The organism is Komagataeibacter xylinus (assembly GCF_004302915.1).
Taxonomy (GTDB): Bacteria; Pseudomonadota; Alphaproteobacteria; order Acetobacterales; family Acetobacteraceae; genus Komagataeibacter; species Komagataeibacter xylinus_C.
Window position 1 is genome coordinate 112,538 of record NZ_QQBI01000006.1, and the last position, 41,922, is coordinate 154,459.

45 protein-coding genes and 1 tRNA gene (1 of these 46 running past the window's edge) are annotated in these 41,922 nt (G+C 65.8%); 20 read left to right on the top strand and 26 right to left on the bottom strand.

Translation table 11 applies throughout. The annotated features are described in order from the left end of the window. A protein-coding gene (gene ubiG / locus DV027_RS06000; protein ID WP_130730986.1) for a bifunctional 2-polyprenyl-6-hydroxyphenol methylase/3-demethylubiquinol 3-O-methyltransferase UbiG crosses the window boundary here: on the top strand, positions 1-412 show its 3' portion. The gene continues 338 nt to the left of window position 1, outside the view; the window shows 412 of its 750 coding nt (coding positions 339-750); the start codon falls outside the window, past its left edge; the stop codon is at positions 410-412. 32 nt (positions 413-444) lie between these two features. On the opposite strand, the gene DV027_RS06005 is transcribed toward ubiG, so the two are convergent. The 5 genes from DV027_RS06005 to DV027_RS06025 all read right to left on the bottom strand — a co-directional run bounded on the left by DV027_RS06005 (position 445) and on the right by DV027_RS06025 (position 3,873). Beyond that, on the bottom strand, positions 445-1,677 hold the full coding sequence (locus DV027_RS06005) for a lactonase family protein (RefSeq protein WP_130730987.1): 1,233 nt from the start codon (positions 1,675-1,677) through the stop codon (positions 445-447). Between the two features lie 46 nt (positions 1,678-1,723). Further along, the gene (locus DV027_RS06010) at positions 1,724-2,251 is read right to left on the bottom strand and encodes a DUF2147 domain-containing protein (protein ID WP_242621749.1); all 528 of its coding nucleotides are present in this window, start codon (positions 2,249-2,251) and stop codon (positions 1,724-1,726) included. A gap of 46 nt (positions 2,252-2,297) precedes the next feature. After that, on the bottom strand, positions 2,298-2,768 hold the full coding sequence (locus DV027_RS06015; RefSeq protein ID WP_130730989.1) for a DUF1178 family protein: 471 nt from the start codon (positions 2,766-2,768) through the stop codon (positions 2,298-2,300). Positions 2,769-2,777: 9 nt separating this feature from the next. Beyond that, positions 2,778-3,038 (bottom strand): glutaredoxin 3, encoded by a 261-nt coding sequence (grxC, locus tag DV027_RS06020; RefSeq protein WP_130730990.1) that lies wholly within the window; start codon positions 3,036-3,038, stop codon positions 2,778-2,780. Positions 3,039-3,114: 76 nt separating this feature from the next. Next, positions 3,115-3,873 (bottom strand): ComF family protein, encoded by a 759-nt coding sequence (locus DV027_RS06025; RefSeq protein WP_130730991.1) that lies wholly within the window; start codon positions 3,871-3,873, stop codon positions 3,115-3,117. Between the two features lie 56 nt (positions 3,874-3,929). Between DV027_RS06025 and DV027_RS06030 the strand changes: the two genes are divergently transcribed. Next, positions 3,930-4,793: a methyltransferase domain-containing protein gene (locus tag DV027_RS06030; protein ID WP_130730992.1), complete on the top strand. Its 864-nt coding sequence runs from the start codon at positions 3,930-3,932 to the stop codon at positions 4,791-4,793. A 3-nt stretch (positions 4,794-4,796) separates the two neighbouring features. Here DV027_RS06030 and moaA read toward each other — a convergent pair whose 3' ends face one another. Both moaA and DV027_RS06040 read right to left on the bottom strand, forming a co-directional pair. After that, on the bottom strand, positions 4,797-5,816 hold the full coding sequence (gene moaA / locus DV027_RS06035; RefSeq protein ID WP_130730993.1) for a GTP 3',8-cyclase MoaA: 1,020 nt from the start codon (positions 5,814-5,816) through the stop codon (positions 4,797-4,799). Between the two features lie 13 nt (positions 5,817-5,829). Then, positions 5,830-6,051, bottom strand: coding sequence for a DUF3553 domain-containing protein (locus DV027_RS06040; RefSeq protein ID WP_130730994.1), 222 nt, complete (start codon positions 6,049-6,051; stop codon positions 5,830-5,832). Positions 6,052-6,218: 167 nt separating this feature from the next. Between DV027_RS06040 and DV027_RS06045 the strand changes: the two genes are divergently transcribed. The 4 genes from DV027_RS06045 to DV027_RS06060 all read left to right on the top strand — a co-directional run bounded on the left by DV027_RS06045 (position 6,219) and on the right by DV027_RS06060 (position 9,919). After that, positions 6,219-7,505 carry a 3-deoxy-D-manno-octulosonic acid transferase gene (locus DV027_RS06045; RefSeq protein ID WP_242621750.1) on the top strand — a complete coding sequence of 429 codons (1,287 nt, stop codon included), beginning with the start codon at positions 6,219-6,221 and terminating at the stop codon, positions 7,503-7,505. Further along, the gene (gene lpxK, locus DV027_RS06050; RefSeq protein ID WP_130730996.1) at positions 7,505-8,491 is read left to right on the top strand and encodes a tetraacyldisaccharide 4'-kinase; all 987 of its coding nucleotides are present in this window, start codon (positions 7,505-7,507) and stop codon (positions 8,489-8,491) included. The genes DV027_RS06045 and lpxK overlap by 1 nt, the downstream gene beginning before the upstream one ends. Continuing rightward, a complete protein-coding gene (locus DV027_RS06055; protein ID WP_130730997.1) occupies positions 8,467-9,414 on the top strand; it encodes an LpxL/LpxP family acyltransferase in 948 nt (315 codons plus the stop codon). The genes lpxK and DV027_RS06055 overlap by 25 nt, the downstream gene beginning before the upstream one ends. A 160-nt stretch (positions 9,415-9,574) precedes the next feature. After that, positions 9,575-9,919, top strand: a complete 345-nt coding sequence (locus tag DV027_RS06060; RefSeq protein WP_130730998.1) for a hypothetical protein — start codon at positions 9,575-9,577, stop codon at positions 9,917-9,919. 39 nt (positions 9,920-9,958) lie between these two features. Here the strand turns inward: DV027_RS06060 and DV027_RS06065 are convergent, their stop codons facing one another. Then, positions 9,959-11,293 (bottom strand): penicillin-binding protein activator, encoded by a 1,335-nt coding sequence (locus DV027_RS06065; RefSeq protein WP_408884451.1) that lies wholly within the window; start codon positions 11,291-11,293, stop codon positions 9,959-9,961. A gap of 11 nt (positions 11,294-11,304) precedes the next feature. Between DV027_RS06065 and rsmI the strand changes: the two genes are divergently transcribed. Beyond that, positions 11,305-12,297 (top strand): 16S rRNA (cytidine(1402)-2'-O)-methyltransferase, encoded by a 993-nt coding sequence (rsmI, locus tag DV027_RS06070; protein WP_165399121.1) that lies wholly within the window; start codon positions 11,305-11,307, stop codon positions 12,295-12,297. A 12-nt stretch (positions 12,298-12,309) separates the two neighbouring features. Here rsmI and DV027_RS06075 read toward each other — a convergent pair whose 3' ends face one another. The 4 genes from DV027_RS06075 to DV027_RS06090 all read right to left on the bottom strand — a co-directional run bounded on the left by DV027_RS06075 (position 12,310) and on the right by DV027_RS06090 (position 16,369). Then, the gene (locus tag DV027_RS06075) at positions 12,310-12,948 is read right to left on the bottom strand and encodes a LolA family protein (RefSeq protein WP_130731001.1); all 639 of its coding nucleotides are present in this window, start codon (positions 12,946-12,948) and stop codon (positions 12,310-12,312) included. An 86-nt stretch (positions 12,949-13,034) separates the two neighbouring features. Then, a complete protein-coding gene (gene mbfA, locus DV027_RS06080; RefSeq protein WP_130731002.1) occupies positions 13,035-13,991 on the bottom strand; it encodes an iron exporter MbfA in 957 nt (318 codons plus the stop codon). 147 nt (positions 13,992-14,138) lie between these two features. Continuing rightward, complete coding sequence (locus tag DV027_RS06085) at positions 14,139-15,554, bottom strand: glutamate--cysteine ligase (protein WP_130731003.1); 1,416 nt, start codon at positions 15,552-15,554, stop codon at positions 14,139-14,141. A gap of 74 nt (positions 15,555-15,628) precedes the next feature. Then, positions 15,629-16,369: a 16S rRNA (uracil(1498)-N(3))-methyltransferase gene (locus DV027_RS06090; protein WP_130731004.1), complete on the bottom strand. Its 741-nt coding sequence runs from the start codon at positions 16,367-16,369 to the stop codon at positions 15,629-15,631. 168 nt (positions 16,370-16,537) lie between these two features. Between DV027_RS06090 and ubiA the strand changes: the two genes are divergently transcribed. Next, a complete protein-coding gene (gene ubiA / locus DV027_RS06095) occupies positions 16,538-17,455 on the top strand; it encodes a 4-hydroxybenzoate octaprenyltransferase (protein WP_130731005.1) in 918 nt (305 codons plus the stop codon). Here the strand turns inward: ubiA and DV027_RS06100 are convergent. Beyond that, on the bottom strand, positions 17,445-18,194 hold the full coding sequence (locus tag DV027_RS06100; protein WP_130731006.1) for a dienelactone hydrolase family protein: 750 nt from the start codon (positions 18,192-18,194) through the stop codon (positions 17,445-17,447). The genes ubiA and DV027_RS06100 overlap by 11 nt on opposite strands. A gap of 204 nt (positions 18,195-18,398) precedes the next feature. Between DV027_RS06100 and DV027_RS06105 the strand changes: the two genes are divergently transcribed. Next, positions 18,399-19,742 carry a GntT/GntP/DsdX family permease gene (locus DV027_RS06105; protein WP_130731040.1) on the top strand — a complete coding sequence of 448 codons (1,344 nt, stop codon included), beginning with the start codon at positions 18,399-18,401 and terminating at the stop codon, positions 19,740-19,742. Between the two features lie 6 nt (positions 19,743-19,748). Here the strand turns inward: DV027_RS06105 and DV027_RS06110 are convergent, their stop codons facing one another. The 5 genes from DV027_RS06110 to DV027_RS06130 form a co-directional block, all read right to left on the bottom strand. After that, the gene (locus DV027_RS06110) at positions 19,749-20,594 is read right to left on the bottom strand and encodes an isochorismatase family protein (protein ID WP_130731007.1); all 846 of its coding nucleotides are present in this window, start codon (positions 20,592-20,594) and stop codon (positions 19,749-19,751) included. Between the two features lie 182 nt (positions 20,595-20,776). Next, complete coding sequence (gene der, locus DV027_RS06115; RefSeq protein WP_130731008.1) at positions 20,777-22,204, bottom strand: ribosome biogenesis GTPase Der; 1,428 nt, start codon at positions 22,202-22,204, stop codon at positions 20,777-20,779. Between the two features lie 16 nt (positions 22,205-22,220). Continuing rightward, the gene (locus tag DV027_RS06120) at positions 22,221-23,585 is read right to left on the bottom strand and encodes an outer membrane protein assembly factor BamB family protein (RefSeq protein WP_130731009.1); all 1,365 of its coding nucleotides are present in this window, start codon (positions 23,583-23,585) and stop codon (positions 22,221-22,223) included. A gap of 40 nt (positions 23,586-23,625) precedes the next feature. Then, the gene (locus tag DV027_RS06125; protein ID WP_130731010.1) at positions 23,626-24,321 is read right to left on the bottom strand and encodes a hypothetical protein; all 696 of its coding nucleotides are present in this window, start codon (positions 24,319-24,321) and stop codon (positions 23,626-23,628) included. 201 nt (positions 24,322-24,522) lie between these two features. Further along, positions 24,523-25,440: a glycosyltransferase family 9 protein gene (locus DV027_RS06130; protein WP_130731041.1), complete on the bottom strand. Its 918-nt coding sequence runs from the start codon at positions 25,438-25,440 to the stop codon at positions 24,523-24,525. Between the two features lie 84 nt (positions 25,441-25,524). On the opposite strand from DV027_RS06130, the gene ygfZ reads away from it, so the two are divergent. From ygfZ to DV027_RS06145, 3 genes are read left to right on the top strand one after another with little or no spacing between them, the layout of a single operon-like run. Continuing rightward, on the top strand, positions 25,525-26,355 hold the full coding sequence (gene ygfZ / locus DV027_RS06135) for a CAF17-like 4Fe-4S cluster assembly/insertion protein YgfZ (protein WP_130731011.1): 831 nt from the start codon (positions 25,525-25,527) through the stop codon (positions 26,353-26,355). Positions 26,356-26,401: 46 nt separating this feature from the next. Then, positions 26,402-26,818 (top strand): phosphoribosyl-AMP cyclohydrolase, encoded by a 417-nt coding sequence (gene hisI / locus DV027_RS06140; protein ID WP_130731012.1) that lies wholly within the window; start codon positions 26,402-26,404, stop codon positions 26,816-26,818. A gap of 7 nt (positions 26,819-26,825) precedes the next feature. After that, the gene (locus DV027_RS06145; RefSeq protein ID WP_242621752.1) at positions 26,826-27,041 is read left to right on the top strand and encodes a hypothetical protein; all 216 of its coding nucleotides are present in this window, start codon (positions 26,826-26,828) and stop codon (positions 27,039-27,041) included. Here DV027_RS06145 and lpxB read toward each other — a convergent pair. The 6 genes from lpxB to rpmI all read right to left on the bottom strand — a co-directional run bounded on the left by lpxB (position 26,980) and on the right by rpmI (position 33,657). Further along, positions 26,980-28,209: a lipid-A-disaccharide synthase gene (gene lpxB / locus DV027_RS06150; RefSeq protein WP_130731014.1), complete on the bottom strand. Its 1,230-nt coding sequence runs from the start codon at positions 28,207-28,209 to the stop codon at positions 26,980-26,982. The genes DV027_RS06145 and lpxB overlap by 62 nt on opposite strands. Positions 28,210-28,357: 148 nt before the next feature. Beyond that, the gene (gene pstS, locus DV027_RS06155; protein ID WP_130731015.1) at positions 28,358-29,380 is read right to left on the bottom strand and encodes a phosphate ABC transporter substrate-binding protein PstS; all 1,023 of its coding nucleotides are present in this window, start codon (positions 29,378-29,380) and stop codon (positions 28,358-28,360) included. After that, positions 29,361-31,823, bottom strand: coding sequence for a phenylalanine--tRNA ligase subunit beta (gene pheT, locus DV027_RS06160; RefSeq protein ID WP_130731016.1), 2,463 nt, complete (start codon positions 31,821-31,823; stop codon positions 29,361-29,363). The genes pstS and pheT overlap by 20 nt, the downstream gene beginning before the upstream one ends. 3 nt (positions 31,824-31,826) lie before the next feature. Beyond that, positions 31,827-32,897: a phenylalanine--tRNA ligase subunit alpha gene (gene pheS / locus DV027_RS06165; RefSeq protein ID WP_130731017.1), complete on the bottom strand. Its 1,071-nt coding sequence runs from the start codon at positions 32,895-32,897 to the stop codon at positions 31,827-31,829. 185 nt (positions 32,898-33,082) lie between these two features. Continuing rightward, a complete protein-coding gene (gene rplT / locus DV027_RS06170) occupies positions 33,083-33,439 on the bottom strand; it encodes a 50S ribosomal protein L20 (protein WP_014104634.1) in 357 nt (118 codons plus the stop codon). A gap of 14 nt (positions 33,440-33,453) precedes the next feature. Then, entirely contained in the window at positions 33,454-33,657 is a 204-nt protein-coding gene (rpmI, locus tag DV027_RS06175; protein WP_007400447.1) for a 50S ribosomal protein L35, read from the bottom strand. Between the two features lie 218 nt (positions 33,658-33,875). Between rpmI and DV027_RS06180 the strand changes: the two genes are divergently transcribed. Together DV027_RS06180 and DV027_RS06185 are read left to right on the top strand one after the other, a co-directional pair. Beyond that, on the top strand, positions 33,876-34,604 hold the full coding sequence (locus DV027_RS06180; protein ID WP_130731018.1) for an SDR family NAD(P)-dependent oxidoreductase: 729 nt from the start codon (positions 33,876-33,878) through the stop codon (positions 34,602-34,604). A 203-nt stretch (positions 34,605-34,807) separates the two neighbouring features. After that, positions 34,808-35,914, top strand: coding sequence for an AbrB family transcriptional regulator (locus tag DV027_RS06185; protein WP_130731019.1), 1,107 nt, complete (start codon positions 34,808-34,810; stop codon positions 35,912-35,914). Between the two features lie 69 nt (positions 35,915-35,983). Here the strand turns inward: DV027_RS06185 and DV027_RS06190 are convergent. Further along, a tRNA-Gln gene (locus DV027_RS06190) sits at positions 35,984-36,057 on the bottom strand. A gap of 168 nt (positions 36,058-36,225) precedes the next feature. Here DV027_RS06190 and DV027_RS06195 point away from each other — a divergent pair. Next, positions 36,226-37,356, top strand: a complete 1,131-nt coding sequence (locus DV027_RS06195) for a Ppx/GppA phosphatase family protein (RefSeq protein ID WP_130731020.1) — start codon at positions 36,226-36,228, stop codon at positions 37,354-37,356. A 12-nt stretch (positions 37,357-37,368) separates the two neighbouring features. Beyond that, positions 37,369-38,139, top strand: a complete 771-nt coding sequence (locus DV027_RS06200) for an RlmE family RNA methyltransferase (protein ID WP_130731021.1) — start codon at positions 37,369-37,371, stop codon at positions 38,137-38,139. A 23-nt stretch (positions 38,140-38,162) separates the two neighbouring features. On the opposite strand, the gene DV027_RS06205 is transcribed toward DV027_RS06200, so the two are convergent. Continuing rightward, positions 38,163-39,071 carry an ROK family protein gene (locus tag DV027_RS06205; RefSeq protein ID WP_130731022.1) on the bottom strand — a complete coding sequence of 303 codons (909 nt, stop codon included), beginning with the start codon at positions 39,069-39,071 and terminating at the stop codon, positions 38,163-38,165. Between the two features lie 123 nt (positions 39,072-39,194). On the opposite strand from DV027_RS06205, the gene DV027_RS06210 reads away from it, so the two are divergent. From DV027_RS06210 to dxs, 4 genes are all read left to right on the top strand, one after another. After that, positions 39,195-39,461, top strand: coding sequence for a sulfurtransferase TusA family protein (locus DV027_RS06210; protein WP_130731023.1), 267 nt, complete (start codon positions 39,195-39,197; stop codon positions 39,459-39,461). 100 nt (positions 39,462-39,561) lie between these two features. Beyond that, positions 39,562-39,792, top strand: a complete 231-nt coding sequence (locus DV027_RS06215; RefSeq protein WP_061271667.1) for an exodeoxyribonuclease VII small subunit — start codon at positions 39,562-39,564, stop codon at positions 39,790-39,792. Between the two features lie 56 nt (positions 39,793-39,848). Further along, positions 39,849-40,736 (top strand): polyprenyl synthetase family protein, encoded by an 888-nt coding sequence (locus DV027_RS06220; protein WP_130731024.1) that lies wholly within the window; start codon positions 39,849-39,851, stop codon positions 40,734-40,736. A gap of 5 nt (positions 40,737-40,741) precedes the next feature. Next, on the top strand, positions 40,742-41,922 hold a 1,181-nt coding region (dxs, locus tag DV027_RS06225), incomplete at its 3' end, for a 1-deoxy-D-xylulose-5-phosphate synthase (RefSeq protein WP_130731025.1).

Here is a 41,922-nt window from a genome sequence, read left to right on the forward strand (position 1 = left end):
CGCAGGCCCGCTGGCCTATCGCTGTGGCAGCGCGGAAGAACTGGTGGCCCATCATGCGCGCTTCGATGCAATTTCCGCCCTTGAGGTGATCGAGCACGTCACCGACCCTGCCGCCTTCCTGGGCATGCTGGGCCGCCTGCTCAAACCGGGCGGGGCGATGGTGGTCTCGACCATGAACCGCACGTGGCGCTCGATGGCCATGGCCAAGATCGGGGCGGAATACGTGCTGCGCCTGCTGCCCGTGGGCACGCATGACTGGAAAAAGTTCATCACGCCCGCCGAGCTGGGCCATTACGCCGCCCGCTCAGGCCTGCGCGTGACCGATGTGGCGGGCATGGTGCCCGGGCTGGGTGGCTGGCGCGAGAGCCGCGACATGGCGGTGAACTACATCGCGGCCCTCGTGCGCGACTGATAAGGGCCACGCACCCGTTGCGGTCAGGCCACTCAGATCGTGTTCATGAACGCGAACGTGGTCGGGCTGCCCACGGGGGTGAAGTTCCATGTAAAGTCGAGCACGCCGGTCTGGGCATTGGCCTTGAAGGACGTGACCGAATCACTGCGCTGGTTGGCGCAGAACAGGAAGGTGCCGCTGGGGTCGAACATCATGGCGCGACCGTAATCGGCATGCATCCAGATTTCTTCCACCAGGTTGAGCGTGCCGTCATCGTTCACGTGAAAGCTGGCCAGCGAATCGCCCAGCCGGTTTGATACATACAGGTATTTGCCATTGGGCGAGAGCAGGATGCCAGCAGCCAGCGTACTGCCGCGGAAATGCGGGGTGACGGTGCTGACGGTCTGCTGCGGCACGATCTCGCCGGTCTGCGGGTTGAAGGTGGCGGCGACCACTTTCGAATCCTGCTCGCCCAGAATGTAGATCATCGTCCCCTTTTCATTGAAGGAGAAGTGGCGCGGGGCGGAACCCGGCGTCATGGCGATGAAGGGTGTCTTGGCGGGCACGAGGCGGCCGGTATGCAGGTCGAGCGTCCAGACATAAACCCGGTCCAGCCCGGCATCACACGCCAGGACGTAGCGGCCCGAGGGGTCGGAGGCCACCATGTGCACATGCGCCATGGAATGGTCGCTGATGGCAAAGTTGCCCGGCGGGTTGTCTGCCGCGCGGTCGGGCATGCGCGGGCCGGTATTGTGCACGACATCGGTCGGGTCACCGAGGCTGCCATCGGGGTGGATGGGCAGCACGCCCACCGTGCCGCCCATGTAGTTGGCCACCAGCACGTATTTGCCCGAGGCATGGATGCTCAGATGCGCGGGCACGGCGCCGCCTGAACGCATGACGTTGAGCTTGGTCAGTTCCCCGCTCGAGCGGTTGACCGAGAACGCGGTGACGCAGCCTTCCTTGTTGGCATTGAAATCATCGATCTCGCTCAGGGCGTAGAGATGCTTGAAATCACTGGACATGGCCATGAAGGACGGGCTGGCGATATCCACATAGGTCATGAGCGGGGAAAGGCTGCTGGTATCGGGGTTCATCTCGAACACCGATATGCCCTGCCCGTTGCCAGCCCCGCCCGGTGGGGCATGCTGGGTGTAGCCGCCAATGTAGCAGATGGTGCGGGGCTTGTTGCCCGGCGCGGTCTGCGCCACGGCGCGGCGGGAGAGTACGGGCACGGTGGCGGCCAGGGCTGTGGCGAAGGTGCGGCGTGAGAGGGGGGTGCTCATGACAGAAAGGACGATCCTGGTCAGTTGGAACTGTTTTTATTGCTTGCTACGGCAGTTTGCAGGCGGGGCCGATATCCCCGGTATAGCGGGTCCAGGTTTCGGTTTCACCAAATAAAGGCACTGCCACGAAACCGCGCAGCTTCAGGTCACCCGATTGCGAGACCCACAGCTTGGCATGGTACACATGCCCGGTATCCGGATCGGTGACATGGCCATTCCAGTGCCCCTTCGTTTCGGGGTCGGGGGTAAACCCGTTGAGCATGGGAAGGTTGCATTCGGGCTCGCCCCGCTTGTCGCGCGGCATGTCGGTGGTGTAGCGCAGCCCGGCCAGCCTGCCGCACACTTCCTGCCCGCACTGGCTGATCTCGAACACGCCGTCATGGTCCTTGGTCATCCACCGGCCAATAATGTCCGGCTCCCCGGCATGGGCGGTAACGGGGGAAGCCAGCCCGACCGCCATGGCACATAACGCGGCCATGGCCGGCAGGGTGAACGCCCGGAGGATGCGGCCGCCCGCCTCGCCCGGCGTCATGTTCCGTTTTGTGTCGTGCATCTTGAATCGTTCCCCCGACATGGCGCGCGTCCCGGTCTGTGCCCCGGGGCACGCTTGCGTCTACCCTCTAGCTGTCAGCGCGCCGGACCCATGGAATGGCGTGAACTTCCACGCCCGCCTCATCGAGTTCGGCATGCTCCTCTTGCGTCATGCTACCATAAATGCCCCGGGCTTCACGCTCGCCATGGTGCATGCCCAGGGCTTCCTCGGCAAAGCGGTCGCCCACGTCTTCACATTCCGCCTCAACCGTGTCGCGTATTTTCTGTAACAGGGCGAGCATGGTATCAGGCATGGCCTGTGGCGCATGGCCGGGTGGCGTGGGCGCAGACATGGCAGGCGTTACGGCTGCCGCCTCCGCCTGGCGTGCAGGCATGCCCGTATGGACGGCGGGCGCCATGAGGGCGCGCGTCACGTCGGGCGAGCCGCAATGCGGGCAGGACAGCAGCCCGGCCGCGGCCTGCTGCTCGAACGCGGCGCTGCCGGGAAACCACCCTTCAAATTCATGCCCCGCACCACAGCGCAACTGATACCGGATCATGCCGTTATATCAGCCCTTGCCCAGCAGGCCATCGAGCCGGCCCGCGCGCTCGAGCGCCATCAGGTCATCGCAGCCGCCAATGGGCGTATTGTCAATGAAGATCTGCGGCACCGTGGTGCGCCCGCCCGAGCGGCTGATGGATTGCGCGCGCTCGGGCGTGCCGTAGGGGGCATCGATTTCGTTGAAGGAGACACCCTTGTGCTGGAGCAGCCGCACGGCGCGGATGCAGTAGGGGCAGCCGGGTTGGGTGTAGATATCGATTGCGGGCATTGAACCTTCACTTGGCTTGCGGGTTGGATCCGCCCCATGGTCCGGGGCGAATGCATCTGTTCTGGACCATCCTATCCTATTGCGGCGCATGCTGGCCACTGGCACGCGCGGCGGCAAGCACATCAACCCGCGCGGCGCCTGCCGCAAGCAGGGGCACCGTGCAGGCGGCCAGCGTGGCGCCGGTGGTCATCACATCATCCACCACGATCACATGCCGCCCCGCCAGCGCGGGAACAACCCCGGGGCGCACCGTAATTGCCCCATGCATGAGGTGCTGGCGCTGGCTGCGACCCAGACCTTCAAGCGGGCGGGTGGCACGGGTGCGCTCAAGCCCGTCACACAGGGCCGCAGCGCCCGCGAGACCTGCCAGCGCGCGGGCCAGAAGGGCAGCCTGGTTGTAGCGGCGGCCAAACAGCCGCAGGCGATGCAGCGGGACCGGCATGAAAAGGCTCTCCCCCGTCATGATGTCGCTGGCCGCCATGGCCATGTAACGTGCCAGCAGCGCTACGTTTTCCGTGCGGTCGGCATATTTCAGCGGCAGGATCAGGCTGCGTGCGGTCTCATCATACATCATGGCGGCCCGCGCTTCACGCCACGGCGGCGGGTTGTGCTCGCAGGTGGTGCAGGTCATGTCCGGCCCCGCTGCCGCGCGTGAAGCGAATGGCAGGGCGCAGCGGCGGCAGAACGGCGGCGTAATCAGGTGCAGCCGGCCCACGCACGCGCCACACAGATGCCCCGCCCGGGCCACCTCCGCCCCGCAGGCAAGGCAGCGGGGCGGAAACAGCAGGTCAAGCACCGGCGTTGCGGCCCTGCGCCACCACGGGGCGCGGTTCATGGGCTCACACGATCGTGGGCTTGGCAGGACGCGGGCATGCGTTCACACCAAGGGGCATGAGCCCGGATGTGCCGCAGATCTTCGACCGCCATGCCGTCAGGCTGCACCGTGACCGCGCCGCGCGTGACGTGGCGGCCGTGCGCCCCATTGTGGAGGAAGCCGCCACCCGCCTGCTCGACCGGCTGGATGACGTCACGCGCCCCTTCGCCACGGCGCTGGACATTGGTGGGCGTGGCGTCGTGGCCCCACGCCTGCGCGCGCGCGGCATCCAGACCGTTGCCGCCGATCTCTCGCCCCGCATGGCCGCCCTTGATGCCGGCCCCGCCGTGGCCATGGATGGGGAATGGCTGCCCTTCTCGCCGCACAGTTTCGACCTGGTGGTGGCGTGCCTTTCGCTGCACTGGGTCAATGACCTGCCGGGGCTGCTGGCGCAGGTGCGTCATGTGCTGGCGCCTGACGGGCTGTTCCTGGCCTGCATGCCCGTGCTGCCCACGCTGGGCGGGCTGCGTACCGCCCTGATGGAAGCCGAGATGGCGCAGCGCGGTGGCGTCTCGCCGCGCGTCTCGCCCTTTCCCGGCCTGCGCGACTGCGCCGCCCTGCTGCAACGCGCAGGGTTTGCCCTGCCGGTGGCCGATGCGGATGTGATCGAACTGAGTTACGCAACCCCCATGGGCCTGCTGGCCGATCTGCGCCACGCAGGCGAGACCAATGCCCTGCACCAGCGCGCGCGGGGCCTGACATCCCCCGCCCTGCTGGCCGATGCCCTTGGCCGCCTGCCGCGTGATGCCGATGGCTGTGTGGCGCAGTCGCTGCACATCGCGGTCATGACCGGCTGGGCCCCTGCCCCCACGCAACCCCGACCCCTCCGGCCAGGCCAGTTCAGCGTGAGCCTTGAGGAAGCGCTGCGCGACCCACCCTGACATTCACCCCCCCGTGACACTCATGTGGCGGCGCACGCGGGCGGGGTCATCGGCATCGCGCCCGATCAGGAAATCATGCCCCTTCGGCTTGCGCAGGATGGCGGCGCGGACATGATCCATCATCGCCACGTCATCCTCGCCCGCGCGCAGGGGCGCGCGCAGGTCGGTCGAACCTTCATGGCCCAGGCAGGTGTAAAGCCTGCCGGTGCATGACAGCCGCACGCGATTGCAGCTTTCACAGAAATTATGGGTCATGGGCGTGATGAAGCCGATGCGCTGGCCGGTCTGGCCAATGCGGGCGTAACGCGCCGGGCCGCCGGTGCGGTAGGCCAGTGGTTCCAGCGCCCAGCGCCGCTCAAGCCCGCGGCGCACGGTTGAGAGCGGCAGGTAATGATCGGTGCGGTCCTCGCCCGTCTCGCCCATGGGCATGGTCTCGATCAGGCACAGATCGGCACCGATCTCGCCGCACCAGGCGATCAGGGTATCGAATTCATCCTCATTCACGCCCGCCATGGCCACGGTGTTGATGCGCACCGCAAGCCCCGCCTCCCTTGCTGCACGGATGCCATCAAGCGTGCGGGCGAGGTTGCCGCGCCGGGTGATGCGGGCAAAGCGGGAGGGATCAAGCGAATCAAGGCTGACATTGACGCGGCGCACGCCCGCTGCCCGCAGGCCATCGGCAAATTCGGCCAGCCTGCTGGCATTGGTGGTGAGCGTGAGTTCATCCAGCCCCGGCTGGCCGGTATCGCGGTGCAGCCATTTGCCCATCTCGTGAAAGAAGGACATGACATCGCGCCGCACCAGCGGCTCACCCCCGGTCACCCGCAGCCTGCGCACGCCGTGGCGGATGAAGGCCGTGCACAGGCGCTCGAGTTCGGGCAGCGACAGGATTTCCGCCTTGGGCAGGAAGGTCATGTCCTCGGCCATGCAATAGATGCAGCGCATGTCGCACCGGTCGGTGACTGACACGCGCAGGTAGGTCAGCAGGCGGCCGTAGGAATCGGGTAGCGGGGCATGGTTCATGCAGTCACAAACCCTAGGACAGCACGGTCAGCTGCACGACCATGGCATTGACCATTACCTTGCCAGCATGGGGAAACATGACCGTAACGCGTTCGCCAATGGCCGACTGCACGGCGCCATCGCCCCATTCCGGGTGGTCGGGGTGGCGGACCAGTTGCCCCGGAACAAGAAAGGACCGGAAAGGTGGAGGGGCCATGATGCTGCGCGGTTCCTGCATGGGGGTCATGACCGGCATATCGGACCGGTGCGGGTCTTATTAAACCCCATTGGCGGGTATTCAACAAAAAAACAGCCCGCCCATGGCCGCGGCACCGCCTTTTCCGCCATCACAAGGCATGTTACCGCAAGGGCATGCACACCCCTTTTTCCCGACCGGTACAGGCATTGAGCCACCGCCCTGCCATGAGCAGCCTCCTGTGCGGCGCCATGCTGGGGGCGGGGTGGCATGGCCTGTCCACCCTGCTGGCCCCTGCCCTGCGCCTCAACCTGCGCCGCAGGCTGGCGCGTGGCAGGGAAAGCCTGGCCAGCCTGCCCCAGCGGCGCGGCCTGGCCAGCCGATCGCGCCCTCCGGGGTTGCTTGTATGGCTGCATGCGGCCAGCGTGGGCGAGACGGTTGCCCTCCTCCCGGTGGTGGAGCAGCTTCTCGACGCCAGTCCGGCGCTGCACGTTCTGGTCACGACCGGCACGGTCACGGGAAATGCCATTTTGCATGACCGCCTGCCTGCCATGGCCGGGCAGGAGCGGGTCATTGCGCAATTTGCGCCGCTGGACGTGCCACGGTGGGGGGCGCGGTTTCTTGATCACTGGCGCCCGGACGTGGGCGCGCTGGTGGAAAGCGAGCTCTGGCCCAACCTGATTGCCGCCTGCCACGCGCGGCATATGCCACTGGCCCTGCTCAACGGCCGCATGTCCGACCGCTCCCTGGCCAGCTGGCGCAGGGCCGCCTGCCTTCTGGCCCGCATGCTCTCGACCTTTGCGTGGGTCATGGCCCGCAGCGCGGAGGATGCAGCCCGCCTGCAACACGGCGGCGCAACCCGGATCGACCTGATTGCCGACCTCAAGGACGCAGCGCCCCCCCTGCCACATGACCCGGCGGCACTGGCGGAACTGCGATCCCTGCTGGCCGGGCGGCCGGTCTGGGTCGCCGCCTCCACCCATGAGGGAGAAGACGCCACCATCATCGCCGCCAGCACCCTTGTGCGCCAGGTGGTGCCCGATGCCCTGACCATCCTCATCCCCCGCCACCCTGAACGCGGCGCGGATATCGCCGCCCGCGCCAGCGCCCCGCGCCGCGCATTGGGGCAGACCCCTGCCGCGCAGGACGGACTATGGATCTGTGACACGCTGGGCGAGATGGGCCTGCTCCTTGCCCTTGGCGCACCGGTGCTGATGGGCAACAGCCTGCCGGGCTGCGCGGGCGGCGGCCATAACCCGCTGGAACCCGCGCGTGCCGCCTGCCCCGTGGCCAGTGGGCCACGGATCGGCAATTTCCGGCAGGCTTACGCCCGGATGGAGGACGGCGTGCGGTTTGTCGAAACCCCGCCCGATATCGCCCAGTGGCTCATTCCCCTGCTCCAGAGCCCCGAAGCCTGCCACAGGGCAGGCGCGCGCGCCCGGCGGCATGCCCTGCCGGATTCCACGCTGGCCCGGAACATAGCCCAAGCCCTGCTTGCACTAGGTCCGCGCTGATGCGGCCGCCCGCCTTCTGGTGGCGACCGCCCGCCGATGCCGGACTGATGGCGGGCCTGCTCGCCCCCCTCGCCCATATTTATGCGGCCGCCACGGCACGCCGCCTGCGCCGTGCATCATGGCATGCGCCGGTGTCGGTGCTGTGCTGTGGCAATATTGGCGTGGGTGGCGCGGGCAAGACGCCGCTGGTGATGGATCTGGCACAGCGCGCCATAAGCCGGGGGCGCAGGCCCGCTTTCCTCTCACGCGGATATGGCGGCCGGGCGCGTGCGGGAACACGGGTTGACCCCAGCCATCACACCGCGCGCGACGTGGGCGACGAACCCCTGCTGCTGGCCCATATCGCACCATGTTATGCGGGCGCTGACCGGGCTGTATCGGCGCGCCGCGCCGTGGCGGACGGAGCGGATTGCCTGCTGATGGATGACGGATTCCAGAGCCCCACCCTGCATCAGGACCTGGCGCTGGTGGTGGTTGATGGCGCGGTCGGGTTTGGCAATGGCCGCGTGCTGCCTGCTGGCCCACTGCGTGAGCCGGTGGCCCCGGCACTCGCCCGCGCCAGTGGCGTGGTCATCATGGGCCGTGACCGGCAGGGCGTTGCGGCCAGCCTGCCCGAGGGGCTGCCCTGTTTTGCAGCAACCCTGCAACCCGACACGCAGACCATCCCCCGTGACCGGCCCGTCATCGCCTTTGCGGGAATCGGACGGCCCGCCAAATTTTTTGATGGGCTGGCCCAGTGCGGCATTCACCCAGTGCGCTGTCTCGCCTTTCCCGATCATCACGCCTATACCGCAGCCGAGCAGGCCCGACTGCACAGACTTGCGACACAAGCCGGAGCCTGCCTTGTTACAACACAAAAGGATGCCGTGCGCCTCAATGCCCCCCTCCAAACAGAGGTGCGCACGGTCGGCCTGGAACTGGCATGGGCCACCCCCGCCATGCCCGAACGGATACTGGACCTATGGCTGGGCACGACACAGCAGTAAAAGCACGGCACGCCACGCGGCAGATGCGCCTTGAAGCAGCACTGGTGCGCGGGCTTGTGGCCCTCTTCCGCCGCCTTGGTCCGGTGCGGGCCTCCAACCTTGGCGGATGGCTGTGCCGCACGATCGGACCGGTTCTGCCTGTATCGAAAATAGCCGATTCCAACCTGCGCATGGCCATGCCCGAACTCGATTCCAGCATGCGCCGCACCATCATCCGCACCATGTGGGACAATATCGGCCGCAACGCAGGTGAGTTCCCGCATCTTGCCACCCTGCCCCGCAACCCGGCTGACGGTGCCCCCGGCTGGGACGTGGTGGGCGAGGAACACCTCATCGCGCAGGCGGCGAAGGGCGGGCCGACCATTTTCGTATCCGGCCATATCGGCAACTGGGAGATGCTGCCCCCCGCCGTGGCGCGGTACGGACTGCCATTCTCCTCATTCTATCGTGCGCCCAACAATCCGCTGGTCGACCGCATCCTGTGCGACCTGCGTGAGGAGGCGATGGGGGAGCCCGTGCCGCTGTTTGCCAAGGGAGCACGCGGCGCGCGCAATGCGCTGGCGCACATACTCAAGGGCGGCCACCTGGGCATGCTGGTGGACCAGAAGATGAATGATGGAGTCGCCGCCCGCTTTTTCGGCCTGCCCGCCATGACGGCGGGCGCCATGGCAGCCATGGCGCTCAAGCTGCGCTGCACCGTCATACCCGGCTATATCGAGCGCCTGGGCCCGGCGCGGCTGCGCATGCATGTCCACCCCCCCATCGACCTGCCCGATAGCGGCAACCGAACGGCAGACCAGATGGCGCTGACGCAGCAGGTGAATGACTGGATTGAAGGCACAATACGGCAGCAGCCAGGCAGCTGGCTCTGGATTCACCGCCGATGGAATAAGCATTTGCCTATTATTGAGCCTAAAAAATAAGCACGTATGCTACAAAATATTGCTTTTTTGCCACAGGGTGTTGTTTCTGCCTGTTTGTGCGGCTTTCTGCCTGAAATTCAGTTTGGCAAAGCTGCCATGCAGGAATAGCGTTGTTCCTATCTTGTCACGCCAAGACAGTCAGAGGGCCAACGGAATGCACATGATGAGCAAGCAGGCTTCCGCCACCAATGTTATTTCCCTGCGGCAGGGCTTCCTGCCCCGCCACCGCGAATACCTGATGCGCTGGCTTGAAGCCGGTGCGTGCATGGGCCTGTGTGATGCGGATATCTCCGATCACAACGATGATAACGAGCCTGATATCGAACATGTTCTGGTCTGGGTGCGTGAAAATGCACGCCCGGCCTACATGGTCCGCCCCGAAGGCATGGGCTGGGTGCTTGTTGACCAGATCCGCGACTGCCAGCTTGCTACCTACAGCAGCTTTGAAGCCGCCCTTCACGCCATCCGCCCGGTGCTGGCGCATGGGGCCACCGCCGCCGCCTGAAAGGCCAGCGGCGGGTAAGGCACCCGCCTGAATTGCTCCCTAGTTGGCGCTGCGCCGCAGCCTGCCCGCTGGGGGAATGACGATCCTGCCGCCACCGGTGGGCAGGATCTGGAACACGGCCAGGTCGCGCCGCGTCTTGCCATTATCCAGAAAACCGAATGCGCCATCCACCCCGCCAAACCCGTCGGGGCGGGTCAGCGCCTGCACGGAATAGCCATTGGCACTTCCGGCGGGGCGGTTCTGGTCCAGCGCCTTCACCAGGGCCGCCGCATCATAGGTCAGGTCGGCCAGCGGGGTTGGCATGTGGTGGTAAGCCGCCATGAACTGCTGCACGAACGCCTGCCGCGTGGCCGGATCGGGCGCTGCGTACCACGCACCCTGCAACGCACCCAGCTTGGTGGCGAATGCCGACCACAGCCCCGGCCCCATGATCTGCACATGCGTATTGTCCACATGCGCCTGGGCCAGCGCGTTGATGATCATGCCCAGTTGCAGCCCGGTATCGCCCAGAAGCAGCGCGTCAAACGGCGGGGCGGGAAAATCTGGCGGGGCGGCGGACGCCGTGGCGGCTTCAGGTACCGGGGCCTGCGGCGCGCCATCGGGGTTGGCGGGGTCGATGGTGGCTGAATCGGGCGCGGCCTCGGGCGTGGGGGCCGCAGGCGCCTGGGCCACGGGGTCGGGTTGTGGCACGGCAGCGGCGCGACTGTCATAGGCCGACAGGGTTTTCAGGTTGGCGGTAATCGCCTCCTGCGTGCTGTCATGGAACATGATCTGTGGCGATTGCAGGCCATTTTCCTCGCACACCTGCTGCAGCGCCTGCCCAAGCGCATGGCCCAGCCGGTTATCGGGCAGGAACGCCGCGAAATGCTGCCGCCCCTGCTGGCGGGCGGCGAGTACCATGCGGCGCACCTGCTGCTCGGGCGCAATGCCAAGGGTCCAGACACCAGGCTGGGCGACGGACATGTCGCTGGTAAAGGCCAGCACAGGCACCCCGGCAGCGGTGGCGACTGGTGCCGTCTGCGCTGTCTCGTCGGCGGTGAGCGGGCCGAGGATCAGCCCGTCGCCTGCCTTGATTGCCGCCTGTGCAGCAGTAGCGGCGTTACCACCCGGGGTGGCGGTATCATGCACATCCAGCGGCGGAGCGGTGGGCGTATTCATGGCCATGCGCGTGGCGGTCAGCATTTCCTGGCCGAGGCGGGCATTGGCCCCGCTGAGCGGCAGCAGCACGCCCACGTTGCGCCCGGCATGGGGCGCATGGTGGCCACCGCCCTCCCCGCCCGCACACGCGGTCAGCACCGACAGCGCCAGCCCTGCCAGCAATAAGCGCTTGCATGCAGGGCGCGCAGAGGCAGTATCAGCATCCTGTCCTTGCATCTGGGTTCCGAATGTCTGACGCCTCATCTTCCTCGCCTTCAAAATCTCAACATGCCCCGGAACATCCGGCGGATATAAACCGTGGCCATATTCATAGCGGAGAATCCGCCACCCGTCATGCCGGGAACGCCGATGAAACCGTTCCGGTTGTGCATCAGGGTGGAGAAGTTGTGCTGGTTTCCACGCCAATAGGCAACCTTGGCGACATGAGCCGCCGCGCGGTCGAGACGCTGGAGGCCTGCGACCTGATCCTGTGCGAGGACACGCGCACCAGCGCGCGGCTGCTGCGTGAATACGGCATCCGCACCCGCACCCGCCCCCTGCATGACCACAACGAGGACAGGCAGATACCCGCACTCCTTGAGGCCCTGGATGCGGGGCAGCGCATTGCCGTGATTTCGGATGCGGGCACGCCGCTGATGTCGGACCCTGGCTACAGGCTGGTGCGCGCGGTGGTTGCGGCGGGTGGGCACGTGACGGCCGTGCCGGGGCCGAATGCCGCGGTAATGGCGCTGACACTGTCGGGCCTGCCGCCGCACCCGTTCATGTTCTCGGGCTTCCTGCCGCCGCGTGAGGCGGCGCGGCGCGAGGTGCTGGCGCAACTCCACGCCGCCGAATGCGCGGGCCTGTCCGCCACCCTGATCTGGCATGAAGCCCCGCACCGGCTGGCGGAAATGCTGGCAACGCTGGCCGATGTCATGGGCGGCAACCGCCCTGCCGCAGTCGCCCGGGAACTGACCAAGCGCTTTGAGGAAGTGCGCCGTGGCACGGTCGCCGAACTCGCCGCCCATTACGGCGAAAACCCCGCACGGGGCGAGATTACCGTGGTGCTTGGGCCGCCGCTGCAGGAAGACAGCACGGCAACCGACCTCGACACCCAGCTGCACGAGGCGCTGCGCACGCTCTCGGTCAAGGATGCGGCAGCACTTGTGGCCGGCATTACCAGCCTGCCCCGCCGCACGGTCTATGCCCGCGCGCTGGAACTGGCGCGGGAGAAAAAATAAGCCCGCAGGCCGTTACTGCCCCCCGATATCGGTATTGAACAGCGAATCCGCTGGCATGGGGCCGCCGGTGCTGGCATCGAGCAGGTCGACGCGGGTGGTTTCCTGCTGGGCATCCTGAATGATCCAGCCGCGCAGCCGCAGCGGGTTGTCATGGAACAACAGGGTCATGCTGCCATCGCCCGGCGTGTCGGTGCGCACCACGGTTATGTCGAGTTCATTGCCATCATGCGACAGGCCGGTCACCGTCACATCACCCGACAGTTGCAGATGCGGGCGCAGCAGCAGGCCAAGCGGGGTCTTTTCCATTGGCATGGTGGTGGTCTGGTCAAGCTGGCTGTCGTTAAACACCACCTGGTCATGGTTGGCCACGAGCAGCAGCGGGCTGGGCGGGTCGTACTGAAAGCGCATGCGGCGATTCGTGCGGTCGATCCACGCCGTGCCGGTGCTGACCTTGCCATCAGGCGCGGTCTGGCGGAACCGCGCCTTGAGCAGGCTGATCGCATCAAGATGATGCTCGACCCGTTCCAGCAGCGCATGGTCCTGGTCCGATGCCCCCACGGCCATCTGCTCCTGCGCATGGGCAACAGGCGCAACGGGACCGCCCAGCAGGCAGGCAACGCCACAGGCGGCAATGACAGGAAGAAATTTCATGATGCGGCGCAATCCGTGCAGACACTCTGTGCACAGTCGTGCCCCATCAGCCCCGCAATATCAAGCCAGCCCTCCGGCACGTGAGCCTACGAACTGCCAATCAGCACGCCCGCCACGAACACCAGCAGCCCGCCGATGACAATCTGCACGATGGCCGAGCCAAACGGCGTGTCCTGATAGCGCCAGCGTATCCATGAAATGGCGAACAGTTCGATCACCACCACGATGATCGCGGCAATCATGGCCGCCGAGAAATCATCGATCAGGAACGGCAGGGTATGCCCGATGCCACCCGCCGTGGTCATGAGCCCGCACACCAGCCCGCGCAGCAACGGCGCGCCCCGGCCTGAAAGCTTGCCATCATCGGACAGGGCCTCGGCAAATCCCATGGAAATCCCTGCCCCCACCGAGGCCGCCATGCCGACGAGGAAGGCATTCCAGGGCTGGTGCGTGGCGAAGGCCGCGGCAAAGACCGGCGCAAGTGTCGAGACCGAGCCATCCATCAACCCCACAAGGCCGGGCTGGATGATCTGGAGCACAAAGCGGCGGCGGGCATCCTCATCCTCGCTTTCGCGCTTGCTGGTGGGCAGGCGGTCGAGGGTAATGGCGTTGGCGGCCTGCTCGTGCTGGTCCTCGGCATGGGCAAGGTCACCGAGCAGCCTGCGGGTTGCGGCATCGGTGGTGCGCAGGGCGGCCTGGCGGTAGAATCGCGCCGCATCCATTTCCATCTGCCGTGCATGGGCGCGCACGGCCTCGATGCCCTGCGTCTGTACCTGCCAGGCGGGCTTGCGCACCATGAAATCGGCAATATCGGTTCTGCGGATCAGCGGGATATGCGGGCCGAAACGGCTGACATACAGGTCGATCAGGTCGCGGCGGTGCTCGTCCTCCTCCATCGACATATCGGTAAAGATCTTGGACGTGTCGGGGTATTTCTCGCGCAGGGTATAGGCAAAATCGGAGTAGATGCGCCCGTCTTCCTCCTCGTTGGAGATGGCAAGCGCGAGGATTTCCTGATCGGACAGGGAAGAGAATTTACGCATCGCCCAGTCTATGCATAAATTCTCTTAATGGCTCAAGAATATTGTAAAGTTACAAATAATTCTCAATTGAAATACCCAAGTAAAACGATCGAAAATGATTATGCTTCTCGGTTACGTTTCTTGGTGAACATATCCCCTGCCCGCCGCTCACACCACGGCGGCTTCGGTAAAGACATGGGTCACGTCGCCCTGCCAGCGGCCATGATAGGCGGCAAGAAAGGCCTCGGCCTGCGTGGGGGCACCCGCGGCAATTTCATGCAGGGGGGCGAGGTAACGGGTCTCGTCCTGCCCATTGCCATCACGCAGGGCGCGGGCGCGCAGGCCGTCAGTGGCAAGGGCGATCATGCGGGCGGCAAGCGGGCGCAGCGTGCCCTGCCCCCACGGCGCATCCAGCCCCAGGCGCGGCACGGCGGCGCGCAGGGCGAGGTAATCGTCCCACCCATGTTCGCACACCAGCTTTTCGGCGGCATGCAGGGTGGCGTCATCATAGAGCAGCCCGGTCCACAGTGCGGACTGGGCCAGCATCATGGCGGGCGAGCCTGCATCGGCGCCGCGCATTTCAAGGAACTGCTTGAGCCGCACATCGGGGAAGGCCGTGGTCAGGTGGTCCTCGAAATCGCCAATGGTGGGGCGCTCGCCCTCCAGCCCCGGCGGGCAGCGCCCGTCAAGCCAGTCACGGAAGGAATGGCCCGCCACATTGATCATGCGCTCGCCCCGTGTGACGAAATACATCGGCACATCAAGCAGCCACTGCACATAGACCGCAAAGCTGAAGCCATCTTCAAGGAACTGGCGCGGCATGCCCGCGCGCGCATTGTCGGTATCGGTCCAGACACGGGCGCGGTTGGACAGGAAGCCATTGGGGCGGCCTTCATAGAACGGCGAACTAGCGAACAGCGCGGTCGCCACCGGCTGCAACGCCAGCGAGACCCGCATCTTGCGCGCCATGTCGGCCTCCGAGCCGAAATCGAGGTTCACCTGCACGGTGCAGGTGCGCAGCATCATGTCCAGCCCCAGCGTGCCCACGCGCGGCATGTAGTCGCGCATGATGGCGTAGCGGCTCTTGGGCATCCACGGAATGTCGGCGCGCCTGGCCGTGGGGTGAAAGCCCAGCGGGGCGAAGCCCAGCCCCAGCTCGGCGCAGGCCGGACGGATGGATTCAAAATGGTGCGCCATCTCGGCTGCCGTATCATGCAGCGAGGCGAGCGGGGCGCCGGAGAGTTCAAACTGGCCACCCGGCTCGAGCGAGATGGAACTGCCCCTGGCCTCCGCCTGCCCCTTGAGGCCGATCAGCGCGCCCTGGTCGATGATGTCCTGCCACTGCGTGCCACCGCCTTCGGCTGAAAGCGCGCGCAGCAGGGCCTCGATTCCGCGCGGGGCGTAGGGGGGAGCAGACCATGCCGGCCGACCGGGGCCTGCGGCGGCGGGTTTTACAAAACCGAATTTCTCATGTTCCGTGCCAATCCGCCACTGCGCCCGCGGGCGCGCGCCCGCCGCAAGCAGGGCGACCATCTGGTCAAGGGATTCGATTACGTTTGTATTATGCGCGCCGGGATTCGACATGGCGGGGGCAATATCCTCATGACAGTCAGGGCAAGGCTGGGCCGGAGACAGGCCGAAGGGAAGCGGGATTGTCGTTACGAAGTCTTATCACATAAGGCCTTGAGGCCCGACCCGACAAGAGCCAGCGCCGCCGCCGCCGCCGTATCCGCCCGCAGCACCAGCGCGCCAAGCGAGAGCGGCCGCACGAAAGTCTGCCTGCACAGCATCTCGTGCTCACGGGGCGAAAATCCGCCCTCCGGGCCAATCAGCACGCCATCGCCCGCATGCGGCGCGGACGCGGGCGCCCCCTGCGGCCTGCGCTCAAGGGCTGCGAACAGGGCCGTATCATCAGGCCATTGCGACAGCACCGTGGTCAGCGGCGCCAGCGGGTCGATGGCGGGCACGTCAAGGCGCTCGCACTGCTCGGCGGCCTCGATGGCGATGCTGTTCAGGCGATCGGCGTTGATGCGGTGGGTATTGGTGCGCTCGGTCACCACGGGGCGAAACCGCGTGACCCCGAGTTCCGTGCCCATGCGGATGACCGTCTCGGTCGCATCACGCTTGAGGGGCGCGAAAACGAGGCACAGCCCCTGCGTGGCGGCGGGCGCGCGGGTCTGGTCCACCAGGCGGATGCGGCAGCGGTCGCGGCGCAGGTGGTCGATCACGCCCTGCCACGCGCCATCACGCGCATTGAAGACCTCGACCACTGCCCCGGCCTGCTGGCGCATGACCGTGCCCAGGTAATGGGCCTGCCCCGGTTCCAGATCGAACACGGCGTCGACCGCCATGGGGGCGATATGGGCGGGTGATATGAACAGGCGCGGACAATCCCTCATGCCGGATGATAACCTTTCAGCGCAGGACAGGATACACGATACCGGGGCCGGTCTTGACCCCACGGGGCCTTCCGGCCCATCTGTGTGGCCATTAGCAGCCATGGGGCGCGCCGTCATCGGCAAACGCGGCCCCACCGGCGGCAGGCACAAGCGGCAAGGAGTTATAGCGTGGACCAGCCCGTACCCCATACGGACATCAGGGTGGATGGCTGGATCGGCCGCCTGCCGCCCCGCCTGCGCCCTTATGCCCTGCTGATGCGGCTCGACCGGCCAATTGGCACGTGGCTCCTGTTCCTGCCCGGCGTATGGGGCATCATGCTGCCGGACCATGTACCTGCCAGACAGCGACTTTTCCTGGTCGTGCTGTTCGGCATTGGCAGCGTGGTCATGCGCGGCGCGGGCTGCGTGGTCAATGACATGTGGGACCGCGACATCGACCGCCAGGTGGCGCGCACGGCAGGCAGGCCGCTGGCCTCGGGCGCCCTGTCCATGCGCGAGGCGGCGCTGTTCCTCGCAGCCCTGCTGCTCATCGGCTTCAACATCCTCATGAACCTCAACGGGCTTTCACAAATCCTGGGTGCGTCCTCGCTCATTCTGGTGGGGCTGTACCCGCTGGCCAAGCGGGTTACGTGGTGGCCGCAGCTTGTCATGGGCTTTACCTTCGGCTTTGGCGCGCCGCTGGGCTATGCGGCGGCGGCCAACCATATCGATGCGGCGCTGGGCACGCTCTATGCCGCCACCATCATGTGGCAGCTCGGCTTCGATACGATCTACGGCTTTCAGGACATGGAGGACGATGCCCGCATTGGCGTGCGCTCCACCTCCCGCCTCATGGCGGGGCATGCGCGGCTGTTCGTGGGCGCGTGCTATGGGCTGACCCTGGCGGGGCTGGCCGGAGCAGGCTACCTGGCCCATGTGGGGCCGGGATTCTGGCCGGCGCTGGCGCTGCCCGCGGCCCTGCTGGCCTGGCAGGTGTGGCGGCTGGACGAGCGCAGCCCCGCCACCTGCCTGCGGCTGTTCCGCTTCAACCGCGAAACCGGGCTTGCCATCGCCCTGGCCGTTCTGGCGGGAACGCTTACGCGCTGACGTGCAGCGTGCGGGCCAGGAAGTCACGCGCCATGCCCATGCACTGAAGGAACAGGGCGGCATCAAAGCGATGCCCCTCATCGCGCAAAAAGGCATGCTGGGCGTTGAACTCATGCCACTCGTAGCATGTGCCCGCCTTTTCCATCGCGGCACGGATCATCTGCCGCCCTTCAAAGGGCACATGCGGGTCCTGCCGCCCCCATACCATCAGCGCCTCGCCACGCATCTCGCCCACGCGGGCCAGCGTATCATCGCACCTGCCCTGCCCCAGCGTGGCGGAATGGATATCGGTGGCATAGAAACACACCGCCGCGCGCACCCGCGGGTCAAGGGCTGCGCGAAACGCCAGGTGCCCGCCAAGGCACACGCCCATGGTGGCAAGGCTTTCGGTGCAGTGCGGGTTGGCGGCCAGCCAGTCCAGTGCCGCGCGGGCATCATGATCGTACCCCGCGACCGGCTTTTCGAATTTGAGGAAATTGCCGCGATCCGTACCCGGTTTGTCATAGGCCAGCACGGTGCCCGCCGGTTCATATTCATGATAGACCTCGGGCACGGCCACGACGTAACCCTGCCCCGCCATCATGGCGGCCAGCCTGCGAATGGGGGCCGTAACCTGATAGATTTCGGAAAACAGCACGATTCCGGGAAAGCGCCCTGCAATGGCAGGGCGGAAAACATGCATCCGCATCATGCCTGAAGGCGTTGGGATGTCTGCCGTCTCGTCGGAATGGATAATCATGATGACGCTCCTGCCAGTGGTGCAAAAGGCCACGATAGCAGCATGCGGGCGGCCAACCGAGAGGGGGCGGGTCGATCATGCCTGTAATATCAAGTCGTAAATTGATTGTTATTTGTTCATATATTGCGCAAAAAGCACTTCAAACATTGACTTTCCGTCCCCGCCCCGGCCTGTATGGGGCATGAATCCGTTACAGAAATCATGATGTCATCCCTGTTTGCCCTCTCGCTCGCCATCTGCGCCATCGTGTCCGTCGTGGTGCTGATCGCACGCTTCCGGATCAATCCGTTCATCGTGCTGTTCGCGGTCTCGCTGGCGCTGGCGCTGTGCGCGGGCATGCCGCCGCAAAAGGCCATCGCCTCGTTCGAGGCCGGTGCGGGGCGGGTACTGGGGCATGTGGCCACCGTTATCGCGCTGGGCACCATGCTGGGCAAGATGCTGGCGGAGTCAGGGGGGGCCGACCGCATCGCCCTGACCATTACCCGCCTTGCGGGCGAGAAGCGTGTCAGCTGGGCGATGATGGTGATCGGGCTGCTGGTTGGGCTGCCGGTTTTCTTTGAAGTCGGATTCGTGCTGCTGATCCCGCTGGCGTTTACGCTGGCGCGGCGCACCAATACGCCGCTTCTGCGCGTGGCCCTGCCCATGGGGGCGGCCCTTTCCGTCACGCACGCCATGATCCCGCCGCATCCGGCAACACTGCTCGCCCTTGCGGCCTATCATGCCGATATCGGGCGCACGATCCTGTGGGGCATCGTGATCGGCACCCCTGCCGCGGCTTTGGCCGGGCCGGTCTATGCCCGCTTCATTGCCGGGCGCATCGGCCCCGTGCTGCCTTCCGCGCTGGAGGCGCAGTTCGTCAACCACGAAGTGCCGGCCAGCATGCCCGGCTTTGGCATTACGGTCCTGACCATTCTCTCGCCCGTCGTGCTGATGCTGGTGGGCTCGGTGGCGGATGCAGTGGCCAGCCCGCACACACCGCTGAACAACGCGCTGCACTTCATCGGCAATACGGATATTGCGTTGGCGCTGGCGACCCTGCTGTCCTTTCAGGTCTTTGGCACCGCGCGTGGCTTCAGCCGCGAGACGATTCTCAAATTCACCAATGACTGCCTGGCCCCCACGGCGCTGATCATGCTGCTGGTGGGTGCAGGCGGCGGATTCGGGCAGGAACTGGTCGATAGCGGCGTTTCAACCGCCATTACCGACCTTGCGGTGGGTGCCCATGTGCCGCTGCTGGTGCTGGCCTGGCTGCTGGCGGTGGTGGTGCGGGTGGCCACGGGTTCGGCCACCGTGGCCATGAGCACGGCGGCGGGCATCGTGGGGCCGATTCTGGTGCACACGCATGGCGCCTCGCCCGAACTGATGGTGATCGTGACCGGCGCGGGCTCGGTGGCACTGGGGCCGCTGAATGATGCGGGCTTCTGGCAGATCAAGGAATATCTTGGCCTGTCGGTGGGCCAGACCATAAAGACATGGTCGGTGATCGAGACCCTGATTGCTGTGCTGGGGCTGGTCTTTGCGCTGCTGCTGTCGCTGGTGGTGGGGTAGGAGTCATCAGACGGATCTGATCCGGTTGATGATGGCGCGGATGGCATCGCGGTCCAGTTCGAATTCCGGCCCGGCATCCATCACCGCCAGTTCCATCAGGGCCTCCGATAATGCCCTGGAGCGGGGGCGGGCATGGCTGTTGTCCATCTCCAGCGCCTTATCAGCGATGGCCTGCACAAATGATTTCCGGTCGAGAAGGGATTCCAGCACGCTGGCCATCTGCCGGGGCGTCAGGCCCCTGTCCATCAGGGCCAGTACATCCACCGCGTGGGCAGTCCCGATACCCTCACTGACGAACGCCGCCTCCATCGCAGCGACAGACTCCGCCACGCTGCGACATGCATCGGTCAGGACCACCGTGGGGAACCCTGCCATGGCCGCATCACGTGCCGTGGCCGCCACGCAGTAATCCAGCGCCACGCCTGCCACGAACACCCGGGTGATTTCCCTGCCCCGCAGCAGTCCGTCAAGCCCGGTGCGGCTGGCGCGGGCATTGTCCTCAAAGGCGGAATAGCTGTCGATATCGGGGCGCATGCCCTTGCGCAGCACCACGCCTATATGGGCCTGCGCCAGATCGGGCACGAGTTCCGCCCCTTTCGTGCCCGCCACGCAATGCACCGGCCACGGGCCGCCCTGCATGTCAAAGGACACATGATCCGCCGGGTGCCAGTCCTGCGTTGCGGCAATCAGGCCAAAGGGCAGTTCGCACAGCCGGTTGATGAGCGGCACGATGCCATCCGCCCCCGCCACGCCCAGCGGGCCGCCGGGCATGAAATCGACCTGCATGTCGATAACCAGCAGCGCATCGGCAGGGGTGATGAACAGGGTCCCTGAATGCCCGTCCGCCGCCATGCTACCCCCTGCCGAGAGATGTTTTTTTAATAAGAAGCTTTTTGGAAACGAGCTTCACCAAAAACTTTTATCTGGCAACCGAGAACAATTCCACTGAACTCTGACTTAGTGGAATTGCTCTAGCTCATTGTTTATCGAGCATCTTCACCAGTTCGAATGTGTCCATTCAAACTGGATCGGCTCTAGCCCTTGGCGTACGGATTGCTCGAGGCGCGCAGCAGCAGCCTTATGGGCGTGCCGGGCAGGTCAAAGGTCTCGCGCATGCCATTGACCAGATAGCGCTGGTAATCCTCGGGCAACTGGTCGGTGCGGGTGCCGAACAGGATGAAGGTGGGCGGGCGCGCCTTGGCCTGCGTGATGTAGCGCAGCTTGAGCCTGCGCCCATCGACGAGCGGCGGCGGATGGCGCTCGACCATCATCTCGAACCAGCGGTTGAGCGCGCCGGTGGGCACGCGGCGGTTCCATACATCATAGGCGCGGCGCACGGTGGGCAGCAGGCGGTTGATGCCTGCCCCGGTCATGGCCGAGAACGACACGACGGGAATGCCACGCATCTGCGCAAGCGAGGTCTCGATCCGGTCCTTGATGGCCTGCCGGGTGGTCGCCCGGTCCTCCACCGCATCCCACTTGTTCAGCGCCAGCACGCAGCACCGGCCCTCACGCTCGATCAGGCGGGCGATCTGCAGGTCCTGCTCATGCACGCCCAGCGTTGCATCAAGCACCAGGATCACGACCTCCGCCATCTTCAGCGCCTCGATGGAGGCGGAGACGGACATCTTCTCCAGCGTCTCGTCAATCCGGGCCTTGCGGCGCAGGCCGGCCGTGTCAACGAGCTGGATCGGGCCTTCGTCGTCATGCAGCATGACGGCAATGGAATCGCGCGTCAGCCCCGGTTCGGGGCCGGTGATCATCCGCTCCTCGCCCAGCAGGCGGTTGAGCAGCGTGGACTTGCCCGCATTGGGGCGGCCCACGATGGCAAGGCGCAGCGGGCCGGGCGGGCGCACATCTTCTTCCTCGCCCTCGGCCTGCGCATCCTCGCGCCGGGAGCGGCGGGTGACTTTTTTCACCGGCGGCAGGTCGGTGGGTGGCAGGCGGTCCACGATCTCGCTCATGAGATCGGCCACGCCCTCCCCATGTTCGGCCGACATGGCCAGCGGCGTGCCCAGCCCCAGCGAGAACGCCTCCATGGCGGCGGCGGCGCCCTGCCGCCCCTCCGCCTTGTTGGCAACCAGCAGCACCGGGCGGCCCTGACGGCGCAGCCAGTTGGCAAAATGCTCATCGGCAGGCGTAATGCCACTGCGCGCGTCAATGCAGAACAGCACGAGATCAGCCTCGGCCACGGCGGATTCAGATGAAGCCCGCATGCGGCCGTACAGCGTATCGGGCGCAGCCTCCTCCAGCCCGGCCGTGTCGATGATGCGAATGGCCCGGCCGCGCACGGTGGCCTGGCCTTCCTTGCGGTCGCGGGTGACGCCGGGGGTATCGGCCACGAGCGCCTGCCTGCGGCCAACCAGCCGGTTGAAAATGGTCGACTTGCCGACATTCGGCCTGCCCGCGATCACGACAACCGGCAGCGCATCCACTGGCGCGGATGGAAAAGATGAACTCACTGCGGCAACTTTCTTTTTAGGTATAGGCTATAAGGTAGCCGTTATTATCCATGAGCAACAGCGTATTATCGACCACGATCGGTGCTGTCGTCACCTCGGCTGGCAGTTCGTGCAGGGAGTCGATATGCCCCTGCGCGGGGTCGATGATGACAACGCCGTTCTGCTTGAAGTTCGATATGAACACCAGCTTGCCGCCTGCCAGAATCGGGCCGTTCCACACGATGCCACGCTTCTGCTTGTCGGAATTCTCATACTGCCGCAACTGCGTGATCCAGCGCACATGGCCTGAAAGCCGGTCAAGGCAGGCCACCTGCTGATCCATGGAGATGAGGAAGATCCAGTCCCCGATCACCAGCGGCGTGTTCTGCCCCGAAATACCACGCTCCCACAGCCTGCGGCCCGAGCGCATGTCGATGGCGACAAGAACGGCGCCGGTGCTGATGGCATAGGCCGTGCCATCGGCAATGACCGGCATGCCATGCACGCACGAGAAATCGATCAGCGCCTGCTGGCCATTGGTGCTGCCCAGGGTGTCGGCCCAGACCACCTCGCCGCCTTCGGCACGCAGCGCCACGAGGTCGCCCGAACCAAAGCCCGCCAGCACCACGCCATCGGCCACGGCGGGCGCGGGCTGGCCGTAAATGACGGTATCGGCGGCTGTGGCGGCATAGGTCCACAGCACGTTGCCGTTTTCCGCATCGAGGCAGTACAGGTGTTCGTCAATCGTGCCAAAGAACAGCCGCCCATCGGCGATGGTGGGCGCGGAGCGGCCCGGCGCCTGGATGTTGACGCGCCATTTCAGCTTGCCATTGGTCGCATCGACCGCAAGCGCCTGCCCGATGCCATCGACGATGTACAGCGTGCCCTTGTCCACGCTGATGCCGCCGCCGAGATTGTTTGACTTCATCTTGCGCGGCTTGGGATTGTATTCCCACAGCTTGTGCATGCCGGGCCAGCGATAGGCACGGATCACGCCCTGTGCGTCAGCAACGAAGATCCGGCCATCCTGCACGACCGGCGTGGCCTGGATGATGCCGCGCCCGCTATCGCCAAGCGCCACGTAGAACAGCCATTCCGGCTCGGAATTGCCCGCACCGATATCATGCGTCCATTCATGGCGCATCTGCCCCGCCCAGGCGATATCGCGGCCACCGTGGTCAGGGGTGATGCCCGATTGCGGCCATGCGTTCAGCGCCGTGGGGGCGGGAATGGTCACGGCCTGCGTTTCCTCGGGGTCAACCGTCAGGCCTGCGGCGGTGTGCAGCACGTCAGAACGGTGACCGATCAGCAACGGGGCTTTTTTCTGCTCGCCGGAACAGGCGGCCAGCAGTGCCGCCCCCGTGCCCAGCAACACATGGCGGCGGCTCAGGGCTGATTTCATGGTCTTCCTGTCGGTCGGCGTGGGGGATGCAGGGTCAGGACTAGCCACCAGCGTCGCCCCCCAGCGTCTGGAGCATGGCCTCGGCGCGGCTGCGCACGCCATCGGCAATGGTCATGTCCATGGCAAGGCGCTCGAATTTGGCGCGTGCCTCGGCAGGCTTGCCCACCCTCAGGTCAAGCAGGGCCTCGGCCTCGATGGCCTGACCACGCCAGGGCTGGCCCGCGCCATCAATGACCGCAAGGCGCGACCGCAGGGTGGCGGGGTCGCCTCCGTCAATCTGGTGCTGTACCCACAGCAGGCTGGCCAGGGAGGCAATGGTGGGGTCAACCGCGTGTTCCTGGCTCACGCCATCCCACAGGGCCAGGGCGGCAGGCAGTTTGCCATCCGTGGCCAGCAGGGCCGCGCGTTCCATGCGCTCGAGCACGCGCAGCGGCGGGCGGGCCTGCGCATCAAGCGCTTCGAGTTCCTGCAGGCCCTTTTTCTGCCGTGCGGTCAGGCCGGCATCGGTGCCCGCGGCATCGGGCGCGCGGGCGGCATCCTGCATGGCGGTGAAATAGGCGGCCGAGACGGCGGCATCCGCCTTGTGCGCGCGCGAGACGGAATACTGCCACCCGCCCGCGCCAATGCACACGGCCGCCACCACGACACCGGCAACGACAAGATAGCGCCGCGCCAGTGCCCGGATGCGTTCGGCACGGATTTCCTCATCGACTTCCATGAAGATGTCGTCAGCCACGTTCGTGTCGTTCCCTGCTCGCTTGCGTGGCGCATCGCACCTTACGCGTGGTGATTTCCGGGCCAGCATATCCGGCCCGGCGCGGCACGGCAAACCACCCAGCCAGTGCCACGGCCCATTTCTGCCTGTTCGATCACATAGACCGGCCTGTTTTGCACCGCCAGCGATAAGCGGGCGGAAAATGCAAAAAATCGGGTTTTTTCACCGTTTCGCATGGCTCCAGTCGCGCAGGAGCCCCTGCGCGGTCAGGACCACCTGCTTCACGCTCAGCCCCTCCATCGGTGCATTGCCCACCGGGCCGGGTGCCATGGCCACCCGCCCCCACGGGCCTGCGGGCGCGTATTCCATTGCCTTGCTGCGGCCAAACAGGCCTAGCGTGGGAATCCGGCTGGCCGCAGCCAGATGCATGAGCCCCGAATCATTGCCAATGAACAGCATGCAGCGCGCGAGCAGGGCCGCGACCTGCGTCACCGTCAGGCTGCCCCCCGTGTCCAGCGCATCGGGCAGGTGTTCGATCACCGGCAGGGCACGGGCGCGCTCCGCCTCACCGGGGCCATACAGGATGACCGGCCGCAGGCGCGGATCATCAGCCTGCAGGGCCTTGAATACTGCAACAAACCGCTCGGGCGGCCAGATTTTGCCATCCCAGTTGGCGGTGGGGCCAAGGGCGAGCCAGCGCGTACCATCATCGGGCAGCATGCGCGCGGCCTCCATGCGCTCGGCGGCACTGGTCCACGTAACCGGCAGGGGTGCGGGATCAAGTTCCAGCAGGTTGCCGATATGCGTGATCCGCGGCCCCCTGCGGCGGCCGCCCTGCATCACGTGCCGCTCGCCCACACGCAGGAAATAGCTCACGACCGAGCTGCGCAGGTCCACGCACAGATCCCATTTGCGCCCCCGGCACTGCCGCCACAGATCGACCCAGTGCATGTTGCGCGGGCGCTTGACCATCTCGATCGTGCGCACGCGGCGTGGCATGTGCGCGAACAGCCCGGCCGCCACCGGCCCGCATGCGATGGTGAAATCGGCCTCGGGGTAACGCCTTAGCAGCGTATCGAGCAGCCCGGTGGAGAGAATGGCATCACCCAGCCGGGTGGATGTGATGAACAGGATGTGCATTTTTTCGGTGCTAGTCAGGTTTTGCGTGCGTGCCAACCTCTCTTTGCCCTTGCCTGCGGGCACGGGCATGGCCAGATTGCACCCATGGCCAGAATTGCTCACCTTCCCGCCCGCAGCGTGCTCAGCGTATCGGGTGCTGACCGCGTCTCCTTCCTGCAGGGGCTTGTCTCCAACGACATGACCACGGTTGCCCCCGGCCGGGCGGCCTGGACCGCGTTCCTGTCGGCACAGGGCAAATGGCTGGCGGATTTCTTTGTTTTTGCCGATCCCGAGGGCGAGCGGCTGCTGCTTGACTGCGATGCCAGCCAGGCCGACATGCTGCGCCAGCGCCTGTCGCGCTACCGCCTGCGCGCGCAGGTCGAACTTGGCGAGACCGGCTACGCCGTGCATGCGGCCTGGGGCGAAGGCTTCACCGCGCCCGAAGGCTATCCCGCAGCCCCCGACCCGCGTGTGGCCGGGGCGGGCTGGCGCTTCCTGCTGGGTCACCCCACGCCCCACCCTACGACGGATGAAGTGGAGTACGACCGTCATCGCCTGGCGCTGGGCCTGCCCGATGGGCCGCGTGACTGTGAAAGCGATAAAACCCTGCTGCTCGAAGCCAATTTCGACCAGCTCAATGGCATTTCATGGACCAAGGGCTGCTACATGGGCCAGGAACTGACCGCGCGCACGCGCTACCGGGGGCTGGTGCGCCGCCATCTCGTGCCCGTATCGTCCCGCCACGACCTTCCCGTGCCGGGCACGCCTATCATGGCGGGGGAAAAGACGGTGGGCGAGATGCGCTCCTCACGCGATGGCGCGGGACTGGCCATGATCCGCAGCGAGCATCTGCACGACACCGATCTTGTGGCGGCAGGCCATGCAGTGCAGGTGCATCTGCCGCAGTGGTTCAGCCTGCCCGCCAAACCGCAATAAGGCGGCCCGCCCGCCCCCCGTTTTTCACGTTCCAAGGTCAATATCCATGTCTTACACACCGCCTGCGCCGGCCACGCGCGCCGCCATGATCGAGCGCGTCAAATTCAATGCCGATGGCCTGATAACCGCCATCGCCCAGCAACATGACAGCGGCGAGGTGCTGATGCTGGCGTGGATGAATGCCGAGGCGCTGGACGAGACCCTGCGCACGGGCCGCGTGTGCTACTTCTCGCGCAGCCGCAACGGTTTATGGCGCAAGGGCGAGACATCGGGCCAGGTGCAGACCCTGGTGGATGCCCGGCTGGATTGCGACCGCGATGCGGTGCTGCTGCTGGTCGACCAGAAAGGCGTTGCCTGCCACACCGGGCGGCGCAGCTGCTTCTATAACGCGCTGCGCCCCGAAGGGATCGTGGAGATCACGCAGCCGGAGGTCGCGGCTGAAACACTTTATGGCAAGGGCTGAACGGATCATGCAGGAAAACGACGAAGAAAAACGCGAACAGATAACCAAGCTGATCTGGATCGGCATTACCGTGGTGGGCACGGTCCTCATGGGCTTTTTCATGCTGCGCAACGAAATGCATGCCCTGATCTCGGAAAACGAACCCGCCGCCCCGCCTGCTGCTACTGCCCCTGCAACACCGGGCCAGGCCGCGCCGCCTGCCCCGCCCCCAGCAGGTCAATAATCTCGCGGGCCGCCGCATGGGCCGGGTTTTCGCCCGGGCCATGCAGGGCCGCGCGGATATGGGCAAACCCGGTGCGTTGCAGCGCGCGGCTGGCGGGGTCTGCCAGCAGGCGCTCGACGGTGGCGGCCAGCAGTTCGGGCGTGCAGCGCTCCTGCAGCAGTTCGGGCACCAGCCGGTGGCCCGCCAGCAGGTTGACCATGGCCACGTACGGCACGCGGATCAGCCGCCGCGCAATGGCTGCCGTCAGCGGATTGACGCGGTAGGTCACGGCCATGGGCACGTTGGCCATGGCCAGTTCCAGCGTGGAGGTGCCTGACTTGGTCAGCGCCGCGGAGGCCGCGGCAAACGCATCATGCTTGTCATGCACATCGGTCACGATCAGGGGCCGCACTGGCCACCGGGCCACACCCGCGCGCACGATATCGGCAATAACGGGCGAGACCGGCACCACGGCCACGATATCGGGCCTGTTGCGCTGCACGAAGGCCAGCATGCGACCAAAGACCGGCAGCAGGCGCGGCGCCTCCGAGCGGCGGCTGCCGGGCATGAGCACAAGGATGGGCGCCTCTGGCGCAATTTTGTAACGCGCCCTGAAGGCCGCAGCCGACCCCTCATCCGCCCCCGACTGCACCACCGGATGACCAACAAAACGCGCTTCGATGCCGTGGCGTGCGAAGAATTCCGGCTCGAAGGGCAGCAGGCACAGCATGCGCTCCCACAGGCCGGGAAATTCGCGCACCCTGTGCTCGCGCCACGCCCAGACCTGCGGGGCCACGTAATGCAGGCGGGGAATGGAGAGCGGCGCGATCCGGCGCAGCAGGCGCAGGGTAAAGCCGGGGCTGTCGATGGTAATGACCAGCGCGGGCCTGCGCGCGGTAATATCCGCCACGGCCTGATCGAGCCTGCGCGAGAGGTGGCGGATGCGCGGCAGCACCTCGAGCAGGCCCATCACCGCAAGGTCACGCAGCGGAAAAAGCGATTGCAGCCCCTGTGCGTGCATGCGCTCCCCCCCGATGCCCGCAAAATGCAGGTCAGGCCGCAACTGGCGCAGCGCGATCATGAGGCGGCTGCCCAGCACGTCGCCGCTGGCTTCCCCCGCCATGATCCATATGGTCGGGCCGGAGGGGGAACCGCCCGCAGGCGCAGGGGGAATGGAAGGCTTGGTCATGCCAGACCGGCTTATCGTGTCGGGACAAAAGGCGCAAATGGCAGTGGCGAAAATATCTGCCGCCCCATGCGTGATCCCTGCCCTGTTTCAGGTCTGAAGCTTTTTGAAAAAAGCTTCACCAAAAACTTCTTTACAATTTTCTGGCCACTTACCGGGCCTTGAGCAGGCTCGTTATGCTGGCGCGAATATCATCGGGCAGAGGCACGTAATTCAGCGTCACCGCCGCCTCGCTGCCATGCGCCATGCTCCAGGTAAAGAATTCCCGCACTGCCTGGCCCTGTGGCGTATCGGCGCGGTCGGTCGGGACCAGCACATAGGTCGCGGCCATGATGGGCCATGCCCCGGTGCCATCGCCATCAAGCACATCGGCAGAATGACTGGCATCGGTTGACCAGTGGGCCGTGGTCACGGCCTGGCGGAAGCTTGCATCATCCGCCGCCACCACATCACCATGATGATTGCGCAGCCGGGCCATGGGCATGTGATTGCCTGCCGCATAGGCGTATTCAAGATAGCCGATGCTGCCTTCGGTATTGCGCACGGCGGCGGCGATGCCGTCATTGCCACGCGCGCCCTCGCCCACCGGCCATTCGATCGAGGTGCCACTGCCCTGCTCGTGCGCCCAGTGCGCCGAGACGCGGGCAAGGTAGGACGTGAACACGAAGGTCGTGCCCGACCCGTCCGCCCGGCGCACCGGGGCCACGGGCATGGCGGGCAGGGTCAGGCCGGGGTTTTCCGCCGCAATGCGCGGGTCGTTCCACATGCTGATTTCGCCGCCATAGATATCGGCCAGCAGGGGGCCGGTCAGGCGCAGCTGGCTGGCATCGACACCGGGCAGGTTCACCACCGGCACGATGGCACCCAGCACGGTGGGGAACTGGACCAGCCCGTTCTGCTGAAGCTGGGCTGCGGTCATGGGCGCGTCAGAGGCCCCGAAATCCACCGTGCGGGCCTTGACCTGGTTCTGCCCTGCCCCTGAGCCGATGGTCTGGTAATTGAGGCGGATATCGGTGGCCTTTGCCGCCCCGGCCCCCCACGCGCCATAGATCGGCGCGCCAAAGCTGGAGCCTGCGCCCGTTATGTCGGTGGCAAGGGCGGGCGTGCTGGCCACGGCCAGCATTGCTGCCAGCCCCAGCCCCCAGCCGCGCCGCTCAGCCCCGCAGGACGGCATTGCAGCTTTTATGCGCGGCGGCCACCACCCGGTCACACACAGCCTCGATCTCCGCATCGGTCAGGGTTCCGTCCATCGGCTGCAGGGTTATCTCGATGCCAAGCGACTTGTGGCCCGCAGGCACCTTGTCGCCCTCATACACATCAAACAGGCTTACGGCCACGATCAGGTTGCGTTCCGCGCCCTTTACGGCCCTGAGCAGTTTTTCCGCCGGCACATCCGCATCCACCACAAACGCAAAATCACGCTTGAGCGGCTGGAAGGCCGAGAGCGCGGGCGGCCCCTTGCGCCTGCGCTTGGGCTCGGGTACCGCATCGAGGTACAGCGTGAACGCGCATACCGGCACGTCAATACCGCGCGCGGCCAGCAGGGCGGGATGCAACTGCCCGAAATGGCCCAGCACCAGCTTCGGCCCCTGCCGGATCACGCCCGAGCGACCCGGATGGTAGTAAGCGGGGGCATCGGCGCTCAGGCTCAGCCCCTCCATCGCGGCACCCATCACCGCGAGGGCTGCCAGTGCATCGGCCTTGACCTGCCACAGGTCGACTGGCCGGGCTGGCTGGCCGGGCTGGCGGGCCGAATGGCCACTGCGGATACCGGCTGCGACCTGCTTCTGGCCATCGGCATCAAAGCCGGGGCCAACCTCGAACAGGCCGATATCAGGATAACCCCGTGCCGCGTTGGCCTTGATCGCGGCCAGCAGGTTGACCAGCGGGGTCGGGCGCATCTGGTCGAGGTCAGCGGCAATGGGGTTGAGCAGGTGCAGATCAGCGGGCGTTTCACCAAACTGGGCGGCCTGTTCCTGCGCCACGAAGGAGAAGCCGACCGTCTCGAGCAATCCGCGCGCGGCAAGCGTGCGGCGCAGGCTGGCAATACGGGCCTGCCGCGGGGCCAGGGCTGGCAGCGGCACGGCGCTATGCACCGGCAGCGACACGGCGGGCACGCTATCGAGCCCGCGCAGGCGCAGCACCTCCTCGATCAGGTCCACTTCGGGGTTGATCGCCACAGCCCCTTCCGCCGCGGCCCTGGCGCGGGCCTCGGGCAGGCCGGGCTGCTGGTCGAGCAGCATGGGCGTTGCAATGTCGTTGCGCCATGAGGGCACGTCCACCACCACATGGCGGGCGTCGCATTCGCGCACTTCAAAGCCCAGCCCTTCAAGCAGGTGCACGGCGTGATCCGGCTCCTCCACCAGGCCGCCAAGGGTTTCAAGCCGGGCGAATTCCAGATGCGCCTGCCGCTGCCATGCGGGCTCCGCCCCGGCGGAGACCACATTATCGGCCACGCCGCCGCACAGATCGATGATCATGCGCGTCGCGGCCTCAAGGGCTGCGGGCGGCAGGGCCTGGTCCACGCCACGCTCAAAGCGCTGGCGGGCATCCGAGTGCAGGTTGTGCCGCCGCCCGGACAGCGCAATGGCCACGGGGTCGAACAGCGCGCATTCCACGAACACGGTGGTCGTCTCCGCGCTCACGCCACTCTCCGCACCGCCCATGATGCCTGCCAGCGACAGCACGCCGCTGCTGTCGGCAATCACGCAGTCATCAGGCGTCATGACATGTTCGCTGCCATCAAGCGCCGTAAAGGTCTCGCCCGCGCCCCGGCAGATGGTCAGTTCACCGCCACGGATCCTGTCCGCATCGAACACATGCAGCGGGCGGCCGAGGTCATGGGTGAAGAAATTGGTGATATCGACCAGCGCCGAGATCGGGCGCAGGCCGATCGATTCCAGCCTGCGGCGCAGCCATGCCGGGCTGGGGCCGTTTTTCACGCCTCGGATGGTGCGCCCGAGCACCCACGGGCAGGCCTCGGGGTAGGTGATGCGCCAGTTGATGGTGCTCTCGCCCTGCCCCTCCACGGTCTCGACCAGCCAGGGCTTCAGCTTGCCAAGGCCCGCTGCCGCCAGATCGCGCGCCACGCCACGCACGGCCAGCGCATCGCCCCGGTTGGGGGTGATGGCGATATCGATCACGGGATCATCAAGTTTGGCAAAGAGCGGGTAGGACTGGCCCGGCGCCGTGCCATCGGGCAGTTCGGCAATGCCGTCATGGTCCTCGCCAAGGCCCAGTTCACGCAGCGAGCACAGCATGCCGCCACTGGCCTCGCCACGCAGCTTGCCTGCCTTGATGGTGATGCCGGAAGCAGGAATATGCGTGCCCGGCGGCGCAAAGATCACATGCAGCCCCGCTCGCGCATTGGGCGCGCCGCACACGACCTGCACGCGCTCGAAGCCTTCGCCCGCATCGACCTGGCACACGCGCAGGCGATCGGCATTGGGGTGCTGCACGGCCTCGATGATGCGGGCAGTGCGGAAGGACGCCAGCGCGGCACCCGGGTCTTCCACACCTTCCACCTCAAGGCCGATGGTGTTCAGGGTGGCGGTGATCTCTTCCAGCGTTGCGGTGGTCTCAAGGTGTTCGCGCAGCCAGGACAGGGAGAACTTCATCGATCACAGACCTTCGTGCAGCAGGGCGGGAGACAGGGGGCTGGTGCCATAATGGCGCAGCCAGCGGACATCGCTTTCATAGAACGAGCGCAGATCGGGAATGCCGTGGCGCAGCATGGTCAGCCGCTCGATGCCCATGCCAAAGGCAAAGCCCTGCCACTCACGCGCATCCAGCCCGCAATTGGCCAGCACGCGGGGGTGGACCATGCCGGCACCCAGCACTTCCAGCCAGTCATCACCCGCGCCGATCTGGCCGGTCCTGCGCGACCAGCCGATGTCGATTTCCATCGACGGCTCGGTGAACGGAAAGTAGGAGGCGCGAAAGCGCACCGGCAGGTCCGGCATCTGGAAGAATGCGCGCAGGAAGTCCGACAGGCAGCCCTTGAGGTGGCCGAGCGTAATTCCCTTCTCGATCACCAGCCCCTCGCACTGGTGGAACATGGGCGAATGCGTGGCATCATGGTCGGCACGATAGGTGCGGCCGGGGGCGATGATGCGGATGGGCGGCTCCTGGCCCAGCATGGTGCGGATCTGCACGCCCGATGTCTGGGTGCGCAGCACGCGCTCGGGCTGGCCCTCGGCCTCGGGCGGCAGGTAGAACGTGTCCTGATCGGTCCGGGCGGGGTGATGGGCGGGCGTGTTCAGTGCCGAGAAATTGTGCCAGTCGCTCTCGATATCCGGGCCTTCGGCAACCTGGAAACCCATGGCGCCGAAAATGGCGGCCATTTCCTCGATGGTGCGGGTGATGGGGTGCAGCAGGCCGCAGGCTTCTGGCGCGCCGGGCAGCGTTACGTCCACGCGCTCGGCAGCGAGACGGGCGTTGAGGGCTGCTGCCTCGAGTTCCTGGCCACGCGCCTCGATCAGGCGGGTCAGGTCATCACGCAGGCGGTTGAGTGCCGCGCCACGTGCGCGGCGCTCATCCGGCGTCATGCGCCCGAGTTCCTTGAGCAGCGCGGTCAGCCTGCCCGACTTGCCCAACGTGCCCACGCGCACGGCATCCCACGCGCGCTGGTCGGTCGCGGCAGCGAGTGCCTGAACTGTCTGTTCCCTCAGGGTTTCGAGATCGTCACTCATAGCACCTCGCACAGGCTCTCAATCGGGCGGGCTGGCAAGGGCAGCAGTCTGGCCACCAGACCCGGCGCGTGTTTGCGCCCGCACCTGCCATGGCGGCAGGGCGCGGGCATCGTATAAAACAAAACGGGCCGCCCCTGCGGACGACCCGTTTCGTGGACCTGTCGCCACGCGGGCGGGAACAGGGATCAGGCCAGAGCGGCCTGCGCCTTCTTCACGATCTCGGCAAAGGTTGCCGCGTCGTCATAGGCGATGGCGGCGAGGACCTTGCGGTCGATCTCGATGCCAGCCTTGTCCAGGCCGTTGATGAAGCGGCTGTAGGTCAGGCCATGCTCGCGCACCGCAGCGTTGATACGCTGGATCCACAGGGCGCGGAACTCACGCTTCTTGTTGCGGCGATCGCGGTAGGCGTACTGGAGCGACTTTTCCAGACGTTCCAGCGCGATGCGGTAATTGGTGGAAGAACGACCCCGGAAGCCCTTGGAAGCTGCCAGAACCTTCTTGTGACGGGCGAGCGTCGTTACGCCGCGTTTCACACGTGCCATATCTCAGGTGCTCCTTATGCCAGGCCGTAGGGGGCCCACTGCTTTACAGTGCGGCCATCCATTTCAGTCAGCACCTGCGAACCACGGTTCGTGCGCTTCATCTTCTGCGAGCGGTTGATCAGGCCGTGGCGCTTGTTGCCGGGTCCTGCCAGCACCTTGCCGGTGGCGGTGATCTTGAACCGCTTCTTGACCGAAGACTTGGTCTTCATCTTGGGCATTTGCTTCTCCTTAAGGTTAAAGGCTGCGCCCTGCCCTGTTACAGGCAGCAACGCCATTGCGGCCGGGCATGCCCTACAGGCCCGGACGCGCGAACACGCAGGCTATAGACAACCTGGCATTCCCGATCAACCCCCTTGATGGCCCGCGCCGTGCTTTCCCCTGCCCGCCCCATGCTGTAGGAGGAAAAAGCACCATTAATAACCGGGAGGAAAACAAAATGACCCAACGCGTAGCCTACGTAACCGGCGGCAGCCGCGGCATTGGCGCGGGCATTGCCAAGGCGCTGGCAAAGGACGGGTATGACATTGCCATCTCCTACGCCCGCAACGAGAAGGCTGCCGAGGAAACCGTGGCCGAAATCCGCGCCCTGGGCCGCCGCGCCATGGCCATCTGCTGTGATGGCGAAGGCAATGGCAACCGTGCCGCGATCCAGCAGGTGGTGCGCGACCTGGGCCGCATCGATGCGCTGGTGTGCAATGCGGGCGTCTACCCCCATGGCGACGTGAGCGAGATGACCGACGCGCAGGTCGATGCCGTGCTGGGCCTGAACGTGCGCGCCGTGATGATCGAGGCCATCGAGGCCTCGCGCCACATGAGCAAGGGTGGCCGCATCATCCTGATCGGCTCGGCCTTTGCCGATCGCTCCCCCGTCCCCGGCATTTCGCTCTATTCGGCCTCCAAGGCGGCGCTGAACGGGTTTGCCCGGGGGGCTGCGCGTGACCTCGGCCCGCGCGGCATCACCATCAACGTGGTACAGCCCGGCCCGATCGATACCGACATGAACCCCGCCACCGGGCCCGCGGCCGACCTGCTGCGTAGCTTCATGTGCCACAAGGAATACGGGCAGGTAAGCGATATCGCCACCGTGGTCTCGTTCCTTGCCAGCCCGCAGGCCAGCTTCATCACCGGCTCGGCACTGACGACCGATGGCGGCATCACGGCCTGAACAACCCCTGAAGGCCCGGGCGGCACGACCATGCCGCCCGGCCCCGACACGGATCACGCGTGACGACGCCCCGCAACTCCCGTCAACCCACAAAGCCATTCCTTGGGGAATGACCAGCCATTCGCGGCAGCAGCACCGCGAAACCGTATCCGGGCAGGATGAAACGTGGCATTGATGCCGCCTGCGTCCGATCGAGAAATTCCATGCCAGACATAACACCCACCCCTACCCGGCAGGCTCCCGCCACGCCCCTTTCATTCCGGAATGGCAACATGGGCATGAAGTGGTGCTGCCTGCTTGCCCTGTCAGTTGCCCTTACCGTGCCGCTGCATGCCCTGCACCTGCCTGCCGCCATCCTGATCGGGCCGATGTTCGCCGCCGTCGTGCTGGCGGTCAATGAGGCCCACCTCCCCATTCCCGGCCCCGCCTTTTTGCTGGCGCAGGGCATTGTGGGGTGCATGATCGCACGCAGCCTGAAAGTCAGTATCTTTTACAAGGTTATGGGCGAGGGACCGTTTTTCCTGGGTGGGGTCCTGTGCGTGATCGTTCTGTGCACCCTGATCGGCTTCTGCCTGGCACGGTGGAAGGTCCTGCCCGGCAGCACGGCCCTGTGGGGCGCCTCGCCGGGTGCCGCCACGGTCATGACGCTGATGTCGCAGGGCTATGGCGCGGATATGCGGCTTGTTGCCTTCATGCAGTATTTCCGCGCCGCCGCCGTGGCCATAGCAGCGACCACCATGGCACGCAGCACAACCCCGGTCATGGCTGACGGGGCGGCAAGCGCGTTCTGGGCAATGCCCGCATCCTGGCCTGCCTTTGGCGCGACGATCGGCATCATCGTGGCCGGCGTGTACCTGGCCCATATGTTACGGCTTTCAGCCGGTGCGCTCATGGTGCCGCTTATTTTTGCAACGGGACTACAGGATATGGGTCTGCTCTCGATCGAGCTGCCACCATGGTTTCTCGCTACCGGTTACGCGGTGCTGGGCTGGGGCATCGGCCTGCGGTTTACACGCGCCACGCTGCATTATGCCGCCCGCGCGTTTCCTTACATACTGATCGCCATTACATTGATGATCGCAGGCTGCGGGGCAATGGCGCTCGTCCTGGCCCATTTCAAGCATGTCTCGCTGCTCACCGCCTATCTGGCCACCAGCCCGGGGGGCGAGGATACCGTGGCCATTATCGCAGCCACCACGCCAGGCGTTGACATGCCTTTCGTCATGGCCATGCAGACCGTGCGCTTCGTGCTCGTGCTGTTTACCGGCCCGCTATTCGCCCGCACGCTCAGCCGATGGGTGGAACGATAGCCGGAAGCACAAAAAACAGCCTTGTCGGACGACAGGCTGCAAACAACAATCAATTTTTAAGGGAAAATTTGGCTGGGGGACCTGGATTCGAACCAGGGCTGACCGGGTCAGAGCCGGTAGTTCTACCGCTAAACTATCCCCCAGCAAGGAGAGAGCGGCGCGATGCGCTGCGGTGATCAGGCATATACCGGCCTGCTTCAGGGCGCGCAACCCCCTGCTGCGCATTTTTATAAACTTTTCTCTTTTGTCTTGCGTTTTGCGCAGAACACTCAACACAATAGGTAATACCTTGGCCGTCAAACGGGTTTGGGATGAACATGGTCCAGCAGCCGCACAGTGCACAGATACGCCCGCTGGCAGGGATTGCGCCCCACCCGGCCGCCCCGCACCGCCGCTTCATGCGCGCGCCGCTTTATGCCGCCATCGACCTTGGCACCCATAACTGCCGCCTGCTCATTGCGCGCGCGGGCGAACACGGCCTGCGCGTGATCGACAGTTTCAGCCGCGCCGTGCGCCTTGGCGAAGGGCTGCACCATTCCGGCCAGCTGGCCGATGCCGCCATGGAGCGCACGCTCGCCGCCCTGCAGGCCTGCGTGGCGCGCATGGGGCTGTACGACCTGCATGGCCACCGCGCCATTGCCACCGAAGCATGCAGGCGGGCGGCCAATGGCATGGAGTTCATCGGCCGCGTGCTGCGCGAGACCGGGCTCGACATATCCGTCATTTCCGCGCGGGAGGAGGCCGAGCTGGCCCTTGCGGCCTGCACCTCGCTGCTGCAGGGCGGGCGGGCGGGCACCAGCCGCGGGCTACTGTTCGATATTGGTGGCGGCTCGACCGAGATCGCCTGGGCGCGCATCGACCGCGAGGCCGGGCGGCATGACCTTTCGGGCTATGTCAGCCTGCCGGTGGGCATCATGACCCTGGCCGAGCGCCACGGCGCCGATATCTTTACCGATCGGGGCTATCACGGCGTCGTATCCGAAATCAGCGACGTGCTGCGCGGCTTTGACGACGTGCACTGCATCGCGCGTGAAATCGCGCGCCAGAATGTCATGCTGCTGGGCACCAGCGGCACCGTGACCACGCTGGCCAGCCTTGCCCTGGGCCAGGACCGTTACGACCGGGCCAGCATTGATGGCTCCGCCCTGTCCGTGCCCCGTGCCCTGAGCATGATCGACGCCCTGCGCGCGGGCGGGCTCGAGGGGCTGGTGCGCAACCCCATCATCGGGGCGGAGCGCGCGCGCTACATCCTGCCGGGCTGCGCCATATTCGAGGCCATCGTCACCACATGGCCCATGCCGGACGTGACCGTGGCCGACCGGGGATTGCGCGACGGCCTGCTTTTACGCATGATTGGCGACCGCAGGCGACAGGCGGCCCCAGCCACCGCGCCGCCTTCCTTTTCCCTGTACAATCGTTTGGAGCACCAGGTCAGTCCCTGACCGCGTCCCGTCATGAAGCAGCGTTCCACCACCCGCATTCCGGGCAAGGCCCGTACCAGCAGTCTCACTCCCGGCGGTGACAGCGCCAGCGACGGGCAGGCCGCCCAGTCCCACCGCACCAAGACCGTAACCGTAAAGAAGGCCCGCGGGCGCACCACCGCGCAGCACCGCTGGCTACAGCGCCAGCTCAACGACCCCTACGTGCAGGCCGCCCAGAAGCAGGGCTGGCGCTCGCGCGCGGCCTTCAAGCTGATCGAACTCGATGACCGTTTTCACCTGATCACGCCCGGCACGCGCATTGTCGATCTTGGCGCGGCACCGGGCGGCTGGACACAGGTCGCGGTCAAGCGGGGGGCTGCCGAGGTGGTGGGCGTGGACCTGCTGCCGGTGGACCCGGTGCCAGGTGCGACCATCATCGAAGGGGATTTCAACGACCCCGACATGCCCGGCCGCCTGACGGAACTGCTCGGCGGGCGGGCCAACGTGGTCATGTCCGACATGGCGCCCAACACCACGGGCCATGCGCCGACCGATCACCTGCGCATCATCGGCCTGGCCGAACTGGCGCTGGATTTTGCAACGCGCATCCTTGCCCCCGGCGGCGCGTTCGTGGCCAAGGTGTTCCAGGGCGGGTCGGAAAAGCAGATGCTGGCTGAACTCAAGCGTCTGTTTACCCAGGTCCGCCACGCCAAGCCGCCCGCAAGCCGCAAGGAATCCAGCGAGCTTTACGTGGTGGCCACGGGCTTCCGTGCCCCGGATGCGGAGGCCGAGGGGGAAGGCTAAAACAGCCCGCCCCTGCCGGAGCTTCATGCCGTGTGGTGATCATCCCACAGCCATGCGGCACCGCGCACGCCCGAACTGTCGCCATGCTTGTTGCGCACGATCGGCGTGGTGCAGTTGGGGGTGATGACATAGCGCCGCATGAGGCGGGGCACACGGTCATAGATCGAATCAAGGTTCGACACGCCACCACCAAGCACGATGATGTCGGGGTCCATGAAGTTGATGGCCATGGCGCAGGCGCGGGCCATGCGGTCCATGTAGCGGTCGAGCGCGCCGATGGCGGTCAGGTCGCCTGCCTCGGCCTCCTGCTCGATATGGGCGGCGCTGCGATGGCCGGGGCCTTTCCAGTCCTGTGCAAGCGCCGAGCCGCTGAGAAAGCGCTCCATGCACCCTTCATTGCCGCAGAAGCATTTGGGCATGGGAAATTCCTCGATGCGCGGCCACGGCAGCGGCACATGCCCCCATTCACCCGCAATGTGGTTATGGCCGATCAGCAGCTTCTGGTCGACCACGATGCCCGCCCCCATGCCGGTGCCGATGATCACGCCAAACACGTTGCGATACCCTGCCCCCGCGCCATCGATCGCCTCTGACAACGCAAAGCAGTTCGCATCATTCTCGATGCGCACCTCGCGCCCGAGCGCTGCCGTCATGTCAACGATCAGGGGCTGGTTGTTGAGCCACGTGGCATTGGCATTCTTGATCACGCCCGTATCGGGGCTGATGGAACCGGGAATGCCGATTCCAACCGTGCCGGTGCCCCCGAGTTCATGATCAACACCCCGGATAAGGTCGCACATGGCCTCGATGGCCGCAGGATAGTTGCCAGGATTGGCAATGCGGCGACGCAGCAGCTCTGCGCCATCCATGCCGAGGGCGGTTATTTCGATCTTGGTACCACCAAAATCAATTCCAATACGATAGTCGGCCATCCGGAGTCTTTCTTTCATCATGTTTTATCAGTGGCGCATTTGCTTTTATGATCGTACCTGCACGCAACATCAAACCCTGATGCAAGGGCATAGCTGCCAACCACCAAGGAGGCATGGCCACCCATGAGTGAAATCCTGCTAGACGCGCGCGGCCTGACCTGCCCGCTGCCCGTGCTCAAGGCCAACCGCATGCTGCGCGGGCTGCCCCCGGGCGCGCGGCTGCGCGTGATCGCGACCGACCGGGCCTCGGTTGCGGATTTCCAGGCTTTCTGCCGCGAAACGGGCCATGCCCTCATCGCTTTTGGCGAGGAAGGCGGCACGCTCTCCTTCGTCATCCGCCGCAGGCCCGACACAACACCCACTACCCCCGCGTCACCGGCCCCGGCCTAGACTCCAAAATGCCGTAAAACACGTTGTCCCCTTGGCAGGAGGGCCTACAAGGATGTAATGCCTCCGCCAGCCCCGTTATTTCAGGAAGTGCCGCGCCCACATGACCGATGACCTGACCAACCTTTCCTTCGAGGAGGCTCTGGCCGAACTTGAAGCCATCGTGCGCCAGCTTGAGGTCGGCCAGCTGCGGCTGGAAGACGCGATCACCGCCTATGAGCGTGGCGCCGCCCTGCGACAGTACTGTCAGAAGAAACTGGACGAGGCCGAGGCCCGCGTTCAGGCGATTGTCCAGCGTGCCGATGGCGCGCTGGAAGCGAAACCAATGGATTGATGCACCAGATGAGCCAAACAACAGCACCCTCGTCCCAAACAGACGGAACGGATCGCATGGTCCGTCTGCGTGCATCCATGTCCGCGCGCGCCACTGCCATCGAGGCGATGATCGACCGCCTGCTCCCGCGCGTGGAAGGCGGCGAGGCCCGCCTGATCGATGCCATGCGCTATGCCACCCTTGGCGGCGGCAAGCGCCTGCGTGGCTACCTGGTGGCCGAAGTGGCCAGCCTGTTCAAGGCCAGCCCTGAGGCGGCCGACCGTGTCGCAGCCTCGGTCGAGATGCTGCATGCCTACTCGCTCGTGCATGACGACCTGCCCGCCATGGATGATGACGACCTACGCCGGGGCCAGCCCTCCACCCACCGCAAGTTTGACGAGGCCACCGCCATCCTCGCCGGTGACGCGCTGCAGACCATGTCGTTCGACATCCTGGCCAATCCGCTCACGCATGCCTCAGCCGAAGTGCGCATCAACCTCGTGCGCGCGCTGGCCGATGCCTCGGGCGCGGCTGGCATGGTGGGTGGCCAGATGATCGACATGGAAGGCGAAGGCCGCGCGCTGTCGCTTGAGGAAGTCGCCCGCCTGCATGCGCTCAAGACCGGCTGCCTGATCCGCTATTCCGCCGAGGCCGGGGCCATCCTTGGCCAGGCCAGCGACGACGTGCGCAAGCGCATCTCGGCCTATGGCCGTGACCTTGGCGCCGCCTTCCAGATTGCCGATGACGTGCTCGACGCCACCGCCAGCGCCGAGGAACTCGGCAAGACCGCAGGCAAGGACGAGGCGGCGGGCAAGTCCACCTATGTCGCCCTGCTGGGCGTGGAAGGCGCCGCGCGCGAGGCACGGCGCGTGGCCGAGCTGGCTGAATCCCATATCGACATCTTCGGGCCAGAGGCGGATCGCCTGCGTGACCTGGTGCATTACGTGGTCGAGCGCAGGAACTGATCGACATGAGCGAGAGCAACACGTCCTCCACCATCCCCACCCTTGGGCGCTACGCCCAGCTTGACCGGGTGCAGTGGCCGCACGACATGCGCAACCTCTCGGTCGAGCAGCTCAAGCAGCTTGCGGAGGAACTGCGGTCGGAGACGATCGATACCGTGTCCACCACCGGTGGCCATCTTGGCGCATCCCTTGGCGTGGTTGAACTGACGGTGGCGCTGCATGCCGTGTTCGACACGCCCTCCGACCGCGTGATCTGGGATGTGGGCCACCAGACCTACCCCCACAAGATCCTGACCGGGCGGCGCGAGCGCATCCGCACCCTGCGCCAGCCGGGCGGGCTTTCGGGCTTCACGCGCCGCAGCGAGAGCGAATACGACCCGTTTGGCGCGGCCCACTCCTCCACCTCCATTTCCGCGGGCCTGGGCATGGCCGTCGCCCACCACCTGCGCGCCGAGGAAGACCCCTCCTACCGCGAGCGCAACGTGATTGCGGTGATCGGCGATGGCTCGATCTCGGCGGGCATGGCGTATGAGGCGATGAACAACGCCTCGCATTGCGGCCCCGGCGCCGAGCGCCTGATCGTGGTGCTCAACGACAACGAGATGTCGATAGCCCCCCCGGTGGGCGCCATGTCGAGCTACCTGTCGCGGCTGATGTCGTCGCGCAAGTTCCTGAACCTGCGCGAACTCGCCGCCAAGATGGCCAAGCGCCTGCCCGGCCGCCTCGAGCGCACCGCCAAGAAGGCCGATGAATACGCGCGCGGCATCATGACCGGCGGCACGCTGTTCGAGGAACTCGGCTTCTATTACGTCGGCCCCGTTGACGGGCATGACATGAACCAGCTCGTCCACATCCTGCGCAACCTGCGCGACGCCGAGGATGTCGGCCCCGTGCTGCTGCATGTCATCACCGAAAAGGGCCATGGCTACAGCCCGGCCGAATCGGCGGGCGACAAGTATCACGCCGTCTCCAAGTTCAATGTGGTCACCGGCGAGCAGAAGAAGGGCCCGTCCGGGCCGCCAAGCTACACCTCGGTGTTTGCGAAGGAACTCGTGCGCCAGGCCGCGACTGACGACAAGATCGTCACCATCACCGCCGCCATGCCGTCGGGCACCGGGCTCGACAAGTTCGCCAAGGCCTATCCCGACCGGTTCTTTGACGTGGGCATTGCCGAGCAGCATGCCGT

What these genes read in the sequence shown, in the direction of transcription:
- DV027_RS06130 (WP_130731041.1), bottom strand. Translation starts at nt 25,440, where the DNA reads ATGCACATCCTGTTCATCACATCCACCCGGCTGGGTGATGCCATTCTC.
- DV027_RS06195 (WP_130731020.1), top strand. Translation starts at nt 36,226, where the DNA reads ATGAACATGGTCCAGCAGCCGCACAGTGCACAGATACGCCCGCTGGCA.
- DV027_RS06110 (WP_130731007.1), bottom strand. Translation starts at nt 20,594, where the DNA reads ATGGCGGCGGACGGGCATTCAGGGACCCTGTTCATCACCCCTGCCGAT.
- DV027_RS06185 (WP_130731019.1), top strand. Translation starts at nt 34,808, where the DNA reads ATGCCAGACATAACACCCACCCCTACCCGGCAGGCTCCCGCCACGCCC.
- ygfZ (WP_130731011.1), top strand. Translation starts at nt 25,525, where the DNA reads ATGGCCAGAATTGCTCACCTTCCCGCCCGCAGCGTGCTCAGCGTATCG.
- DV027_RS06145 (WP_242621752.1), top strand. Translation starts at nt 26,826, where the DNA reads ATGCAGGAAAACGACGAAGAAAAACGCGAACAGATAACCAAGCTGATC.
- DV027_RS06100 (WP_130731006.1), bottom strand. Translation starts at nt 18,194, where the DNA reads ATGATTATCCATTCCGACGAGACGGCAGACATCCCAACGCCTTCAGGC.
- pheT (WP_130731016.1), bottom strand. Translation starts at nt 31,823, where the DNA reads ATGAAGTTCTCCCTGTCCTGGCTGCGCGAACACCTTGAGACCACCGCA.
- moaA (WP_130730993.1), bottom strand. Translation starts at nt 5,816, where the DNA reads ATGAACCATGCCCCGCTACCCGATTCCTACGGCCGCCTGCTGACCTAC.
- DV027_RS06220 (WP_130731024.1), top strand. Translation starts at nt 39,849, where the DNA reads ATGGTCCGTCTGCGTGCATCCATGTCCGCGCGCGCCACTGCCATCGAG.
- pheS (WP_130731017.1), bottom strand. Translation starts at nt 32,897, where the DNA reads ATGAGTGACGATCTCGAAACCCTGAGGGAACAGACAGTTCAGGCACTC.
- DV027_RS06045 (WP_242621750.1), top strand. Translation starts at nt 6,219, where the DNA reads ATGAGCAGCCTCCTGTGCGGCGCCATGCTGGGGGCGGGGTGGCATGGC.
- DV027_RS06105 (WP_130731040.1), top strand. Translation starts at nt 18,399, where the DNA reads ATGTCATCCCTGTTTGCCCTCTCGCTCGCCATCTGCGCCATCGTGTCC.
- DV027_RS06060 (WP_130730998.1), top strand. Translation starts at nt 9,575, where the DNA reads ATGATGAGCAAGCAGGCTTCCGCCACCAATGTTATTTCCCTGCGGCAG.
- DV027_RS06085 (WP_130731003.1), bottom strand. Translation starts at nt 15,554, where the DNA reads ATGTCGAATCCCGGCGCGCATAATACAAACGTAATCGAATCCCTTGAC.
- pstS (WP_130731015.1), bottom strand. Translation starts at nt 29,380, where the DNA reads ATGCCGTCCTGCGGGGCTGAGCGGCGCGGCTGGGGGCTGGGGCTGGCA.
- DV027_RS06120 (WP_130731009.1), bottom strand. Translation starts at nt 23,585, where the DNA reads ATGAAATCAGCCCTGAGCCGCCGCCATGTGTTGCTGGGCACGGGGGCG.
- rsmI (WP_165399121.1), top strand. Translation starts at nt 11,305, where the DNA reads ATGTCTGACGCCTCATCTTCCTCGCCTTCAAAATCTCAACATGCCCCG.
- DV027_RS06005 (WP_130730987.1), bottom strand. Translation starts at nt 1,677, where the DNA reads ATGAGCACCCCCCTCTCACGCCGCACCTTCGCCACAGCCCTGGCCGCC.
- DV027_RS06075 (WP_130731001.1), bottom strand. Translation starts at nt 12,948, where the DNA reads ATGAAATTTCTTCCTGTCATTGCCGCCTGTGGCGTTGCCTGCCTGCTG.
- DV027_RS06040 (WP_130730994.1), bottom strand. Translation starts at nt 6,051, where the DNA reads ATGCCGGTCATGACCCCCATGCAGGAACCGCGCAGCATCATGGCCCCT.
- DV027_RS06205 (WP_130731022.1), bottom strand. Translation starts at nt 39,071, where the DNA reads ATGGCCGACTATCGTATTGGAATTGATTTTGGTGGTACCAAGATCGAA.
- DV027_RS06200 (WP_130731021.1), top strand. Translation starts at nt 37,369, where the DNA reads ATGAAGCAGCGTTCCACCACCCGCATTCCGGGCAAGGCCCGTACCAGC.
- rpmI (WP_007400447.1), bottom strand. Translation starts at nt 33,657, where the DNA reads ATGCCCAAGATGAAGACCAAGTCTTCGGTCAAGAAGCGGTTCAAGATC.
- DV027_RS06215 (WP_061271667.1), top strand. Translation starts at nt 39,562, where the DNA reads ATGACCGATGACCTGACCAACCTTTCCTTCGAGGAGGCTCTGGCCGAA.
- hisI (WP_130731012.1), top strand. Translation starts at nt 26,402, where the DNA reads ATGTCTTACACACCGCCTGCGCCGGCCACGCGCGCCGCCATGATCGAG.
- rplT (WP_014104634.1), bottom strand. Translation starts at nt 33,439, where the DNA reads ATGGCACGTGTGAAACGCGGCGTAACGACGCTCGCCCGTCACAAGAAG.
- DV027_RS06055 (WP_130730997.1), top strand. Translation starts at nt 8,467, where the DNA reads ATGGCTGGGCACGACACAGCAGTAAAAGCACGGCACGCCACGCGGCAG.
- DV027_RS06090 (WP_130731004.1), bottom strand. Translation starts at nt 16,369, where the DNA reads ATGAGGGATTGTCCGCGCCTGTTCATATCACCCGCCCATATCGCCCCC.
- DV027_RS06180 (WP_130731018.1), top strand. Translation starts at nt 33,876, where the DNA reads ATGACCCAACGCGTAGCCTACGTAACCGGCGGCAGCCGCGGCATTGGC.
- DV027_RS06015 (WP_130730989.1), bottom strand. Translation starts at nt 2,768, where the DNA reads ATGATCCGGTATCAGTTGCGCTGTGGTGCGGGGCATGAATTTGAAGGG.
- DV027_RS06210 (WP_130731023.1), top strand. Translation starts at nt 39,195, where the DNA reads ATGAGTGAAATCCTGCTAGACGCGCGCGGCCTGACCTGCCCGCTGCCC.
- DV027_RS06010 (WP_242621749.1), bottom strand. Translation starts at nt 2,251, where the DNA reads ATGTCGGGGGAACGATTCAAGATGCACGACACAAAACGGAACATGACG.
- lpxB (WP_130731014.1), bottom strand. Translation starts at nt 28,209, where the DNA reads ATGACCAAGCCTTCCATTCCCCCTGCGCCTGCGGGCGGTTCCCCCTCC.
- mbfA (WP_130731002.1), bottom strand. Translation starts at nt 13,991, where the DNA reads ATGCGTAAATTCTCTTCCCTGTCCGATCAGGAAATCCTCGCGCTTGCC.
- DV027_RS06030 (WP_130730992.1), top strand. Translation starts at nt 3,930, where the DNA reads ATGAGCCCGGATGTGCCGCAGATCTTCGACCGCCATGCCGTCAGGCTG.
- DV027_RS06065 (WP_408884451.1), bottom strand. Translation starts at nt 11,293, where the DNA reads ATGCAAGGACAGGATGCTGATACTGCCTCTGCGCGCCCTGCATGCAAG.
- DV027_RS06025 (WP_130730991.1), bottom strand. Translation starts at nt 3,873, where the DNA reads ATGAACCGCGCCCCGTGGTGGCGCAGGGCCGCAACGCCGGTGCTTGAC.
- lpxK (WP_130730996.1), top strand. Translation starts at nt 7,505, where the DNA reads ATGCGGCCGCCCGCCTTCTGGTGGCGACCGCCCGCCGATGCCGGACTG.
- grxC (WP_130730990.1), bottom strand. Translation starts at nt 3,038, where the DNA reads ATGCCCGCAATCGATATCTACACCCAACCCGGCTGCCCCTACTGCATC.